This window comes from Collinsella sp. CLA-ER-H6 (assembly GCF_040092305.1).
Classification (GTDB): Bacteria; Actinomycetota; Coriobacteriia; order Coriobacteriales; family Coriobacteriaceae; genus Collinsella.
The window spans coordinates 1-57671 of sequence record NZ_JBBNLS010000007.1 but is presented as its reverse complement, the minus strand read 5'-3'; the positions used below and the strand labels follow the sequence as shown (position 1 = coordinate 57671).

At 59.3% G+C, this 57671-nt stretch carries 47 protein-coding genes and 1 riboswitch (1 of these 48 running past the window's edge); of the genes, 26 read left to right on the top strand and 21 right to left on the bottom strand.

Annotation, left to right across the window (positions count from 1 at the left end; translation table 11 throughout):
* Together AAAX77_RS04440 and AAAX77_RS04435 are read right to left on the bottom strand one after the other, a co-directional pair.
* Nucleotides 1-259 carry the 5' end (the start) of a diguanylate cyclase gene (locus AAAX77_RS04440; RefSeq protein ID WP_349104952.1) on the bottom strand. Its footprint begins 1271 nt before the window's first position, so 259 of the gene's 1530 nt are visible here — the first part of the coding sequence; the start codon lies at nucleotides 257-259; the stop codon falls past the left edge of the window.
* A gap of 127 nt (nucleotides 260-386) precedes the next feature.
* Nucleotides 387-3104, bottom strand: coding sequence for an EAL domain-containing protein (locus AAAX77_RS04435; protein WP_349104951.1), 2718 nt, complete (start codon nucleotides 3102-3104; stop codon nucleotides 387-389).
* A 324-nt stretch (nucleotides 3105-3428) separates the two neighbouring features.
* On the opposite strand from AAAX77_RS04435, the gene AAAX77_RS04430 reads away from it, so the two are divergent.
* Entirely contained in the window at nucleotides 3429-4298 is an 870-nt protein-coding gene (locus AAAX77_RS04430; protein ID WP_195544246.1) for a patatin family protein, read from the top strand.
* Between the two features lie 101 nt (nucleotides 4299-4399).
* Here AAAX77_RS04430 and AAAX77_RS04425 read toward each other — a convergent pair whose 3' ends face one another.
* From AAAX77_RS04425 to thiM, 3 genes are read right to left on the bottom strand one after another with little or no spacing between them, the layout of a single operon-like run.
* Complete coding sequence (locus AAAX77_RS04425; RefSeq protein ID WP_349104950.1) at nucleotides 4400-5095, bottom strand: thiamine phosphate synthase; 696 nt, start codon at nucleotides 5093-5095, stop codon at nucleotides 4400-4402.
* Complete coding sequence (locus AAAX77_RS04420) at nucleotides 5092-5433, bottom strand: thiamine-binding protein (protein ID WP_343000889.1); 342 nt, start codon at nucleotides 5431-5433, stop codon at nucleotides 5092-5094. The genes AAAX77_RS04425 and AAAX77_RS04420 overlap by 4 nt, the downstream gene beginning before the upstream one ends.
* A gap of 3 nt (nucleotides 5434-5436) precedes the next feature.
* Nucleotides 5437-6276 carry a hydroxyethylthiazole kinase gene (gene thiM / locus AAAX77_RS04415; RefSeq protein WP_349104949.1) on the bottom strand — a complete coding sequence of 280 codons (840 nt, stop codon included), beginning with the start codon at nucleotides 6274-6276 and terminating at the stop codon, nucleotides 5437-5439.
* A gap of 51 nt (nucleotides 6277-6327) precedes the next feature.
* A riboswitch (TPP riboswitch) is annotated at nucleotides 6328-6438 on the bottom strand.
* Nucleotides 6439-6531: 93 nt separating this feature from the next.
* Between thiM and AAAX77_RS04410 the strand changes: the two genes are divergently transcribed.
* The 3 genes from AAAX77_RS04410 (at nucleotide 6532) to AAAX77_RS04400 (ending at nucleotide 9636) form a co-directional block, all read left to right on the top strand.
* Nucleotides 6532-7440: an HAD family hydrolase gene (locus AAAX77_RS04410; RefSeq protein WP_349104947.1), complete on the top strand. Its 909-nt coding sequence runs from the start codon at nucleotides 6532-6534 to the stop codon at nucleotides 7438-7440.
* Between the two features lie 10 nt (nucleotides 7441-7450).
* Nucleotides 7451-8347, top strand: a complete 897-nt coding sequence (locus AAAX77_RS04405; protein ID WP_117636881.1) for a LysR family transcriptional regulator — start codon at nucleotides 7451-7453, stop codon at nucleotides 8345-8347.
* A 155-nt stretch (nucleotides 8348-8502) separates the two neighbouring features.
* Nucleotides 8503-9636: a 5-methyltetrahydropteroyltriglutamate--homocysteine S-methyltransferase gene (locus AAAX77_RS04400; protein WP_349104946.1), complete on the top strand. Its 1134-nt coding sequence runs from the start codon at nucleotides 8503-8505 to the stop codon at nucleotides 9634-9636.
* Between the two features lie 237 nt (nucleotides 9637-9873).
* Here AAAX77_RS04400 and AAAX77_RS04395 read toward each other — a convergent pair whose 3' ends face one another.
* Both AAAX77_RS04395 and AAAX77_RS04390 read right to left on the bottom strand, forming a co-directional pair.
* On the bottom strand, nucleotides 9874-10539 hold the full coding sequence (locus tag AAAX77_RS04395) for an alpha/beta hydrolase-fold protein (RefSeq protein ID WP_349104945.1): 666 nt from the start codon (nucleotides 10537-10539) through the stop codon (nucleotides 9874-9876).
* Nucleotides 10540-10676: 137 nt separating this feature from the next.
* Nucleotides 10677-11987: an NCS2 family permease gene (locus AAAX77_RS04390; RefSeq protein WP_227790222.1), complete on the bottom strand. Its 1311-nt coding sequence runs from the start codon at nucleotides 11985-11987 to the stop codon at nucleotides 10677-10679.
* A 193-nt stretch (nucleotides 11988-12180) separates the two neighbouring features.
* On the opposite strand from AAAX77_RS04390, the gene AAAX77_RS04385 reads away from it, so the two are divergent.
* Complete coding sequence (locus AAAX77_RS04385; protein ID WP_195919495.1) at nucleotides 12181-12600, top strand: peptide deformylase; 420 nt, start codon at nucleotides 12181-12183, stop codon at nucleotides 12598-12600.
* Between the two features lie 244 nt (nucleotides 12601-12844).
* Nucleotides 12845-13810, top strand: coding sequence for a choloylglycine hydrolase (bsh, locus tag AAAX77_RS04380; protein WP_138341130.1), 966 nt, complete (start codon nucleotides 12845-12847; stop codon nucleotides 13808-13810).
* A 79-nt stretch (nucleotides 13811-13889) separates the two neighbouring features.
* On the opposite strand, the gene AAAX77_RS04375 is transcribed toward bsh, so the two are convergent.
* Entirely contained in the window at nucleotides 13890-16139 is a 2250-nt protein-coding gene (locus tag AAAX77_RS04375; protein ID WP_349104944.1) for a KUP/HAK/KT family potassium transporter, read from the bottom strand.
* 139 nt (nucleotides 16140-16278) lie between these two features.
* Nucleotides 16279-17190 (bottom strand): DMT family transporter, encoded by a 912-nt coding sequence (locus AAAX77_RS04370; protein WP_349104943.1) that lies wholly within the window; start codon nucleotides 17188-17190, stop codon nucleotides 16279-16281.
* Between the two features lie 118 nt (nucleotides 17191-17308).
* On the opposite strand from AAAX77_RS04370, the gene AAAX77_RS04365 reads away from it, so the two are divergent.
* The 6 genes from AAAX77_RS04365 to AAAX77_RS04340 all read left to right on the top strand — a co-directional run bounded on the left by AAAX77_RS04365 (nucleotide 17309) and on the right by AAAX77_RS04340 (nucleotide 25156).
* A complete protein-coding gene (locus tag AAAX77_RS04365) occupies nucleotides 17309-18166 on the top strand; it encodes a LysR family transcriptional regulator (protein ID WP_349104942.1) in 858 nt (285 codons plus the stop codon).
* Between the two features lie 201 nt (nucleotides 18167-18367).
* On the top strand, nucleotides 18368-19849 hold the full coding sequence (locus AAAX77_RS04360; RefSeq protein ID WP_349105026.1) for an aminotransferase class I/II-fold pyridoxal phosphate-dependent enzyme: 1482 nt from the start codon (nucleotides 18368-18370) through the stop codon (nucleotides 19847-19849).
* A gap of 227 nt (nucleotides 19850-20076) precedes the next feature.
* Nucleotides 20077-21111 carry an amidohydrolase family protein gene (locus AAAX77_RS04355; protein WP_349104941.1) on the top strand — a complete coding sequence of 345 codons (1035 nt, stop codon included), beginning with the start codon at nucleotides 20077-20079 and terminating at the stop codon, nucleotides 21109-21111.
* 247 nt (nucleotides 21112-21358) lie between these two features.
* Nucleotides 21359-22405 (top strand): hypothetical protein, encoded by a 1047-nt coding sequence (locus tag AAAX77_RS04350; RefSeq protein WP_349104940.1) that lies wholly within the window; start codon nucleotides 21359-21361, stop codon nucleotides 22403-22405.
* Nucleotides 22402-23520, top strand: coding sequence for a neutral/alkaline non-lysosomal ceramidase N-terminal domain-containing protein (locus AAAX77_RS04345; protein ID WP_349104938.1), 1119 nt, complete (start codon nucleotides 22402-22404; stop codon nucleotides 23518-23520). Before AAAX77_RS04350 ends, AAAX77_RS04345 begins: the two co-directional genes overlap by 4 nt.
* Nucleotides 23521-23713: 193 nt before the next feature.
* Nucleotides 23714-25156, top strand: a complete 1443-nt coding sequence (locus AAAX77_RS04340; RefSeq protein ID WP_349104937.1) for a PTS transporter subunit EIIC — start codon at nucleotides 23714-23716, stop codon at nucleotides 25154-25156.
* Nucleotides 25157-25279: 123 nt separating this feature from the next.
* Here AAAX77_RS04340 and AAAX77_RS04335 read toward each other — a convergent pair whose 3' ends face one another.
* Both AAAX77_RS04335 and AAAX77_RS04330 read right to left on the bottom strand, forming a co-directional pair.
* On the bottom strand, nucleotides 25280-26203 hold the full coding sequence (locus tag AAAX77_RS04335) for a LysR family transcriptional regulator (protein WP_052044040.1): 924 nt from the start codon (nucleotides 26201-26203) through the stop codon (nucleotides 25280-25282).
* A gap of 36 nt (nucleotides 26204-26239) precedes the next feature.
* Nucleotides 26240-26650 carry a peptide deformylase gene (locus AAAX77_RS04330; protein WP_195443843.1) on the bottom strand — a complete coding sequence of 137 codons (411 nt, stop codon included), beginning with the start codon at nucleotides 26648-26650 and terminating at the stop codon, nucleotides 26240-26242.
* Between the two features lie 205 nt (nucleotides 26651-26855).
* On the opposite strand from AAAX77_RS04330, the gene AAAX77_RS04325 reads away from it, so the two are divergent.
* The gene (locus AAAX77_RS04325) at nucleotides 26856-28271 is read left to right on the top strand and encodes an MFS transporter (protein ID WP_349104935.1); all 1416 of its coding nucleotides are present in this window, start codon (nucleotides 26856-26858) and stop codon (nucleotides 28269-28271) included.
* Between the two features lie 152 nt (nucleotides 28272-28423).
* Nucleotides 28424-29335 carry a hypothetical protein gene (locus AAAX77_RS04320; protein ID WP_349104933.1) on the top strand — a complete coding sequence of 304 codons (912 nt, stop codon included), beginning with the start codon at nucleotides 28424-28426 and terminating at the stop codon, nucleotides 29333-29335.
* A gap of 366 nt (nucleotides 29336-29701) precedes the next feature.
* Here AAAX77_RS04320 and pdxT read toward each other — a convergent pair whose 3' ends face one another.
* Both pdxT and pdxS read right to left on the bottom strand, forming a co-directional pair.
* Nucleotides 29702-30289: a pyridoxal 5'-phosphate synthase glutaminase subunit PdxT gene (gene pdxT, locus AAAX77_RS04315; protein ID WP_349104932.1), complete on the bottom strand. Its 588-nt coding sequence runs from the start codon at nucleotides 30287-30289 to the stop codon at nucleotides 29702-29704.
* A 20-nt stretch (nucleotides 30290-30309) separates the two neighbouring features.
* Nucleotides 30310-31200, bottom strand: a complete 891-nt coding sequence (gene pdxS / locus AAAX77_RS04310; RefSeq protein ID WP_022094325.1) for a pyridoxal 5'-phosphate synthase lyase subunit PdxS — start codon at nucleotides 31198-31200, stop codon at nucleotides 30310-30312.
* Between the two features lie 145 nt (nucleotides 31201-31345).
* Here pdxS and AAAX77_RS04305 point away from each other — a divergent pair, with 145 nt between their 5' ends.
* Both AAAX77_RS04305 and AAAX77_RS04300 read left to right on the top strand, forming a co-directional pair.
* A complete protein-coding gene (locus AAAX77_RS04305) occupies nucleotides 31346-32785 on the top strand; it encodes a PLP-dependent aminotransferase family protein (RefSeq protein ID WP_349104930.1) in 1440 nt (479 codons plus the stop codon).
* A gap of 539 nt (nucleotides 32786-33324) precedes the next feature.
* The gene (locus AAAX77_RS04300; protein ID WP_349104928.1) at nucleotides 33325-34206 is read left to right on the top strand and encodes a hypothetical protein; all 882 of its coding nucleotides are present in this window, start codon (nucleotides 33325-33327) and stop codon (nucleotides 34204-34206) included.
* Nucleotides 34207-34447: 241 nt separating this feature from the next.
* Here the strand turns inward: AAAX77_RS04300 and AAAX77_RS04295 are convergent, their stop codons facing one another.
* Entirely contained in the window at nucleotides 34448-35011 is a 564-nt protein-coding gene (locus tag AAAX77_RS04295) for a ferritin family protein (RefSeq protein ID WP_070097113.1), read from the bottom strand.
* A 253-nt stretch (nucleotides 35012-35264) separates the two neighbouring features.
* Between AAAX77_RS04295 and AAAX77_RS04290 the strand changes: the two genes are divergently transcribed.
* The 6 genes from AAAX77_RS04290 to AAAX77_RS04265 all read left to right on the top strand — a co-directional run bounded on the left by AAAX77_RS04290 (nucleotide 35265) and on the right by AAAX77_RS04265 (nucleotide 41331).
* Nucleotides 35265-36485, top strand: a complete 1221-nt coding sequence (locus tag AAAX77_RS04290) for an iron-containing alcohol dehydrogenase (RefSeq protein WP_349104926.1) — start codon at nucleotides 35265-35267, stop codon at nucleotides 36483-36485.
* Between the two features lie 8 nt (nucleotides 36486-36493).
* Complete coding sequence (locus tag AAAX77_RS04285) at nucleotides 36494-37873, top strand: aldehyde dehydrogenase (protein ID WP_349104924.1); 1380 nt, start codon at nucleotides 36494-36496, stop codon at nucleotides 37871-37873.
* Between the two features lie 425 nt (nucleotides 37874-38298).
* Nucleotides 38299-38625 carry an HIRAN domain-containing protein gene (locus tag AAAX77_RS04280; protein WP_349104922.1) on the top strand — a complete coding sequence of 109 codons (327 nt, stop codon included), beginning with the start codon at nucleotides 38299-38301 and terminating at the stop codon, nucleotides 38623-38625.
* An 18-nt stretch (nucleotides 38626-38643) separates the two neighbouring features.
* On the top strand, nucleotides 38644-38823 hold the full coding sequence (locus tag AAAX77_RS04275; protein ID WP_349104921.1) for a hypothetical protein: 180 nt from the start codon (nucleotides 38644-38646) through the stop codon (nucleotides 38821-38823).
* A 66-nt stretch (nucleotides 38824-38889) separates the two neighbouring features.
* A complete protein-coding gene (locus tag AAAX77_RS04270; protein ID WP_349104919.1) occupies nucleotides 38890-39435 on the top strand; it encodes a metallophosphoesterase in 546 nt (181 codons plus the stop codon).
* 138 nt (nucleotides 39436-39573) lie between these two features.
* Nucleotides 39574-41331, top strand: a complete 1758-nt coding sequence (locus AAAX77_RS04265) for a DUF2130 domain-containing protein (protein ID WP_349104918.1) — start codon at nucleotides 39574-39576, stop codon at nucleotides 41329-41331.
* A 79-nt stretch (nucleotides 41332-41410) separates the two neighbouring features.
* Here the strand turns inward: AAAX77_RS04265 and AAAX77_RS04260 are convergent, their stop codons facing one another.
* The 3 genes from AAAX77_RS04260 to AAAX77_RS04250 form a co-directional block, all read right to left on the bottom strand.
* Nucleotides 41411-44092 carry a DUF3516 domain-containing protein gene (locus tag AAAX77_RS04260; protein WP_349104916.1) on the bottom strand — a complete coding sequence of 894 codons (2682 nt, stop codon included), beginning with the start codon at nucleotides 44090-44092 and terminating at the stop codon, nucleotides 41411-41413.
* Nucleotides 44093-44401: 309 nt separating this feature from the next.
* The gene (locus AAAX77_RS04255; protein ID WP_349104915.1) at nucleotides 44402-45241 is read right to left on the bottom strand and encodes a methyltransferase domain-containing protein; all 840 of its coding nucleotides are present in this window, start codon (nucleotides 45239-45241) and stop codon (nucleotides 44402-44404) included.
* A 118-nt stretch (nucleotides 45242-45359) separates the two neighbouring features.
* Complete coding sequence (locus tag AAAX77_RS04250; protein WP_349104914.1) at nucleotides 45360-46232, bottom strand: class I SAM-dependent methyltransferase; 873 nt, start codon at nucleotides 46230-46232, stop codon at nucleotides 45360-45362.
* A gap of 267 nt (nucleotides 46233-46499) precedes the next feature.
* Between AAAX77_RS04250 and AAAX77_RS04245 the strand changes: the two genes are divergently transcribed.
* The 4 genes from AAAX77_RS04245 (at nucleotide 46500) to AAAX77_RS04230 (ending at nucleotide 51000) form a co-directional block, all read left to right on the top strand.
* The gene (locus tag AAAX77_RS04245) at nucleotides 46500-47237 is read left to right on the top strand and encodes a helix-turn-helix transcriptional regulator (protein ID WP_349104913.1); all 738 of its coding nucleotides are present in this window, start codon (nucleotides 46500-46502) and stop codon (nucleotides 47235-47237) included.
* Nucleotides 47221-48117, top strand: a complete 897-nt coding sequence (locus tag AAAX77_RS04240; RefSeq protein ID WP_349104912.1) for a DUF4097 family beta strand repeat-containing protein — start codon at nucleotides 47221-47223, stop codon at nucleotides 48115-48117. Before AAAX77_RS04245 ends, AAAX77_RS04240 begins: the two co-directional genes overlap by 17 nt.
* A 99-nt stretch (nucleotides 48118-48216) precedes the next feature.
* Entirely contained in the window at nucleotides 48217-50121 is a 1905-nt protein-coding gene (locus tag AAAX77_RS04235) for a tRNA uridine(34) 5-carboxymethylaminomethyl modification radical SAM/GNAT enzyme Elp3 (protein ID WP_349104911.1), read from the top strand.
* Nucleotides 50122-51000, top strand: a complete 879-nt coding sequence (locus AAAX77_RS04230) for a fused MFS/spermidine synthase (protein ID WP_349104910.1) — start codon at nucleotides 50122-50124, stop codon at nucleotides 50998-51000.
* Between the two features lie 26 nt (nucleotides 51001-51026).
* On the opposite strand, the gene AAAX77_RS04225 is transcribed toward AAAX77_RS04230, so the two are convergent.
* The 4 genes from AAAX77_RS04225 to AAAX77_RS04210 all read right to left on the bottom strand — a co-directional run bounded on the left by AAAX77_RS04225 (nucleotide 51027) and on the right by AAAX77_RS04210 (nucleotide 57449).
* Entirely contained in the window at nucleotides 51027-53471 is a 2445-nt protein-coding gene (locus AAAX77_RS04225) for a DEAD/DEAH box helicase (RefSeq protein WP_349104909.1), read from the bottom strand.
* A gap of 116 nt (nucleotides 53472-53587) precedes the next feature.
* Entirely contained in the window at nucleotides 53588-54892 is a 1305-nt protein-coding gene (locus AAAX77_RS04220; protein ID WP_349104908.1) for an ATP-binding protein, read from the bottom strand.
* A complete protein-coding gene (locus tag AAAX77_RS04215; protein ID WP_349104907.1) occupies nucleotides 54885-56645 on the bottom strand; it encodes a TerB N-terminal domain-containing protein in 1761 nt (586 codons plus the stop codon). Before AAAX77_RS04215 ends, AAAX77_RS04220 begins: the two co-directional genes overlap by 8 nt.
* An 87-nt stretch (nucleotides 56646-56732) precedes the next feature.
* Nucleotides 56733-57449 carry a DUF554 domain-containing protein gene (locus AAAX77_RS04210; protein ID WP_035137052.1) on the bottom strand — a complete coding sequence of 239 codons (717 nt, stop codon included), beginning with the start codon at nucleotides 57447-57449 and terminating at the stop codon, nucleotides 56733-56735.
* Between the last annotated feature and the right edge of the window lie 222 nt (nucleotides 57450-57671).

Below are 57671 nucleotides of genomic sequence, written 5' to 3'. Positions count from 1 at the left end.
CTTTGCGCCAGAGTTGCTCGACGTGACGGTCGAATCCGTTGCGGTTGCCCAAGTTGGTGAGCGGATCGATATAGGCGTTGCGCTCAAGCAGCTGGCGCTCTTGTTGCAGGATGGCATGCGTCTTTTGCAGTTGCTCGCCAACGGCGCGTAGCCCAGCAGGCAGCGCGGCAACATCGAGTTCGGCGGTCGAGACGCCGTTCGCAAGTCGCTGAAGATAGGCAATAATCGATTGCTCGCCCAGGCGATACGACTCGTTCATGATGGATAACCTCCTTGGGCGGAACAACGGTTTGTATCATATCCCCAATTCGGTTTGAATTGGGGATATAAGTTAGCTAATGGAGACAAATATCCCCTTCGACGGTGGCGTTTTGCGCGCGAGCGTATCAGTTGTTATTGCCGCCATCGAGCAATGCCTCAAAATCCTTCGCCTGCATGGGGCGGTAGTAGAGGAAGCCCTGAGCGTAGCGGGCGCCCATTTGTCGTAGCATGTTCGCCTGCTCATTTGTCTCGACGCCTTCGACCACGACGGGCAGATGGAGCGACTGCGCCATTTCGAGCATCGATGAAATGATTTGCGTGCTGCGGCCTTGATCGCGGTCGGTGGGCACAAAGGTGCGGTCGAGCTTGATGACGTCGACGTTGACGTTCTTGAGCATCGCGAGCGTGGACTGGCCGGTGCCAAAATCGTCCATGTAGGTCGAGAAGCCACGGGTGTGCAGATCCGCGGTCAGCTTATCCACGGCCTCGGACTCTCCGGTATAGGCGGTCTCGGTGATCTCGATGTGCATGAGTTCGGGCGGCAGGTTGTACTGGGCGGCGAGCGACCCCATATGCTCGGCGACATCGCAGGCAAGAATGTCTACGCGCGACACATTGAGGGAAATCGGAACCACGCGAAGTCCTCGATTGAGGCGCTCGCGGAGCCACATGGCGACGCCCTGCCAAACATATTTATCGAGCGTCACTACAAAGCCGCTTTCCTCGAGTGCGGGGATAAACGTTGCGGGCGAAATGAGAGAGCCGTCCTTGTTAATCCAGCGGGTGAGTGCTTCGGCGCCAATAATCTCGCCGGTTTCCATATCGACCTGGGGCTGAAGATAGTACGTGATGCGACCATTTGACAGCGCGTACTGGAATTCGGTCAGCGTGCGGTTGAGCACGATTTCGCGCTTGTACTCCTCGGGGCAAAAAATGGCAATGCGCTCCTTAAAGTCGTTTTTTGCGCGCCGATTGGTAAACATGGCCTTTGCCTGCGCATCGATGGTGATCTCCTCATTGGAATCGATGGGGTAAACGCCCATGGACGGCCAAAAACCTACGCCGCCATCATACCTGGCTACTGCCTCGCGAACGCGGTTGTAGATTTGATGGACGGTGATGTGCTTAAAGGGGATGAGTACGCAAAAGTCATCTCGGCCCCAGTACCCTGCGACGCCCATGCCGGCATTCTCGATGTCCTTGAGGACCGTGCCCACATCGGCAAGCAGGCGGTCGCCTTCGGCCTGTCCATACCATTCGTTAAACAGGCGCATGTGGCCCATGTCGACCGTGGCGATGCACCAGGCGCCGTCGCGCCTTGCCTCGAGAAAAGCGTTGGCGCGCCGCATAAACTCGCTGGGTCGATAGAGGCCCGTGAGCGAGTCGATACGTTCGGCGATGGCGCTTTTGCGCTCAGCCTCGGGTATGGGGAGGCTGTCGTTGGGAACAAGCCCGCCGGCCGTGCGAAGGCGACGGTCGAGTTCGCCTAAAACGGCGGTCGCCTGATGGGTTAAGTGCTCGTAAAATGCCGGGACGACAAGGCAGACGGGAGTAATGGTGTCGCCTGCGATTCGAACAGGAGCGAAAACGGCCTCTTTAAGGTGGCGGGTCAGTTGCTCGAATGCCTCGTGGTCCAGGTCGTTGCTGAGCACGACGAACTGGACGCTTCGTGAACGGTAGACCCGGCTCCTGCCGCGGGTGATCGACAGCATGCGGCCTGCGTATTCGGCAAGCATGTTGTCGACAGCCTCGGCCCCGTAGAGCTCGTTGAGCTTTGTCGTGCCACGAACGCGCACCGCTATAAGCCCTGTCTCGCAACGATCGCGGCGGCAGGCGTCGATGGCGTTGGCCAGCATGCGCTGCGTTCCGAGGCCTGTGGCGGCGTCGACGGTTTCGGCAAGTGAGTGGTTGACGAGCTCGCCGACATAGAGCGAGGGGACATTTCCGTCGCCGTCGATACGAAACCCGCGAGCACGGCAAAGGACGTAGTCGCCGACGGCGTTGCGCACACGATACTGCATGACGCGACGGTGCTTGGTGCCGTTGTAGACTTGGTCGATGTCGTTGATGCAGGCCTCAAGGTCGTCGGGATGGACGCGCGTTTTCCAGTAATCGCGACAGTTGTCTATGTGCTCCGAGGGAAGGCCAAGATCGCGCAAGGCACCTTGTGACCAAAGGGTGCGATGTTTGTCCAAGTTCTCGATAAAGAAATATCGGCCCTCATTGAGCATCGAAAAGGCGTCAAAAATTCGATCGCTTATTTCGAAGTCGTCGGCGTGAACTTGCGTGATATTGCGTCGATCGAGGTGCATGGCATGACGTAGCTTGTAGTCGTACATGCGATGGTCGGCATCGAGCGTCATGCGATTGGAAGCTTCGCCCAGGGCGGGGTCGGCATGTGACACTCCGTAGCTAAACGAGTGGGGCATCTCGGAATCGTTGTTTTTGAGCAGAACCGTTCGGCAGTGTTTCAGACGTTCGGCGAGGTCGTCCTCGGTTGCAATCGTAGATAGGATGGCAAACTCGTCGCCGCCTATGCGAAACGCCGCTTCGCCCACCTTCATATACAGATTAAGATAGAGACTTACCTGCAAGATATAGCGGTTGCCCTCGTCATGTCCAAAGACGTCGTTGCAGTGCTTGAGATTGTCGATATCGATGAACGCCATGGTAACGGGGGCGTCCTGCTCCCAGAGCTCCTCGAGGGAACGGGCAAAGCCGCCACGGTTGCCAAGCCCGGTAAGCTGGTCGGTAAAGGCGGTCCTGATCAGATCCTCCTGCCGCTCGAGAAGGTCGCGGACGGTCTTTTCGAGCGTTTCGGTGTAATTGCTGACAGTTTCCATGTTCTAAGTGGCTTTCTGAGGTCGGGGCGGATTGCGTCGGGCGAGCTCGTTGTGTACACGCGTCGTTGCTCAGCGCTTTGCATGTATCCAGGCCCCCGCCTTGCCGCGTTGTTGAGTTAATTTGCCGGCTAATGTTCGCTGTTGATAACAGCTGAGTAGTGTAAACAATAGTGCTCAATTATATATGGGTGCACATGCTGTGGGCGGCTATTGTTCGACAAGCGGTAGCGCGACGATGCGATGTTCGATAAAAATGCGACTGGGACGATATATGTTGACGGGTATACTTGTCCCGTTTGAATTTGTGGGGACGGAGATGGTCGCATGGCACAGTCAAATACGACGCGCACGGTGGGGCTGGCACTCGAGGGAGGCGGCTACCGCGGTATGTATACGGCGGGCGTGCTCGACGTTTGGATGGAGCACGGCTTAACTTGCGACCATATGGTGGGTGTCTCGGCGGGCGCGGCGTTTGGCTACAACTTTAAATCGCGCCAGATCGGCCGCGCCATTCGCTACAACAAGGCTTATTGCGCCGACAAGCGCTATGCGGGTGTAGCAAGCTGGCTGCGGACCGGCGATATGTTCAATGCCGATTTTGCCTATCACGAGGTGCCTATCGAGCGCGATCCCATCGACTTGGAGGCGTACCGCGCCTGCCCCATGCGATTTACGTGCGTGTGTACCGATATCGAGACGGGCAAGGCCGTCTATCACGACCTGCCCTATGGCGATGAGCGCGATATCGAGTGGATCCGGGCGTCATCGGCGATTCCTGTGGCGACGCGTCCCGTTGCTATTGACGGGCATAAGTATCTGGATGGTGGCGTGGCTGACTCTATTCCCAGCGCTTGGCTGTTTGCGCAGGGGTATGACCGCAACATCGTGGTACTCACGCAGCCGGCGGGCTTTGTGAAGCAGCCCAACAGCGTGATGCCCATGCTGCGTCGCGTGTTCCGTCACTATCCGGAGTTTGTCGCAGCGCTTGAGCATCGGCATGAGGTCTACAATGCCACGCTCGATGATTTGGCGCGTCGTGAGGCCGCCGGCGATATCTTTGTGGTGCGTCCGAGCGAATCGGTGAAGGTGCCGTCGCTGTGTCGTGAGCCCGATGAACTTGAGCGCATCTATCAGATTGGTCGCCGCGATGCGGAGGCGACTTTGCCGGCGTTGGAAGCGTATCTGGCGGGGTAAGGGTCGCATGTGGAAAGCGCATCCCGGAATGGAGGTCCAAACTGGGATGCGCTTTCCATTGCTGAAGATGTGAGGCTGCGAATCGGCTGCTCGGCTTATGGCTATGCCTGCTGCCAGGTGTCGACAAGCTCCTTGGCCGCGGCGTAGGGGTCATCGGCGCTGCAGACGGCGCTCACCACAAAGAAGCCGTTGACGCCGGTGGCCTTAAGCTGCGGCAGGTCGGCTGTCTTAACGCCGCCGCCCACCACGATGGGCACGGGGCTTGCCGCGTGGAGGGCGGTCAGGTCCTCAAAGCTCTTGGTGATGATGGAGCCATCGGCTGCGCGTCCGCAATCGCGCTTGGTCTCAGTCTCGTGGAGTGGGCCGATGCCCAGGTAGTCGACTAGGCTCATGTCGGCGGTCTTGACGTACTCGAGCATCTCCTCGCAACGGGCCGAAAGGCCCACGATGGCGTCGGGACCCAAAAGTTTGCGGCAGACCTCGACGGGAATATCGCTCTGGCCCACGTGCACGCCATCGACAGCAATACCCTGCTCACGCGCGGCAAGTACGCAGTCCAGGCGGTCGTCGATCAGCAAGGCGACCTGACCGGTCTTGCCAGCCTGTGCGATTGCCTGCGCGGCGTCGCCGGTCAGCGCGATGATCTCGCGGGCGCTTGCCACCTTGGAGCGCACCTGGATGCAGGTAAAGCCGGCATCGAGCGCCTGGGTCACTACATCGCCCACGGGGCGCCCCAGCGTGTTTTCGGGGCCGAGTACCAGATAGGCCGAGATATCAAGGTTGTCGCGGATGCTCATCGTGCTTCCTCCTGCTTTTTGATCTGCGCTTCCATGCGCTCGAGCTTGCCGGTCATGGTGTCGGTAAATCCGGGTCGAATATCGGCTTTGAGCACGACTTCGGTGCGGATACCCTTGCTCGCCAACACAAAGGTTGCGTCGCGCACGACCTGCATGACCTCGTCCCAGTCGCCCTCGATCTCGGTGAACATCGAGGTGGTGCGGTTGGGAAGACCGCTCTCGCGAATGACGCGCACGACCTCAGCGACCTCGGCGGACAGCTCGTCGCCGGTGCCGCACGGGGCGATGGCCACGGCGACGAGCGTGTTCATGCCGGCATTGGTTACGGGCTCGGACATGGCTTATGCCTCCTCGAGCTCGAGTTGGTTATCGGCGATGTCCTGGGCGGTCGCGCGGTAGAGCTCATCGATAAAGGCGACCTTAAAGCTTGCCGGGGCGTCGGCGACAGCGGCGGCACGCGTGCCGGCCACGTTGTAGACGGCGGCGCCGCAGACGGCTGCCGTAAACGGGTCGGCGGCGCAGGCGTACACGGCCAGCACGCCGCCCTGCGAGCAGCCGCAGCCGGTGATCTTGGACATGAGCGGGCTGCCGCCGTGGGACTTGGCCACGGTCGTGCCGTCGGTAATCAGGTCGACTTCGCCCGAGACCACTACGGCGCCGCCGGTGTAGCGGGCGAGCTCCACGGCGGCACCACGGGCGGCGTCGACCGTGTCGGTGGTATCGACACCGCGCACGCGGCTCAGATCGGCCGTCTCGCCCTCAAGACCCCACAGGCCGGCGAGCGCGATAATCTCGGAGGCGTTGCCGCGCACGATGGCGGGCTTGTACTGCTTGAGCTCGTTTACCAGCTGGGTGCGCAGGCTACCGATGCCCAGGCCCACCGGATCGAGCACCCAGGGCTTGCCGGCGTCGTGTGCCGCCTTCGCCGCGCGGGGAATCGTCTGCTCGTAGATAGGGAAGAGCGTGCCCATGTTGAGATAGATGGCGCCGCCGCCGGCAACGAGCGCTTCGCCCTCGTCGGGCAGATAGACCATGGCGGCCGATCCGCCCACGGCGAGCTGTGCGTTGGCGACAAAGTCGATCGTCACCGTGTTGGTGATGGAGCCGGCCATCGGATTGGTGGCGCGAATCTCCTCTACGGCCTTGACCACATTTTGCTTAAGCTGTTCCGAATCAATCACTGCACATGCCTCCTTGGCATAGAAAAGGGGCGCTGTGCATAGACAGCGCCCCTGTAAAGGCGGCATGCTCCCTACGCCAGCATTAACTGACAGGTTCAAAGGATTGGGCCCCATGCCCTCTCAGCCTTGTGGTTTGCACCGCCGGCACTCCCGCATCGAATCTGTTGTTCCCTATACTAGCGCACCTGCCAAAAAGGGACAGGTTTATTTTGGCAGGTCGTTACAATAGGTAGGACCGATACGAATGGGGGCCTTATGATTAAACTTGTGCTGACCGATATGGACGATACGCTGATTCCAGCCGGGCATGACGGCGCCAGCGACTACGCCATTGAGGGTATTCATGCCATGCAGGCGGCGGGTCTGCACTTTGGGCCGGTTTCGGGTCGTCAGCCGTCCGCGATGGGCTGGATGTTCAAAAACCGTTCCGAGTGTTTTTCGACCGGTGCGTTCTGTAACGGCCAGGTGATGTTTGTCGACGGCGAGGTTGTTGCCTCCCGTGCGAGCGACAACGGTGCCCTCATGCGTCTTGCCGACTATCTTGAGCAAGAGACCGACGATACCTATCTGAAGGTCTATAGCCTGGGCGATGACTTTTGGGGCAACGATGCCTATTGCGTGACGAGTGATCCCGAGCGTGTTCGTCGCGCCATGGAGTCGGGCGGCAACGCATGGCTCAAAGGCGAAGAAGCCCCGTGCCGTCCCGTCGTCGATGACTCGCCGGTGTTTAAGGCGAATATCTGGAGTGCCCGTTCGCGTGAGGAGCTCGCGGAGCTACGTGAGCGCGTTGCCGCCGAGGTGCCGGAACTCTCGCTCGTGTTTCCCAACAACCGAGTGCGCCTGTTTGACATCCTTCCGGCTGGTTGGGACAAGGGCTGCGCTGCGCTGGAGCTAGCGCGCGCTTTGGGCCTGACGCCCGATGAGGTGGCCGTATTTGGCGATTCCGATAACGACCTGCCCATGATCGATGCCGTTCCCAACTCCGTTGCAGTCGCCAATGCCAACGAGGCTGTCACGGCTGCCGCGCGCTGGCATATCGGCGCTGCGGCAGACGATGCGGTTGCCGGGGCTTTGCATCAGATTGCCGCTTGCGCCGCGACGGGGGAGATGCCGCCGTTTATGCGCCTGCCGGGTACTGCCGACGCGAATCTCACGAACAGCTAAGGAGACAGCCATGAAGCTCCAGCAGCTCAGATATGTCGTCAAAGTTGCCGAATGCGGCAGCATTACCGAGGCCTCGCGCCGGCTCTTTGTATCGCAGCCTTCGATTACCGCGTCGATTCGCGATCTCGAAAACGAGATGGGTGTGCACATCTTTGAGCGCACCAACAAGGGCGTCATTGTGTCCGAGGAAGGCGAGACCTTCTTGGGCTATGCGCGCCAGGTACTCGACCAGGCCGACCTGCTCGAGGGCAAGTACAAGGGCGCATCCGAGCAGGTGCCGCACTTTAGTGTGAGCTGCCAGCATTATTCCTTTGCCGTCAACGCGTTTGTCGACGTGATCCGCGAGTTCGATGCCGCGCGTTACGACTTCACCCTGCGCGAGGAGCAGACTCACGAGATTATCGAGGATGTCGCGCATATGAAAAGCGAACTGGGCATCCTGTACTTATCCGAGCATAACCGCGAGGTCATCGAGCGCATGCTGGTGGCCAACGAGCTCGTGTTCGAAGGACTCTTCTGCGCCACGCCGCATGTCTTCGTCTGCGCCGACCATCCGCTGGCGGACCGCTCCAGCGTGACGCTCGAGGATCTGGAAGACTACCCGTTCCTGTCCTACGAGCAGGGCAGCTATAACTCGTTTTACTATTCCGAGGAACTGACCTCGACGTTTGAGCGCCGCAAGAATATCCGCGTGCGCGACCGCGCGACGTTGTTCAACCTGGCCATGGGCCTCAACGGCTACACGGTATGCTCGGGCGTGATCAGCCACGAGCTCAACGGCCCCGGCATTATCTCGATTCCGCTCGACGTGGACGAGTACATGGAGATTGGCATCATCACGCGCAAGAACACGACGCTTACGCGCTACGGTCAAGCCTATATCGACGCGATCCGTCAGCATATCTAGACTGCTGCGTCCTGTACAGGTCAAATCTCTTCATGGCAGTCCCAACTGATATAGGAAGCATCTATATCAAACTGTTATAAACGTATATTTTACGATGGCTATATGAGCGCTCATACTTTGTCCCAGTAAAGCAACCAATGCAAAGGGAGATATCTATGAGTGCTTTAACCACGCTGAACGCGCCGTTTCGCGCCGATATCGTCGGCAGCTTTCTTCGTCCACAGGCCGTAAAGGACGCCCGTGCCGCCTATGCTGCGGGCACACTCGACGCCGCCGGCCTTAAGGCCGTCGAGGATGAGGCCATTCGCGACCTGGTGGACAAGCAAAAGTCCGCTGGCCTGCAGGTGATTACCGATGGCGAGTTTCGCCGCAGTTACTGGCACCTCGACTTTATGTGGGGGCTCAACGGCATTGAACGCCGTACCTCGCGTACGGGCTATATGTTCCACGACGAGGAGACCACAGCCGACACCGCCGTGGTAACCGGCCCCATTAGCGGCGAGAACCATCCGTTCGTCGAGCACTTTAAATTTGTCAAGGCGCTCGAGGGGGAGGGCCAGGTCGCGCGGCAAACCATTCCGGCGCCGATCCAGACGTTCTCCGAAGTCACGCTCGACCGCTGCGACGGCCAGCAGGAGAGCCTGCGCGCTGTCTATAAGACCGATGAGGAACTTGCCGACGCCATCGCAGCCGCTTATCGCACGGTGATCGCCGACCTGTACGCAGCAGGCTGCCGCAACATCCAGTTTGATGACTGCACCTGGGGCATCTACTGCGACACCGATTTTGTCGCCAAAACCGGCATGAGCCCGGTCGACCTGCAAAAGGTAAGCGAGCTGGGCGTGGCGCTCAACAATGCCGCCATCGCGGACAAGCCCGACGATCTGGTCATCAACACGCATGTGTGCCGCGGCAACTACCACTCCACCTATGCCTTCGAGGGCGGCTATGACCCCATCGCGCCGTACCTGTTCGCAAACGAGAACGTTGACGCATTTTACCTGGAGTTCGATACGCCGCGTGCCGGTGGCTTTGAACCGCTGAAGTATGTTGCCCCCGGCAAGAAGGTCGTGTTGGGCCTGGTGACCACCAAGGCCGCTGAGCTCGAGAACGAGGATGTTATCGTCGAGCGCATCCGCGAAGCTGCAAAGTACGTGCCGCTCGAGAATCTGTACCTGTCGCCCCAGTGCGGCTTTGCCAGCTGCGAGATTGGCAACAAGCTGACCGAGGATGAGCAGTGGGCGAAGATCGCGCTGGTCAAGCGCATTGCCGAGCGCGTTTGGAAGTAACGCTACCGTTTGCAGGTGACGGCGCGTGCGAGACATGGCGTATCACGTACAATGGTTCGGATCGTATCGTTCGGGCAGGTTATCCGATATGCCTGATCGCCCTTCCATCATGAAAGGACATCCATGCCCCAGTTCTCGACGCCCACCGTATCTGAACTCGAGGAGACTGTCGAATAGTAGCTGCGTTCAGCCAAATTAAAAATGGCGTCCATGCGTATGTACGCGTGGACGCCATTTTTAATGCGTCAGTATCCAGTGGATGCCGCGCGCCATGCGCAGGTCAGTTTGGGCAAAATGATTGCCGGGGTTGAGCTCCAGCGTTGTTGGGATGTCGCGCTCGATAAACAGCTCTTCCATCGCACGCGTATCGTCGAGTACGTGCCTCATCATGCGGTTGGGCGTCTTGGTTTCCTTTTTACCGAGCGACAGATAGGCGGCGTCGGGCGTAGCCGTCATCGTGCGCTCGCGCGCGTAGTCGATAAAGCCGGGGAACCACAGCGACCCCGATGCACTCGCCACGCGCTCAAAGACATCTGTTTGCCAAAGCGCCCACAGTGCAAAAAGACCCGCCAACGAGTAGCCGGCAACGCCGCGCCAGGCGGGCGGTTGCGGGAGCGATGATTCGGCCTGGGGGATTATCTGCTTCAACAACTCGTCAAGAAAACCAGCAGCCTGTCCGCCAAAGGGCTCGGCATCTCGTATAGTTCCCTCACATTCCCAGGGGCTCAGCTCGCGATTCCAATCGAGCCCTCCAATGGCGACAAGGGTGAACGGCGGGCAGTCGAGCTCTCGGCAGCGCTCGTAGGCTTCACTACCGTCGCCCATAACCACGGGGAGATAGATGACGGGCGCGCCTTCCGCACACTCTGAATAAACGGTTATCTGCTTATGATGCGCTTCCAAGGCAGGCTTCTCTCGGTGTCGTGATATTGACAGCCTCAATTGTCGCACGCTGGCACGGGGGGAGACGCTAAAAGAAAGGCGCGGAGCCGCTCGATGCGACTCCGCGCCTTGTTGTTTTGCTTTAGCAGACTATGCCGTTACGCCACGAAGAAGTAGACAAGGAAGGCAAGGGCTGCGATCCACATGAGCGGCTTGATCTTGGAGGCCTCGCCCTTAAAGAGCGCGACGATCACGTAGGCGATAAAGCCCAGGCCGATGCCGGCAGAGATGGAGTAGGTGAAGGGCACGCCGGCGACAATCATGAACGCCGGGAAACCCTGCGACACGTCGGACCAGTCGATCTCGGAGGCCTCGCTCATCATGAGGTAGCCGACGTAGACCAGAGCACCGCAGGTGGCGGCGCTGGAAACGATGGTGACGATGGGGGAGAAGAACGCGGCGAGAATGAACAGCACGCCGGTGGTGACGGAGGTGAGGCCCGTGCGGCCACCGTCGGCGGCGCCGGAAGTGGACTCGACGAAGGTGGTGATGGAGGAGACACCCATGAAACCGCCCACAGCAGCGGCGGCGGAGTCGACGATCAGGATCTCCTTGATATTCTCGACGTTGCCGTCGTCGGTGAGGAACTCGCCCTGCTTGGCCACGGCCATCGCGGTGCCCATGGTGTCGAAGAAGTCACTCATGAGCAGCGAGAACGAGATGACGAGGAGCGCGGGGTCGGTAAGGACCTTGACGATGGCGGGCACGCCGCCGGCGTCGGCGATGGGGCCACCGATGCTCGAGAAGTCGAGCGGGGCGATGATACCGGTCGGAGCCTGGGTCACACCTAGGGGGATACCGGCGATGACGGCGACGACGATGCCGATGAGCAGCGAGCCGGGGACGTTGCGGCAGGCGAGGGCGACCGTCACCAGGATGGAGATGATGCCGACGATGAAGGTGGGGGAGGTGATGTCGCCCAGACCGACGAGTGTACCGGCGCCAGCGGTGATAATGCCGGCATCGCACAGGCCAATCATGGCGATGAACAGGCCCAGACCCACTGAGATGGCGTGACGCAGGACAACCGGGATGGCGTCCATGATGGCCTCGCGCAGGCCACAAAGCACGAGCAGCAAGATGACGATACCCTCGAGGAAGATGACGCTCATGGCCACGTGCCAGTCACCGCCGCAGACGGTGGTGGTGATTCCGGCGATCATCGCGTTGACGCCTAAGCCCGACGCGCAGGCGAGCGGGCGGTTGGCGAAGATGCCCATGCAGATGGTCATGATGCCGGCGCCCAGGCAGGTGGCGCAGGCGAGCGCTCCCGCATCGATGCCAGCGCCCGAGAGCACCGCGGGGTTGACGGCGATGATGTAGGCCATCGCCAGGAATGTTGTCAGTCCAGCGCGGAGTTCGGTCCCGATTGTGGACTTGCGCTCACTGACGTGAAAAAGTTCGTCCATGCATACCCTTTCCTTGTTCGGCCCCGAGTTTAGGCCGATTGACACGAACTCAACTACTATAGCCCCTTTACGACGCTGTTGTTCCTCGCATGTTGATGTTCGGCGCTTTGTAGCAGACGGACGGTATTTTTCGCATGAAAATGTGTGGGTACCGTATACTTAAGCGGTTACAACGACCCCTATGGAGGAACGTATGATTAAAGAGCTTTGCCACGACGAGGCTATCCTGTCCCAGCGTTGCGAGGTTGCGACCGTCGAGGACGAGTCGGTCGCACAGGACCTGATCGATACCATCAAGTCGCTCGACGATGCCGGCTGCCTTGCCGCTAACCAGATTGGCGTTACCAAGAAGGTTTGCGTCTACCTGGACGATGCCGGCGAGCCTCACGTACTCTACAACCCCCGTCTGGTGTTTGGCCTGGGCGCCAGCAAGATGGAGGAGAGCTGCCTGACGCACGAGGAGGTCACCAAGTCCACGCGCTATATCAAGTGCAAGGTCGCCTTTGATCAGATCGTCGACGGCAAGATGAAGGAGTGCCGCCGCGACTACGCGGGCTTTGAGGCACAGATGGTCCAGCATATGATCGACCACTGTCTTGGAAAGTTGGTCTAAGGGGACCAAAGCACCGCACCTTGCCGCTCAATCGTCGCTCGCGTACCTTAAGTACGCTTCGCTCCTCTTTCGTGGCAATCTGCGGCACTTTGACCCCTTAGACGACCTGCGGGGTTAACTTGGTTGAGTTTATCCTGCTTGAATAGCCCGGGCATGACATTGTTGTCATGTCCGGGCTTTTGTGTTTAGCGCCTTTTTGTTTGGAGACAATGAAATTAGCAAGAACGTAAAGCTAGGAGGCGCTATGTGTACGAGTATTCGATTTACCGATAATTCTGGCCACATGTATCTGGGCCGCAATCTCGACTGGAGCTTTGACTACGGCCAACAGGTTCGCGTGATGCCGCGCGGGTTTCACATTCCGTATTCGTTTATCGACGACGCGACAGCGGCGCACGCGGTGATCGGTATGTGCATCGATTACAAGAACTACCCTATGTTTTTCGATTGCGGCAACGATGCGGGCCTCGCCGTGGCGGGTCTCAATTTCCCGGGTTATGCCGAGTATGCCGAGGATCCTGTCGACGGCAAGACCAATATCGCGGCCTATGAGTTTCCCCTGTGGGTGGCAGCGACGTTCTCGACGGTCGATGAGGTCGAGGCCGCGCTGCGCGACACGGTGATTGTCGCCAAATCTGCCGGAGAGGGGCTGGGCGTGTCGCTGCTCCATTGGATTATCGGCGACAGTCAGCGCAGCATCGTGGTCGAGATGATGGCTGACGGCCTGCATGTATACGACGATCCGGTCGACACCCTTGCCAACCAGCCGACCTTCCCGTGGCACATGGAAAACCTGCGCACCTATATCACCGCCACAAGCGATTTTCCGCAGACGGCGACATGGCGTGGTGCCGAGCTCAAGCCCTATGGAGCCGGTGCCGGCATGCGCGGCATTCCGGGCGATTGCTATTCGCCGAGCCGTTTTGTAAAGGCGGCGTACCTCAATGCCAATTACCCGCAAAAGGAGAGCGAGACCGAAAACGTCGTTCGCATGTTCCGCTCGCTCGAGGGCGTGGTGATGATCGAGGGAGCGTCCAGGATGGGCGATGGCAAGTTCGAGAAGACTATCTACACCGGATGCTTTAGCGCGCGCACGGGCAATTATTACTACGCGATGTATGGGGATCCGTCGATTCGCTACGTGAGCCTGATGGATGCCGAGGGCGCGAGCCCCGATAGGCTCGTGGTTCCCGAGCCGCGCCGTTCGTAGCCGATAGCTTTACCGCAATGCAAAACGGCCCTGCATCTCCCGTGAGGTGCAGGGCCGCTTTCGTTGATTTGTGACGTCGCTAGAAGTTGGCGTCGTTGAGTTGTTCACTTTCGAGGCCGTCGAGCTGTTGCTGTTCGGGCGTATCGGCGACACTCTCGAGCAGCTCGGTGGGATCGACGTTCATGCTCTTGCCGGCCTCGTTGCCGTTGACCAAGTCGTCCGAGAAGATGTCGACTTCCATTTCCTCGGCCTCTTCGATCTGGATCTCGAGCGGCACCTGGGTGCGCACGAGTTTGACGGCCGGGCGCATGCGGGCAAAGAGCGGTACGTACTCGATGATGATGGCCGAGTTCTCGAGACCATACCAACGTGCCGGGCTTCCGCAGGCGCGGCGGACGGCGTACTTGATGGCCATGACGCGATGGTCGTTGCGGTTGATGTCCGTTTCGGGGGCAAGCATCTTGCGCAGCATGCAAAAACGGAAGTCGCCCACGTTGCCGCGCGTCTCGTAGATGGAGTAGGTGTGGTGCTGCGGCGGCAACTCACCCGAGGCCATCAGGTCGCCAACGATCTGGCGCAGGTAGGCGTTGATGCGCTGATTGACCTTAAAGCCCAGGTCCAAGCGCACGCGGAACAGGAAGTCTGTGCCAAAGGTCTCAACGGAATACTCGTGCGTATAGGGCTCGTCGGTAACGTGTACGTTGATGAACCAATATGCCTTGGCGCGCTTGGGGTGCTTGTCCAGGATGGAATAGAGCACGTCGCGGTCGAGCGTGAGCGGGTCGGGGCTGTTGGTGAGGAACACCAGATTGTCGGCGAGCACGGGGTAGGTCTCGTCATTGCGCAGGCGGTTGAGCTGGTCGATGTACTTGGAGACGGGCAGCAAAATCGTCTGCGTGCGCTCGATGGCGGTGCCGCGGCGCCACACGTACATAAGGCCAAACAGCAGTGCGGCCAGGAAGATCATGACGTAGCCGCCGTCAAAGAACATGGTGAGGCACGAGGCGAAGAAGCACAGCTCAATGGCACCGAAGAGCAGGGCGAAGACGCAGGCGCCCAGCTTGTGCTTGAGAATGCCAGCGATATAGCTCGTCAAAAGCGTCGTGGTCATGAGCATGGTCACGGTAATGGCGAGGCCGTAGGCGCTCTCCATGCGTTCGGAGTTTTGGAACAGCAGCACGATGAAGATGCAGCCGACCCACATGATGTTGTTGACGAGTGGAATATAGAGCTGGCCCTTGGTGTCGCTGGGGTAGTGGATGCGCAGATGCGGCATAAGGTTGAGGCGCGTTGCCTCGGATACCAGCGAGAATGAGCCGGTGATGAGCGCCTGCGAGGCGATGATGGCCGCCACGGCCGAAAGCACAATGGCAAAGGGGCGCAGGGGATCGGGAAGCATCATATAGAACGGGTTAACGATATCCATCGCGAGCATCTGGGGGTTGGAGTTGTTGGCGAGCAGCCAAGCGCCCTGACCCAGATAGTTAAGGATGAGGGCCGCCTTAACAAACGGCCAGGATGCGTAGATGTTGGCCTTGCCCACGTGGCCCATGTCCGAATAGAGCGCCTCGGCGCCGGTCGTCGACAGGAAGACGAAGCCGAGCACCATGATGCCCGAGTGGTTGATGGGCGAGAACAGGAACATAATGCCGCGGATGGGGTTGAGCGCGCGCAGGATGGACAGGTTGCCGAGCATGTTGAACAGGCCGGCGCCAGCCAAGAACAGGAACCACAGCGTCATAAGCGGGCCGAACAGCTTGCCGATTGACGAGGTGCCGGCGCGCTGCATGGCAAACAGACCGCAGATAATGATGATGGTGATGATGATCACATTGGTCTGACCGTCACCCAATAGCGCGTGGCCCCACTCGATAGTACGCAGGCCCTCAATGGCTGTGGTGACCGTGACCGCGGGGGTGAGGATGCCGTCGGCGAGCAGCGCCGCGCCGCCGATCATGGCGGGGAGAATCAGCCATGGCGCCACCTTGCGCACGAGACTGAACAGGGCGAAGATGCCGCCTTCGTTGTGGTTGTCGGCCTTCATGGCGATTACCACGTACTTGACCGTGGTCACGAGCGTCATGGTCCAGATGACGAGCGAAAGCGCGCCCAGGATCATGTCCTCGCTGACGGTACCGATGCCGCCGTTGTTGGCGACGATTGATTTCATGGTGTACATGGGGCTCGTGCCGATGTCACCATAGACGACGCCGAGCGTTACGAGCAGCATGCCAGCGGAGAGGGGGATGGCTCCGTGCCCGCCTTGCCCGCGCTGGTCTTGGAGGTTTGCCTCCAGTTTATTGTGTGCCACGAGGACTCCCTTAGACATCCGGTTATCTGTCTAGGACAAAAAACTTTATGCCGTCTTTATACATACAAGAGCAGTTTGGCACATCGGGTTATTTTAGACAATAATCCTCAGCTGGGGATTATTTATCTACGCAGGTAGCATTTCAGAGCAGGGGCTTTTAAGCACGTACTGTCTGGGCGATGCCGGCCTTGGCGTTTGTGCGTTTGCCGGCGAGTTCGCAAAAAATCGCGCCGCCGATGATAAGCGCGGCGCCCATCAGGCGGACCGGTGTTATGGCTTCGCCCAAAAGGACGGCCGAGAACACGACGGCCGAAAGCGGCTCGAGGTAGCCGACGACCGCGACGGTCTGGACGGGCAGCTTGGCGACGGCACTAAAGTAGAGCAGGCAACCGATGCCGGTGTTGACGACGCCGAGCATGACGACGGCGCGCCAATCAATACTGGTGGCGACGCCGGCGGACAGGAATGAGGGAGCGCCCTGCGTGATGAGCGTGAGGACCAGCGCGGTCACAAAGGCGGCGCTCACCTGGAGCGTGGAGTTCTCGAGGCCTTCGATGTGTGGCGCACCCTTGCTAGCGATGACCATCAGCGCATAGCAAAATGCCGAGGCGATACCGCAGACGATGCCCGCAATGGGCATATTGCCGCCTAGACCTTGCGCTGCAATGAGAAAAGCACCACAAGCAACGGCGACAAAGCCGGCGATTTTGCCGCCGGTCAGCTTTTCGCCAAAGATGAGCGGGGAGAGCGCCATGACAATGATGGGGCCGCAGTAGTACAGCAGCGAGGATACGCCGACGCCGATCGTCTGGTAGGCGCGGAACAGAAAAATCCAGCTGGCGCCTAGCGCGGCTCCCGAGAGGAGGAGGGCTGCGGCTTCGCGGGGGCGAGATGGCGCCTGCAACTTATGGCGTTGGGTGATGGCGAGAATGGTGACAAGCGAGAGTGCGCCCAAAAACGTGCGTAGTAGCACGATATCGGAGCTCGGCAGTGCGATGGCGGCGGCGATGATGCCGTTGGAGCCAAACAATAGCAATGCTGCTAAGTACGTAAACAGTCCGTTGTTCATGCGTTTCCGTCCCCTCTATATTCGAGCATGTTCACTATGGGTGAACTGGCAATAGAAGAAAAGCGAATATAATGCATGGCAAACATGATAAAAACGCATGTAAAGGTTGAGGGGTGCCGTGGAAACGAATATTCAAAAGATGCAGGTGCTGCTGGAGACGGTGCGCGCCGGAAGCTTTACGCGTGCTGCCGAGCGCCTGAGCTATTCGCAATCGGGCGTGAGCCGTATGGTGGCCGATCTTGAGGCCGATTGGGGCTTTAAGGTGCTCGACCGCAGTCGCGAGGGCGTGGCTCTTTCTGCCGATGGGCGGCAGGTCATGCCGGCTGTCGAAGCGCTCTGTGAGGAATTCACTCGCTTGCAGCGACGGGTGGATGAGATGCGCGGGCTCATGCGCGGTAAAATCTGCATCGGTACGTTTTCGAGCGTGGCGACCCACGTGCTGCCGCCGGTGATTGCGCGCTTTCGCGCCGATCACCCGGACGTCGATTACGAGTTGCTGATGGGCGATTACTCAGAGATTGAACAATGGGTGGCAGAGGGCCGCTGCGATCTGGGCTTTATCCCGCGTGAACCCCGAGAAAACGGCATGGCATCGCGGTCTTTGGTGCGCGACGAGTTGATGGCGGTAGTGCCGGCGGACTCTTTGCTTGCCACGGCGGAGGTCGTTTCTCTTGCCGATTTAGCCAACGAGCAGTTTATTCTGCTAGAACGAGGCACCGATGATGAGATTACGCCGCTGTTTCGCCGCGCGGGCCTGGCGGTGCGCTCTAAGCTGTCGACCTGGGATGACTATGCGATTATGGCTATGGTCGAGGACGGCCTGGGCGTGAGCATTCTTCCCGCGCTCATCTTGCGCCGTTGTCAGTTCGATGTTGCTGTGCGCCCACTCGAGGGGCATCCCCATCGCCAAATCAACGCCATATATCGAACGGCCGATGTTTCGCTTGCCGCCGCCCGTTTCCTCGAATACCTCTAAACGTGTACACGTCATTGTCCGTTTTGGGCAAATCTCGGAGTTCGGTACGTTTTCTTATGAAATTGAACTTTCGAATGAGGCGCGGCGCTATACTGCTTGCTAAATTGAACCCCGGTTCAATTCGTGTTCTATAAATTGAACTTTGCCAGCAAGGAGGTTCCTGTGGCCCAAGAGACGTTTAGCGATCGCCTGCGACAGACTATGTCCAATCGCGACGTTCGCCAGTCGGACGTAATCCGCGCATCGGAGATGCTCGGCAAAAAACTCGGCAAGAGTCAGATGAGCCAATATGTGAGCGGCAAGACGATCCCGCGGCGCGATGTGGCTGAGCTGCTCGCCCGTATTTTGGAGGTCGATGTTACCTGGCTGCTCGCCGGCGACGCCGATCAAGGCGAGGCATCATCACCCCGCAACGATTCCAAGCCCGAACCCCATCCCTCAGCTCAAATTGCAAGGAGCACCACCATGCGTACTTTTTCTAAATCCACCAAACTCGACAACGTCCTGTATGACGTGCGCGGTCCCGTCGTCGACGAGGCCGCCCGTATGGAGGACGAGGGCGAGCGCATCCTCAAGCTCAATATCGGCAACCCGGCGCCCTTCGGTTTCCGCGCACCCGATGAGGTCATCAAGGACATGCGCCAGCAGCTGCCCGACTGCGAAGGCTATTCCAACTCGCGTGGCCTGTTCTCCGCGCGCAAGGCAATCATGCAGTATTCGCAGATCAAGGGCCTGCCCAACGTTCAGATGGAGCATATCTACACGGGCAACGGCGTGTCCGAGCTCATTCAGCTTTCGATGAACGCGCTGCTCGACAATGGCGACGAGATTCTGATCCCCAGCCCCGACTATCCGCTCTGGACGGCGTGCGCAACCCTTGCCGGCGGTCATCCCGTACATTATCTGTGCGATGAGCAGGCGGATTGGTATCCCGACCTGGAGGATATGGAGTCCAAGATTACGAGCGCGACCAAAGCTCTCGTCATCATCAACCCCAACAACCCCACGGGTTCTGTCTATCCGCGCGAGGTGCTCGAGGGCATCGTCGAGATTGCACGCAGGCATCAGCTGATGATCTTTGCCGATGAGATCTACGACCGCCTGTGCATGGACGGCTACGAGCACGTCTCGATTGCCTCGCTCGCTCCCGATCTGCCCTGCGTCACCTTTAGCGGCCTTTCCAAGTCGCACATGATCGCGGGCTATCGTATTGGCTGGATGGTGCTTTCGGGCAACCAGCGCTGCATGAGCGACTTCATCATGGGCGTCAACATGCTCTCGAACATGCGCCTGTGCTCCAACGTGCCGGCTCAGTCGATCGTTCAGACGGCACTCGGTGGCCATCAGTCCGTTAACGACTACATCCGTCCCGGCGGCCGTGTCTACGAGCAGCGCAACTTTGTGTATGAGGCGCTCAACAAGATTGACGGCATCTCGGTGGTTAAGCCGCGTGCAGCATTCTACATCTTCCCCAAGATGGATGTGAAGAAGTTCAACATCACCGATGACGAGCAATTCGCCCTTGACCTGCTGCACGAGAAGAAGATCCTGATTACGCGCGGCGGCGGCTTTAACTGGGGCGAGCCCGACCACTTCCGCATCGTGTACCTGCCGCGCATGGAAGTACTCAAAGAGTCCCTTGAAGACCTCGCCGACTTCTTTGACCATTACCGTCAATCATAACGACAGAGATAGTCTGTCATTTAACGGGCGGCCCGTAACAGATTCGGGTCGCCCGTTTTCTGTTAAAGCTCGCGTTGTCGGCGTCTCGATCGTTTGGGCGAGTGGGAATCGCGTGTGAACGGAAAACTATATTCCAAAATGGAATACAGTGTGCTTCAACTGGAATTGATGTCCGTGTGTCCGCTTTTTTAGAATGTTCTCGACAAGATGAAAGGCGGTCCCCACCAATGATTATCGATGCAAATTCCTACTGGTTTGACGAGCGCATCTTCCATGACGAGACACTCTGTGAACAGTTTTTGGCCGAGGTACCCCGCGCTTACGACACCGAGGGCTACCTGACCGTAAGCCCCACGGGCAAGCGACAGATTGTGATCGAAAAGCCCGCTGGCTTCCCAGGCCTCAACTATATCGAGGGAGACTACACCCTTGAGAAGCGTCTGGCAGACATGGACGAGGCGGGGGTCGATAAAGCGATTCTCAAGCTCCCCGGCTGCCATGAGTGGATGTCACTCGAGATGTGCCGGCGCTTCAACGACGGTATGGCCGCTGACGCAAAAGCGTCGAACGGTCGCTTGATGCCGCTTGTCGCCGTGCCTCCCTTTGGCACCGAGGCGAACCTCGAGGAGCTCGATCGCAGGCTCGACGAGGGTTTCGCGGGCGTGCAGCTCTGCGCCCACTACGGCAGGCGCTATCTTGACGATCCGATCTTTTCGAGCTTTTTTGAGCGCCTGAACGAACGTAGCGTCACCGTTTACGTGCACCATGTGCCCGTGCCGGTCGAGAACACGTCGTTGCTCGCATACGACAACCTGCGTCGCTCCTACGGCCGTTGCGTCGACCAGACCACGGCAATCGGTCGTGAAATCTTCAGCGACTTCTTCGAGCGTTATCCCAACGTCAAGATGGTCCACTCCATGCTCGGCGGCGCTTATTTTGCGTTTAAGGAGATGCTGCTGCCGCACGGTCCCAAGCGTCCAGATGCCTCGAGTCGCTTCCAGACCGATACCGAGACGGTCTCCAAGCGTCTTGAGAACAACGTTTATTTCGACATGTCCCATGCTCAGCCCTGGGGCGAGACGCTTCTTGCCTGTGCGGTTGAAGTCCTTGGTGCAGACCATATTGTCTTTGGTACGAGTTATCCCGTTAAACGCGAGTGGCTAACAGAGGGTGTCGCCTGCGTCCGCGCCACAGATTTAAGTGATACGGACAAGGACCTTATGCTTGGCGGCACGGCACAGCGCTTGTACGGCATCGAGTGAGCGACAGATAAAGGAGGGCGTTCGCCATGGATAAGGGAGAGATGAAGGCCGGAGCCGCCCGGGTGGCCATTAACTTAGAGGACGTATTGCCGTTCGACGGTTTCGACGCACTCCGTCATGAAATCTTTGCCCGTGCCTTCGTGGTCGAAGGGATGGGACGGCGCGCTTGCATCCTTTCACTTGAGGTTACCTCGATCGCTCCGGCCCTACTCGTCGATCTGCGTGAGGTTGTCAAGGATGTCTCCAATTGCACGGCGCCTTTTCTTGGGTGGTCCCGACCCACACGTTTTCTGCGCCTCACGTGCGCACCCTTGGGCATCTGGCCGACACCGATGCCCGCGATCGAAATGAGCGCTATCGTGCCGCGCTCATCGCCGCGACACGCGCGGCCGTTGAGCAGGCGGTTGCGGGCATTCGCTCTGTCACGCTCGCCTCGGCGGAGGGCTACTGTCCTGTGAACGTTAACCGCGACATTGAGACGCCGGCCGGCTGGTGGCTGGGAGTAGACCCCAAGGGGTTTGCCGACCACGCGATGCCCATACTTGTCGCGAGGGATGCCGAGGGCGGGCTCGTTGCCATGCTTGCGACGGCTGATGTCCAGTCTTCCGTGCTCGACGGATCGCACGATTCTCAGGGGAAGCGCTTGGTGAGCGGGGACCTCTTTGGCTTTGCCGCCACGGCTCTCGAGCGCGAATTGGGCGGAGTCGTGTTGCTGCTGCCCGGTGCCGCGGGGGATCAGAGTCCGGCGGAGCGCGCCGTGACCGTTGCGTTCGATTCGACCGGGGCGAAGCAAACGTTAGATGCTCACGAGAGTGGATATCGCATGCTGCATCGACAGGGTCGCGCTATGAGCGATGCGTTGATTGAGGCCGTCCGTGCGGCGCGTGAGGACGATGCCATCGGCGTCGATGCTCGCACGGTCGACGTCCTTTTGCCCGCCCAGACGCGCGCCGACTTCTGCTCATTGGCCCCGCATCGAACTTATGAGTTTCATGCGGCAGGCGAACAGCGTACGAGGGTCTATTTACTTCGGCTGGGAAATGCCGAGTTCGTTGGTATCCAGCCCGAGGTTTCGAGCTCGTTTGGCGCCGCCGTGCGCGCCGCCCGATTCTGCCCCGTGCTCTTTGCCACGCTTGTCAACGGAGGGCAGAAGTATCTGCCGGCCCCCGATGCGTACGAGAAAATCACCTATGAGGCCATGAACTCCGGCTTTGCCGCCGGCTCCCATGAGCGCCTCCTCCAAACCATCCTTGCCGCTTTGAACGCGGCGCGACAAAAAGGAGAACTTGCATGAATATCGGACATGCACGCCGCAAGATTACCCCGCAAGGCGACATCTATCTAATCGGATACCGTAACATCCCCAACCGTCTGGAGCCTGCGACAGGCGTCCATGATGACGTCTTCGCCAACGCGATTCTTTTCCAACAGGACGACCGCGAAGTTTTTCTCTTCAACGCCGATGTTCTCGAGTTTGAGGAGAGCATGGCCGAGGAGGTTAAGACGATGCTCGCCGAGCGCTACGGAATCGACCGTGATTGCGTTCTGCTCTCCGCGACGCACGACCACACTTCGATCGTCGCCTACCATCGCAGCTGGTGGACGGGAAAATTCAACGAGGACTACTATCGCTGGTTCCTCGATACCATCTGTCAATGCTTCGAAGAGTGCCGCGCCAACGCGCGACCTGCGACCTGTCGCATGGGCAAAAAAGTCATCACCGGTTTCTACGACAACCGCATCATTCCCGGAGAGCTTGCCGACAATGAGGTTATCGTGGTGTCGTTCTTCGATGACGAAGGCAAATCGTTTGCGGGCTTTGTGAACTGGGCAGTGCATTCTGCCTGCGTCGGACCCGACTGCACGGAGCTCACGAGCGAACTCGCCGGTCTTACCGGCAAAAAGCTCGCTCAGAGTCTTGGTTACTATCCGGCTATGGTCGTCGGTGCTGCTGGCGACTGTAGCGACCGCAATTTTCGCCAAGGGCGCGGCATTCCCGAGGTCGAGCGCGTTTCGACCGGTCTTGCCGAGGCGATTTCCCAGATCAAGCTCGATCGTGAGGTCGTTCTTGACCGCATCGAGCCTCAGACGTTCTATCACACCGTTGCCCATGACGACTTTTCGCTCACGCTTAAGTGTGCCGTCATCAGTCTGGGCGGCCTGCATCTCTTTGTGTTCCCGAGTGAGCTTGGCAGCGACCTGGGCATTCGCATGAAGCACGAATGCCCGGTCGAGGGAATAGTCTGCGGTTACACCAACGGCTATTTTGAGTATTTCCTTCCGGCGCGCGAGTACGGCCTCTCCTTTGAGACCGAGCGTACTCAGATTCCCCAGGGCGAACCGGAACGTCTGTGTGACAAGTTCTGCCAGACGACGAGACTTCTCGGCGCAGCAGCTTCGCGTCTGTAGGCCTGATTGCGTGGCATGGGCCAATGAGGCTCGCTGCCATGTGATCGGTATCTTCCATCTTCTCTGCCGTTTCCCATCCCGGGCGTACGTGCGTCCGCGGATTTCAAAGGGGGAAGCGGGTTCCTTGTCCTCCCACGTCGACTACGGAGGCATGAAATCGATGCTATACCCCGCTCAGAAAAAGGAGAATTCCATGAAATACCAGAAGCTTTGCGATGAAATCATCACAAAGGTCGGTGGTCGAGACAATGTGTTAGACGTGAGCCACTGCATTACGCGTCTCCGCTTCCACCTCAAGGATGAATCGCTCGCCCAGACCAATGAGCTTAAGGCGACGAAGGGCGTCGTTGACGTTATCCAGGCCGGCGGACAGTATCAGGTCGTGATTGGTGCCACTGTCGAGGCCGTCTACAACGACCTTGTTCAGATTGGCGGGTTCGACTCCAAACCCGCGCTCGATATCGATGAAGGCGACGACGTCAAAAAGAGCGATCCATTCTCGCGTCTGCTTGCCATCATCTCCGAGATTCTGCAACCGGTTCTTGGCGTGCTTATGGCCGGTGGCTTTATCAAGTCGATGCTCGCGCTCTGCGCGGTTGCCGGTTGGCTTGCCAAGGACAGCAATACGTATGTGACGCTCTCGGCAATCGGAGATTCGGTCTTCTATTACTTTCCGCTAATCATTGGCTGGACGTCGGCCAAGAAGTTCGGACTTAAGCCCGTTATGGGAATGGCGCTCGGTGGTATCCTCGTCTACCCGACGCTCGTTGCCCTTATGGGCGGAGATCCGCTCTACACGCTCGGCGCCGGCACGGTCTTCGAGTCCAATGTCTACGGTGATATTTTTGGCATCCCGCTGATCATGCAGAATTACTCATCGACGATTCTGCCTGCGATCTTTATCGTCTGGATTGCCTCCAAGGTGCACAAGGTCCTTTCTAACGCGCTGCCCGCGCTTGTGAGCTCGTTCTTCTCCAACATCCTGACGCTCCTCATTTGCGGCATCCTTGGCCTGCTTGTGGTCGGTCCGGTCATGACGGTCCTCTCCAACATCGTTGCCCAGATCATCTTGATGCTCATCAACTTCCAGCCCGCCATCGCCGGCTTCGTCATCGGCACGTTCTGGAGCCTGCTCGTCATGTTCGGCCTGCACTGGGGTATCATCCCGCTGTGGTTCCTCGATGTCGCAACCTACGGCTATGACCTCATTAACCCGCTCGTGTATGCAGGCGGTTGTGCCATCGCCGGCGCTGTGCTTGGCATGGTCATCCGAACCAAGGACTCCGAGGAAAATGCTGCCGTCAACATTCCCGCCCTTGTCTCTTCGATTTTCGGTGTCAACGAGCCTGCGCTTTACGCCATCTTGCTGCCGCGTAAGCGCCTTATGTGGGCAACCTTTATTTCCGCTGGTGTAGGCGGCGCCATTGCCGGCCTCATGGGTGCCAAACTCTATGCCTTCGGTGCCTCCGGCCCGCTCGGTTTCCCGAGCTTTATTAACCCTGCCGGCATCGACATGGGCTTTATCGGCCTTGTCATCTCCGGTGTGGTCGCTTTCGTTCTGGCTCTTGTCGCCGCTATGGTGATCGGTACCAGGAAGGACAAGGGCGGTAAGGCACTCAACATCTCGGTGGACTAGTCTTTTTGCGCACTTTGATTAAATATGCCTCGGACGGCGACGTGCCGCCCGAGGCATATTTGTGTTTCGTGCCGCTGCCAGCGTGTTTGCGGACACAAGTCTGCCGTTGTGGGGCAGCGGGGATTATGACGGTCGTGCCGCGGTGGAAGACGTACGGTCGCCCTGCAGGAGCTGACGGTAGGGGAGGAAGCCGATGAACGAGACGACCGCCTGCGAGTGCGCGGCGTTTCGCTTGAGGTAGAGCCTGACCTCGGAGGTCGTCGCGGGCTCGAGCGGCACCAGGGCTACCTTTCCGCTGGCGAGCGATTCCGCCGGCTTGCGCATGAGGAATGAGACGCCGGCGCCGCGCGCGACAAGGGAGATGATGTTCTCGGCTCGTTTGCCGGTGAACGTAACACGTGGGCCAAATCCAGCTTCGCGACAAAGGGAAAGGACGAGCTCGCTTACGAACGAGCCTTGGGGAAGCATGAGGAAATTCTCGTCGATAAGGTCGTCTATCTCGACGGTGTCACGTTCGGCGAGCGGATGGTCGAGTGGAAGGACGGCCACGAGCCGGTCGGTCGTAAAGGGAATCTTTTTGAACTCCGGCTCGATGGCGCCGCCGTCACGGATGAAGGCCAGGTCAATGTCCTCGTGCAGGAGCATGCGCTTGAGTGTGTCGCCCTCGCCCTCGATGAGCTCAACGGAATATGAGGGGTTCGCCTGCTGAAAATCGATGACGGCGTCCGTGATCCCATAAGGGGCCATAATGGGGATAGAACCTACGGTGAGGTGCTCGAGCGGCTCACCTGCGCCTATTTGAATGGCGGCAAGATAGCGGTGCTGAAGCGTCGCAATTTTTTGCGCATAGGGGAGGAGCGCTTCACCTTGCGCGGTGAGTGTTACGTGGCGCTGGCTTCGATCGATGAGCTTGCAGCCGAGTTCGTGCTCCATTGCCATGATGTGCTTAGAGAGGGTTGATTGCGACATGAAAAGCAGTTCCGCCGCATCAAGAAACGTGCGTGACTGCGCTAAGATGGCGAATTCGCCAAAGCGGCTGATATCCATAGGGAGGCCTCCGGTACCCTCATTTTGGCAGGTGGCCTAAACCACGACGCCGTTGCAGTGGTCGATTTCGTGTTGGATGATCTCGGCGGTGTAGCCCGAGAAGTTTTTGATGCGGTGGACGAAGTTCTCGTCCAAATACTCAACCTTAATGCGGCGATAGCGGGTACAGGGGCGCTCGCCGATCAGCGAGAGGCATCCTTCGCTCGTCTGATAGGCATTGACCTGCTCAAGAATTTGAGGGTTGTACATCAGGAGTGTCCTGTTGCCGTCCTTTACGCAGATGATGCGCTTGCGCACACCGATCATGTTGGCGGCGAGCCCCACGCACTCGTGCTCATGCTCGTGGAGTGTATCCAGGAGATCCTGCCCGGTCACGGCATCGTCGGGTCCCGCGTCTTCGGAAGGCAGGCGCAAAAAGAACTCGGATTTCATGATGGGCTTAATCATGGCGGGCTCCTCATGTCTTATGCTTTCATGGACTTTTAATAATAGCGCGGAAGGAAAGCTGCGCGTCCGCGTTACAATCTTTCAACGTTGGACCATGTTGCCAGATTCGTCGTGTACGGCGTCTGGCGTAAGTCTAGGGCTCATTTTTCGCCCTGGACCGTTCCTCTGGGGCGATGCGACTGTCGTTCCAAGAGGAAGGAAATGCATGGGGAGCAAATCTCAGCAACAAGTTCAAGTAACGCCATCGGCCTCTGCGGCGATTCTCGTCGTAATGTATATTGCAGCCTTTGTTGCCGCGTTTAACGAGAACATCATTAACGTGGCGTTGCACGACATTATGGCAGCCTTTTCGGTGAGTGCCACCACGGCACAGTGGCTCGTCTCGGGCTACATGATCGTGACGTCGATTTTTACGGCCATCATGGCCTTCCTGTCCGGCCGTTTCTCGACGCGCAAGCTGTTGTTTTTCGCATGCGGATGTATGGTCGCCGGCGAAGTCCTGTGTCTGATCGCTCCGTCGTTTAGCGTTTTGCTGCCAAGTCGTATTTTGCAGGCTGCGGGATCGGGCATCTTGTTTCCGCTCATGATGAACGTGGTGCTGTCTTGCGCCCCGCGCGAGAAGCTCGGTCTGTATCTGAGCCTGGGTGGTGCCTGCATTACGCTAGGGCCGGCGTTTGGACCTGTGATCAGCGGTCTTATGTGCACGTTGTTTGGCTGGAGGGCGGTGTTCGTAGTGCCGCTGGTGGGCGGCGTTGTGGTCGCTGCGGCGGGCGTAAAGCTTGTTCAGAATGTCGGAGAGCGCTCGAACACCACGCTTGACATTCTGTCGGTTGTTTTGCTCGCCGCCGGCATTACGGCATTTGTGTATTCCGTAGGCGAGTTCTCGACCAATCTGATTGCCGGCATCGTGGCTCTTTTCGCCGCCATTGTGCTGCTCGGCCTGTTTGCGGCCCGTCAGCTCAAGCTCGAGCATCCGGTGCTTAACGTGCGTCCCATGGCGAGCTTTCGCTTTTGGCCTGCGTGTTTGCTTGTGGTGGTGTCGATGATGACGACGTTCTCGATGAGTGTTTTGTTGCCGCTCTATTTTGAAGGTGCCTACGGCATGACCGCACTTGTTGCGGGCCTGCTCATTTTGCCGGCGATTGCCTGCAACGCCGTGACCTCGATTGTGGGCGGACGCGTGATGGACGCCCGTGGCGCATGGCCGCTGCTGCCGGTCGGCTTTGCCCTGATTGCCGTGGGGCAGACTGCAATCTCGATGACGGCGGCAAGCATGAACATCGGCGTCGTCGTGGCGCTGACCGTTGTGGTGTATGCCGGAGTCGGCCTGGTGCTGAGCCCCTCGCAGACGGCCGGCTTGGAGACGCTTCCTGCCGCTGAGCATCCTCACGGAACGGCATTGCTTAACACGTGGAATATGATTGCCGCGTCGTTTGGCCCGTCGCTGTTTATCGGTCTGCTCTCGAGTTCTGCGGCGACCGCCGGCGCGGCTGGCGTTGCGACGGACGTTGCCCAGGCGATTGGATTTGCGGCTGCCGTGCGTGTGGCGGCTGTAATTGCCGTGGTCGGGTTCGTGGCGTCGCTGGTGTACGCTCGTCGCGAGTCGCACATGTCGCATTAATGTGTGCACATAGATTCTGCAGCTAGATTGGATGGCGACACCATAAACTAATGGACGTTTTGCCAAGAGGCATGAATGTTTAAAGCGCAAAGAGTGCGCGACGGGCCCCGCGAATGGGGCGATGATGCCCGAGAGGGCCAAGAAGGAGTCTCATGTCCGAGAACGAAGAGATCATGAACGAGACCGAGAACGAGACCATGGCTGCCGAGGTCGAGGCAGTCGAGACCGTGGAGACCGAAGCTGCCGAGGTTGAGGCTGCTGACGAGGTTTCCGCCGAGGAGGAGGCCGAGGTTGTCGAGGCCGCCGTTGATTACGATGACGAAGAGCTGATGGACAAGATGCAGAAGGCCGCCCGCCTGCTGCGTAGCCGTCGCTTTGCTATTTCCAAGGAGGAGGAGGCCAAGGCCGAGCGCATGGCGAACATCGAGCGCGCCATCAAGCTCCTTGACCTCAAGCCCAAGATGGAGCAGAAGGAAATGTCCGACCTGCTGGGCATGCGCCTTCGTGAGCTCGATGGTCTGATGGCCGAGGCCGAGGCTGCCGATCTGGTCGGCCGCATCGACGACGCCGAGGGCGATATGCGCAAGATCGTTGTCTTCGCTGCCGAGGATGCCGCTGAGGGCCTGGTCGAGCTTGCCAACAAGAAGGAGAAGCTCCTGCCCGAGCTTTCTTACGAGGAGGCCACCGAGCTGATGGCCGCTCTCGATAAGGTTATCGCTCCGCTCGTCGCCATGGGCCTGGACGAGGACCGCGGTCCTCGCGGCGGTCGTGGCGATCGCGGTGGCCGTGGCGGTGACCGTGGCGGTCGCGGCGGCTTTGGCGATCGCGGTGGCCGTGGCGGCGACCGTGGCGGTCGCGGTGGCGATCGCGGCGGCCGTGGCGGCTTTGGTGACCGTGGCGGCGACCGTGGCGGTCGCGGCGGCTTTGGCGGCAACCGTGGTGGCTATGGCGATCGCGGCGGCAACCGTGGTGGCTTCGGCGGTAACCGTGGTAACGACCGCGGCGGTCGTGGTGGCGACCGTGGCGGCCGCAACGGCGGCGGCTTCCGCGGCAACCGCTTCTAGTTGGGTTACGCGGTTTTACCAAACCGCGTAACTAGTTGACGCTGCGCGCCCACCAGAGCGACAACTTGTCATTCAAAGAGGACGGCATGACCAGAAGGTCTATGCCGTCCTCTTTTCATGCCAATTTGTTCGCTCTGGTGGGCGCTCGCTGTCGGTGCCAAAACATCGACATTGCCATGATCCAGACCTGCTAAAAGATAGTCGTTGGGGACGTTCTTGTTTGACTAGTCGTTTAAGAACACCCAACGACTACATAGCATGAGAGTGGATAATCTCCCGGTTTGAGCCTGCATTCAAGTTCAAAGTGGGAGATTATCCACTCTCATTTGTTATGTGCCCGAAAATCCACGCTCGTTTCTACTCTGCCTACATTTGTAGGAACAGTTCGTGGAGGCGGGTGTCTTCGTCGAGTTCGGGATGGAAGGTTACGCCGAGCTGGCTGCCCTGACGGGCGGCGACGATACGGCCGTCGACTTCTGCTAGAGCCTCAGCGTCGCCGTGCACTTCGACGATGCGGGGCGCGCGGATGAACGTCAGCGGCACTTCACCGTCGATGCCGGTTACCTGCCCCTTGGTTCGAAAGCTGCCGAGCTGTCTGCCGTAGGCATTGCGCTCGACAAGTACATCCATGGTTGCCAGGCGCGGCGTCCCCTTATCGTCGTGGGCGGCAAGGTCGCGCGCCAGCAGAATCAAGCCGGCGCAGGTGCCCAGGACGGGCATGCCTTCAGCGATACGGGCACGAAGCTCCTCGAGCATGCCGAGCTCGGCAAGCAGCTTCCCTTGAACGGTGGACTCGCCGCCGGGAAGTACCAGACGGTCAAAGTCCTGCTTCAAATCAGCCGCCTGCCTCAACTCTATACAGTGTGCGCCCAGCTCGGACAGCCTCGCCTCGTGCTCGGCAAAAGCGCCTTGGACCGCCAACACGGCGACCGTTTGGTCTGCATAATCACTCATGTGCGATCCTTTCTGCTGGACTAGCGCCCGCGCTCCTCCATGATAATCTCGATCTCGTCGGCGTTGATGCCCACCATGGCCTCGCCCAGGTCCTCCGAAAGCTCGGCAATGAGCTTGGCATCGGTGAAGTTTGCCACAGCCTTAACGATGGCGGCTGCGCGCTTGGCGGGGTCGCCACTCTTAAAGATGCCCGAGCCGACAAAGACGCCCTCGGCGCCCAGCTGCATCATCAGCGCGGCGTCAGCGGGGGTCGCTACGCCGCCGGCGGCAAAGTTCACCACGGGAAGCTTGCCCGTGGCATGGACCTCGCGGACCAGCTCGACCGGAACCTGCAGTTGCTTGGCTGCCTCAAAGAGCTCATCATCGCGTAAAGCAACAACGTCGCGGATCTGCTTTTGGATCTTGCGCATGTGACGCACAGCCTGAACGACGTCGCCCGTGCCCGGTTCGCCCTTGGTGCGAATCATCGTGGCGCCCTCGGCAACACGGCGCAGCGCTTCGCCCAGATCGCGGGCACCGCAGACAAACGGCACGTCAAACTGGGTCTTGTCGATATGGTAGACATCGTCGGCGGGGGAGAGAACCTCGGACTCGTCGATGTAGTCGATCTCGATGGCCTGCAGGACCTGCGCCTCGACGATGTGACCGATGCGGCACTTGGCCATGACGGGGATGGAGACGGCCTCTTGAATGCCCTTGATCATCTTGGGGTCACTCATGCGCGAGACGCCGCCTGCGGCACGGATGTCGGCCGGGATGCGCTCGAGTGCCATGACGGCGCAGGCGCCCGCCTCCTCGGCGATGCGTGCCTGCTCGGGCGTGGTGACGTCCATGATGACGCCGCCCTTGAGCATCTGCGCGAGCTCGCGATTGAGTTTGACGCGATCGGCCTTGCTGGTCTGTTCTGCCATGGTTGCTCCCTTGGTTGGCATGTGCATTGCTTGACGGAACATCCTATCGGGGAGCTGGGTATGGCAAAATACTCAGTTTTCGAGATAATAATAAGGTCAGCTTAATACCAGATTGAACAGCTCGATAAGGTCAGGTGGCAAACTCATGCTTGACTACAATTTGGAAAAACGTGGCGAGGCATCGCTTTATGAGTATGTTTACCAGCAAATTCGAGATGATATTGTTGCTGGACGTATTGCGGCGGGGGAGCATCTTCCGTCTAAGCGCGCCTTTGCCAGTCATCTGGGAATCAGTGTCATTACCATCGAGAATGCATATAGCCAGTTACTTGCCGAGGGCTATATTTGCTCAATGCCGCGTCGTGGCTACTACGCTTGCGAGCTTCCGGATGCACCGGTTTTGCCTTTGGCTTCGGAGGGTATCGACCGAGATGCCGTCTCTGTGGACCCCAGCGCGCATGATGTCCGCGGGCGGGTCGAGCAATTCGACGCACTTTCTCCTTCCGCTTTGGAGGCGGCGCGGCTTTGGCAAAGCGCACTGCGGGCGACGCTGGCATCCGAAGACGAGCGCGAGATCTTTTCGCCCGCACCGGTACAGGGCACCGTTCGGCTACGATGCGCAATTGCTCATCATCTGCGCGGGACGAGGGGTATGAATGTCGACCCCGACAACATTGTTATCGGTGCGGGCGCCCAGCTGCTCGATACCATGTTGGTTCAGCTGCTTGGCGCGGACAAGGTGTATGCCGTTGAGGATCCGGGCTATTTGCGCCTGACGCGCATCTATCAGGCTATGGGCTGCCAAGTACGACATATCCCGTTGGATGACGACGGCGTGGACCTGAGCGCTCTGCAGAAAACTGGGACCGATGTCCTTCACCTTATGCCGTCCCATCAGTATCCCACCGGTCTTGTGACGAGCATTGCGCGTCGCTATGCGCTGCTGAGCTGGGCCGCCGAGCGACCAGGTCGGTACCTCATCGAAGATGACTTTGATTGTGAGTTTCGCCTTGCCGGCAAGCCAATTCCCGCGCTCGCGTCGATCGATGCCTCCCAGTCGGTTATCTACACCAACACGTTTTCGAAGAGCCTTTCATCGGCGTTGCGTTTGGCGTACATGGTGTTGCCCGATGAGTTAATGGAGCGGTTTAGGCGCAACCTTGGTTTCTACGCCTCGTCGGTGAGCTCTGTTAATCAGGTCGCTTTGGCGCGTTTGCTGGAATCGGGTGATTACGAGCGACATGTGAACCGCGTGCGCGTTCGTGCTCGCGAGGCGCGTGATGGCCTGATGGCGCTTGTGCGGAAAACGTTTCCGGCAGGGGAGGTTTCGATCGAGCATGCAGACGCGGGCCTTTACTGCACTGTGGTTGCGGATCGCGGAACGGGCGGAAGCTCTTTTGCGCGGGCCCTCACGCGCTCAGGTATTCCGTTCATCGATATCAGTGACTGTTACTGGTGTGCCGATGGCGCGTCTGTCCCTGAAAACCCGACTCGAATCCTTGTACAGTATGACGATTTGAGTCCAAACGTGCTAAATACCTTGGAATTGCAGCTAATGGGGGCACTCTGCAACCTAAGTGAGTAGACTTTTGGAACTTTGGCGATCAGGCAGTTTTGTAACAAGCTATCTACCTGCGGTTTTGAAAAGCAGGATGATCGGTCTGCTCGGGATGCTCCAAAAAGTCTACTCACTTGCCGCGCAAAGCTTCCGCACGAGAGAAAAAATGGGGTTTTCAACAGGGCTTCGTCCAGTTTTTGGCAAGCTTTTGGTCAGTTGGGGAGGGCTGTTGAAAACTTAGCGGTCCGTTCGGCGCCATTTTCGGTGCGTTCGCGCCAATGCGTGACTGACTGGGTTGAAATTCGTGTTTTCCTGTGCCTATGAAGGATCTACTTTGTGACATATCGGCTTTTAAGTACTGGCGTTTGCCCCCTCAGGTTCGCGCTTTGTGTCCGCCGCTTCCACGGCCGGAAGAAGACCGGCAGCGATATGACCTTGCCCGTAACCCGACGGCTGCGGTTGTGCTCGGCTTTCCGTTGTATACATTGGTTCGGACAAGAAACAAGCGGACTTGCCCTGCCAGCATTAGGCAGCGGCTGTTCCTTGGCGAGCTCCCCAGGGAATCCGTGCTGGAAACGGAGCATGGGTTTTTGGTTACGTCTCCTCTACTGACGGCATTCATCATGTCGCGGCATCTGACGGATCTTCAGCTTCTTTTGGTATTGGCGGAGATGTGCGGCTTGTTTGCGGTGTGCGCTCTGCCGGCGGCGCTTGAGACGGAGCTTTCGCGTGCAATTGATTCGGGCGCGATTTCGACAACGTTCGGTTGGGTGCGCTGCCCGTCCGAGGACTGCACCGCCTCAAATGTATGGTGTCGAGACGCTTTGGCTTTGGGCAGAGACCTTGACCGTTTTTGTTCAGATGTTTGCGGGATGCGTTACGGCAATAGATTTATGGCGGTATCGCAACTCGTTCCATTGGGTGCCGCGTCGCCTTTTGAGGTTGAGGCGTATTTGTTGCTTGGACTGCCGCGAGCCCTGGGAGGCGAAGGGCTTTGCGGCATAGAACTCAATGTCGAAGTGACGTTAAGTACAAGTGCTCGAGCGATTGTGGGAAAGTCCCGTGTGTATATCGATCTACTTCTGTCTTCGCCGGACGGCAGGCGACAGGTGGCCATTGAATGTCAGGGAAAGGCCTCGCACGGACGCGCGGGGGATGGCTTGCGTGACGCTGACCGCATGACGGCCCTTCAGGCCATGGGCTACGATGTACTTCTCCTGACACACAGACAGATATCCGATGAGGATAGATTTCGCGCGATCGTTAAGGCCGTATGCAGGATGCTCGATGCTGAATATCGTGATAAAAGCTCGGATGAGCAAAGGGCTGAGGCATTACTCCGGTCTGAACTATTCGTTGACTGGACAAAATTGGGAGTAATTGACGGAAAGACGCCCGTTAGACACAAAACAACTCGATCGTGGACGGTTGGGGAACTAAGTGAGTAGACTTTTGGTTTGATGGCGACCAGACCGTTTTACTACAAGCCATTTACCTGCGGCTTTATAGAACAATATGGATGGTGTGCTCGGCAAGTTCCAAAAAGTCTACTCACTTAGTTTTTGACGAGAAACCGATGCCGAAGACGGTCCTATTTCAGGGCGTTAACGAGTCCTCGAGACACAAAAAAGGCCCGAACCACGCGGTTCGGGCCTCAGCAGGCTAGAGGTTATGTCTCAGGCGGTTGGTTTAGCCAAAGTAGCGCTTGAGCAGGCCGGCGAAAGCCTTGCCGTGACGAGCCTCGTCGCGAGCCATCTCGTGCACGGTGTCGTGGATGGCATCGAGACCAGCGGCCTTGGCGCGCTTGGCAAGATCGGTCTTGCCGGCGGTGGCGCCGTTCTCGGCCTCAACGCGCATCTCGAGGTTCTTCTTGGTGGAGTCGGTCACGACCTCGCCCAGAAGCTCGGCGAACTTGGCGGCATGCTCGGCCTCCTCGTGGGCAGCCTTCTCCCAGTACAGGCCGATCTCGGGGTAACCCTCGCGATGGGCGACGCGAGCCATGGCCAGGTACATACCGACCTCGGAGCACTCGCCCTCAAAGTTGGCACGCAGGTCGGCAACGATGTCCTCGGAGACACCCTCCATCTTGGCGACGCCCACGACGTGCTCGGCAGCCCACTCGAGCTGGCCCTCCTCCTGCTTCAGGAAACGAGAACCGGGAACGCCGCACTGGGGGCACTTAAAATCCTCGGGCAGCTGGTCGCCGTCGAACTCTTCCACATAACCGCAAACGGGGCAAACAAACTTCATGATTCGATCCTTTCGATCGATGGCGATTGTGCGCTCGTCCGGTCCCGTAAGGGCCCTCTCCGGACGTGCGTCTTGACGAGTTCTATTATCCATAAATGCAACCAAATGTGAAGCCTATTAGGAATGATTTTTAATAAAACAATTTCGAGATATGAAGATGTTGATTGATTAACGATTGGGAGGCCGTCTGCGATCTTTGCTGAGTACAATCGGGCGAGCAAATGTTGACCTATCAACAAATGAAGGAGTTTCCTTTATGCATCTAGCCCGTCGTGCCTGGTGCCGAACATATCAGACGGTTTTTCGCATTGCATTGCCGATCCTGCCCTATACCGAGCCGCGCATTTTAGAGCATGCCGAGGATGTGCCCGCGGTGCTTCAAAAGCGCTCGATTCAGAAGGTCCTTATCGTGACGGATCCCGGCATTGCCCGTCTGGGGCTCACGGCACCGCTCGAGACGGCGCTCGCATCCAGGGGGATTGGCGTTACGGTCTATGCCGAAACGCGTGCGAACCCCACGGTCTCAAACGTGGAGGAAGCGGCGTTCCTGTATCGAGAGAGCGCCTGTCAGGCCATTATCGGTTTTGGCGGAGGATCAGCCATGGACTGCGCCAAGGGTGTGGGGGCGCGCATTGCGCAGCCAAACAAGCCCATCAACAAGATGCGCGGCCTACTGCGGATTCATCGTCTCCTGCCGCTGCTTATTGCGGTTCCCACTACCGCCGGTACGGGAAGCGAAGTCACGCTCGCGGCGGTTATCACCGATGACGAGACGCACTACAAATACCCCATTAACGACTTTGTGCTCATCCCGCGTTTTGCAGTCCACGACCCCGAGTTTACGTGCGGCTTGCCCGCTTCCATTACGGGGCAGACGGGCATGGACGCCCTGACGCATGCCGTTGAGGCCTTTATCGGGCGAAGCACCACGCCCTATACGCGTAAGATGGCGCGACAGGCGGTGCAGCTTATCCACGACAATTTGCTCGAGGCCTATGAGCATGGTGACGACATGTGCGCTCGTCGCAATATGCTTTTGGCGGCGTATAAGGCGGGCGTTGCGTTTACCCGCTCCTATGTCGGATATGTGCATGCCATCGCGCACAGTTTGGGCGGCCGATACGGAATTCCGCACGGTTTGGCCAACGCGATCATCCTGCCGCACATGCTTCGCGCTTATGGTGACGCCGCCGCCCCCAAGCTTGCCGATCTTGCTCGCATGGCGGGCATTGCGCCGGCTACCGCGCAGGATAGTCTTGCGGCCGAGGCCTTTATCGATTGGGTCGACCGCATGAACGAGGCCCTGGGAATCCCCAAATATGTCTTGGGCATTCGCCGCTCTGACATTCCCGAGATGGCGGCGCATGCCGATGCCGAGGCCAATCCGCTATACCCCGTTCCGCTTCTAATGGACCGCTTGGAGCTCGAGCATATGTACGAAGTCGTTGCAGGTGGTATGTTTGAGGACGAGAATTAGGAGGGTCCATGAACACCGAGGAAATTGCGCGCATCGTCGGCGATCAGCGCGCCTACTTTAAGACACACGCCACGTTTGATGTCGATGCTCGACGTCGCGCGCTCGTGAGTTTACGCGATGCGGTGCGGGCCCACGAGGCCGATATCGCCCATGCGCTCAAGACCGATTTGGGGAAGTCGCATGACGAGGCCTATATGTGCGAGATTGGTACGTCGCTTTCCGAGATTCGACATCAGATCGCTCACGTGGCTCGGTGGAGTCGTCCGCGCCTGCGTCCGTGCGATCTCGCTAACGCCGTGAGCGTGTGCAAAACGCAAGCCGTGCCCTATGGCGTCACACTCATCATGGCTCCGTGGAACTACCCGTTTTTGCTAACACTCGAGCCGCTCGCCGGCGCCCTTGCCGCGGGCAATACCGTGGTCATCAAGCCGAGTGCCTATGCTCCGGCATCGAGCGCGGTGCTCAAGCAAATCTGTGAAGAGGCATTTGATCCGCGCCTGGTGACGGTTGTCGAGGGCGGGCGCGCCGAGAACGAAGCGTTGCTCGATGAGTGCTGGGACAAGATCTTCTTTACCGGTAGCGTTCCGGTCGGCAAGCTCGTCATGGAGCGCGCAAGTAAAAACCTTACGCCCGTGACGCTTGAGCTGGGCGGAAAGAGTCCCTGTATCGTGGATGCGACGGCAAACTTGAAGGTTGCGGCACGGCGTATCGCCTTTGGTAAGTGGCTCAACGTGGGGCAGACCTGCGTGGCGCCCGACTACCTACTGGTCGATGCGCGCGTGCACGATGAGCTGCTGGACCTTATCAAGGAGGAGGCCCGCCGTATGTTTGGCGAGCATCCGCTCGATAACGAGGACTACGGGCATATCGTCAACGCCAAGCATTTTGCGCGCGTGCGCGGGCTGATCGATCCCGATAAGGTTGTGCTTGGAGGTACCGCGCGCGAGACTTCGCTCAAGATCGAGCCGACGATTTTGGACGGCGTGACCCCCGATGACGCCGTGATGCAGGAGGAGATTTTCGGCCCCATCTTGCCGGTGCTGACGTTTGAGAGCCTAGACGAGGCCGAGACGTTTATTACGAATCGCCCGACGCCGCTGGCCCTGTATATCTTTAGCCAGGATCGCGCAGTTCAGCAGCGTTTTGTGCGTTACGTGCCTTTTGGTGGCGGCTGTGTCAACGACACCATCATGCATTTGGCCACGAGCCATATGGGCTTTGGCGGCATGGGTGCGAGCGGTATGGGGCAGTACCATGGCCGCGAGAGCTTCGATACGTTTAGCCACAAGAAGAGCATCGTGAACAAGGCAACCTGGCTGGACGTGCCATTCCGCTATGCTCCTTACGCAAGCTGGAAGCACAAGTTCGTGCGCATGTTTGTGCATTAGAAAAGGGCGCAGGTAATACGAACAAGTGTTTCTATTACCTGCATTTTGCGTTAGACTACTGTTATGGAGCACGGATGGGCCAACTCCCTTTAGAAGGGATTTGGTATGAACGTAAGCGATGTTATTTCGTTATTAGCGTTGTTGATCGCGGCTATCGAACTCGGCCTATTTATCGGCCGAATGAAATAGCCGCCCCCGCGTAAGCGAAGACGGCCACTTCTCACGATGAAAACGTGTATCGGAGTTGGCAAGACCCGCGGCAACGGGTGCCATCCGTGTTCCTATCTTATCTGCAAGCGTTCTGTCGCGCAAGCGTTGAGGCAAACGATTGAAGGACGCAGACAGGATGTATTTGTGTCCGCACGGGACCGTAGACTTCTCAATAAGGTTACACACCGGTTTATCCGGCCGTTAGAGGAGCTGCCATGTACGAGCCTTCACGTGTTCTTCTGTCGTTTCACATCGCAGGATTTCAATATGCCGACGGCGCTTTGGTCCTAGGCGATCTTAAAGCGGGCGATAAACTGACGCTGTGTGCCGAGCGCGATAATCCCCATGACCCCGAGGCAGTTGCGATCTACTATGGCAAGACCAAACTTGGCTACGTTCCGGGAAACGAGGTCGGCCCACTGTCCTTGATGATGTATTACGGCCACAAGGACGTGTTTGAGGCCCGCGTGCAACAGGTTGCCCCCGAGCGCGGCCCGTGGCACCAGGTGCGCGTTGGCCTCTATGTGGTGGATGCCCGCTAATCGGTAAGGGAGGCTGCCATGCTTGACGACGATGACCTGTTCGATTTGACGGATGATCCGTTTGAGTGGGATATGCTACTCGATGACGATGAGTTGGAGCAGGACCGTAGGAAACGGCAGGGCAAGAAAACTCAGGGTGACGCTTCGAAAAAGCAAGACAAGCGCCGCCGGGGTCTGTTCGGTGGGCTCTTTGGATAACCGCCGCATCGCTGCGTCTGTATACTTAGCACGAGTTGGACACGTTGCGAAATGAGGACACAGACGATGATGTGGTTTACCGCCGATCTGCACCTGGGCGATACGAATATCTTGCACGACATGGATCGACCGTTTTGCTCGGTCGAGGAGATGAACCGCAAGGTCATCAATGCCATCAATGAGTGCGTGGCGGCGGACGACCGTCTCTATATTCTGGGTGACTTTACCTATCGTTTGCCCCTGGCGGAGGCGGTGCGCCTGCGCGAACGCATCGAATGCCAGAACGTAACGCTCATCCGTGGTAACCATGACGGCGACTGGGAAGATCCAGCTGCGCCCCAAATCTGGGATGACGTGCGCGATTATCTGGAAGTCGCTCCCGGTTACGCCAAAGGCCATCGCCTGGTAATGAGCCACTACCCCATGCTCAGCTGGAATGGAAAGGCGCGTGGCGCCATCATGCTGCACGGGCATATCCACAGCAGGGGAGACCGCACCAACGCGCGCAACCGCGATCGCGAACGCCCGATCCTGCGCTATGACGTTGGCCTTGATGCCAACGACTACAGACCCGTAAGCCGCAATCAAATCCTGGGCTTCTTTGGACTGTAATTCTCGAACCACCACAAAGGGGACAGGCACCTTTGTGGTGGTTCTGGCGCCGTTGCCATTATGGCGGCGGCGCCTTTTTTGTCCGCGTGGCGCGGTAGAGTGTAGGCGGTTGAAATTTGCGTCCATCGAGGAGCTGCTATGAACGAGATCAAGTGTCCGCATTGCGGCGAAGTTTTTAAGGTCGATGCGTCCGGCTATGCGGATATCGTCAAGCAAGTGCGCGATGCCGAGTTCTCGCGCGATCTTGATGAGCGCGTAGCGGCGGCTCGACGCGAGGGCGAGCAGGCGCTGGAGCTTGAGCGTTCGCGTTCGGCGTCTGCCCTGCAGGAGGCGGAGTCTCAGCGCAATGCCCAGCTTGTCGAGCAGAAGAACACTGCGGATCAGAAACTGGCGCAAGAGGTTGCCAAGCGCGATGCTGAGCTTGCCGAGCTGCGCGCCAAGCTCGAGGGCGCTGCCGCAGAGCGCGAGAGCGCAAGTCAGCGTGCGGCGGTTGAGGCCCGCGCCGATGCTCAAAAGGAGAATGCCGAGCTGCAGCGCGAGATCGACAACCTGCGTGCGCAGCTGGGGCGCAAGGATGACGAAGCAAAGCTTGCCGAGTCGGCGGCGCGCAACGCTGCTCAAAACGATTTAGCTGCACGTGATGCTCAGATTGCCGAGCTGCAGGCCAAGCTTGCCGCGGCGGACAAGGCCCAGGAGATGGCGCTTGCCGCCGCTGCGGCTGAGTCGCAGCGCGAGCTCGATGCCGCTCGCAGCGAGGCCGAGCGCGCGCTTACTGACTATCGCGCGACGGTACAAGAGAAGTTTTCCGCCGCTAAGGCACAGTCCGAGCAAGAGGCCGAGGGTCTGCGTGCCCAGCTGCGCGAGCAGGAACTGATGGCAAAAATGAACCTGTCGGAGGCGGTTGCCGCGGCGGAGCGAGAGCGCGATGAGGCACGTGCCAAGCTGACGAGTGAGCTGGCGGTGCGCGATTCTCGCGAGGAACAGGCTAAGGCGGCGCATGAGCTTGAGCTCGCGCAGGCCAAGCGCGCGAGCGATGACCTGATTCGCTACAAGGACGAAGAGATTGAGCGTCTTAAGGACATGAAGGTACGCCTGTCCACCAAGATGGTGGGCGAGTCGCTCGAGCAGCACTGCGAGACCGAGTTCAATCGCCTGCGCATGACGGCGTTTCCCAACGCGTACTTCGAGAAAGATAACGATGCGTCCGAGGGCACCAAGGGCGACTTTATCTTCCGCGAGTGCGACGCGAGCGGCAACGAGGTCATTTCGATTATGTTCGAGATGAAAAACGAGAACGACGAGACCGCGACCAAGCACAAAAACGAGGACTTCTTTAAGAAACTCGATCACGATCGTCGCCAGAAAGGCTGTGAGTACGCGGTGCTCTGCACACTGCTCGAGCCCGAAAGCGAGCTCTATAACGCAGGGATAGTCGACGTGAGCTATCGCTACGAGAAGATGTACGTGATTCGCCCGCAATTTTTCATTCCCATGATTACACTTCTTCGCAACGCCGCTATGGGTTCGTTGCGTTATAAGCAGGAGCTGGCGGAGTACAAACAGCAGAATATCGACGTCACGAACTTCGAAGCCAAGATGGAAAAGTTCAAGAATGATTTCGGTCGCAACTACGAGATCGCGAGCCGTAAGTTCCAAACGGCGATCGATGAGATCGACAAGACGATTAGCCATCTGCAGAAAACCAAGGAGGCGTTGCTGTCCTCCGAGAACAATCTGCGCCTAGCCAACAAGAAGGCCGACGATCTTACCATTCGCAAGCTCACGTGGGGCAACAAGACCATGAAGGCGGCGTTTGACGAGGCGCGCGGGGCTGTGCCAGAGACAAACGATGAGCCAACCGAGGCGGATTCGTATGAGGTCGAGGATGCCGAGTAAGGCATAGCGTATAGTGCAAAAGTGGGGCCGCTGGCGATGTTGCCAGCGGCCCCACTCCGTTTCGTTCCGATAAGTTCGGCTAGTCCTCGAGCAGGTCCTCGATAAAGCCGACGCGGTAGTTTTTGAAGATGACCTCGCCGCCGTCTTGCGTGGCGTCCAGATCGACATCGCCCATGATGCCAAAATCGTGGTCGCCATCCTCGTCGGCAAAGATCTGGTGCACGTGCCATACGTGCGCGGTCTTCTCGTCGGACTCGTCAATGGAAAACATCGCGGCGCTGCGGGCATCTCCGTCGGTGAGGATTTCCTCGTGCTGCTCGTGGTAAGCGTCGAGTGCTTTTTGCCAGCGGATCTCGCTCATGCCCCAGTCGTCGTCGAGTTCGCCCAGGTCGCGAACGTGCTCGCGGGCGGCAAGGGTCACGCGGCGGAAGAGCGCGTTGCGCACCAATAGCGTGCAGCCGTGACGGTCCGCCACGACCTCGTCGATGCCCTGCGGCGGCGCAGCATCGAGGGCTGCCGGGTTGCCGGCGTTCTCCCACTCATCCACCAGGCTCGAGTCCACCGAGCGCACCACAAAGCCCAGCCACGAGATAATGTCGCGCAGGCGCTCGTCGCGCTTCTCGATGGGCACGGTGCGGTCGAGTGAACGGTAGGCCTCTGCCAGGTAACGCAGCAAAATGCCCTCGGAGCGGGCGATGCCGAGCTTTTGGATATAGCCCTTAAAGTCGCTCGCGCTCTCCAGCATGTCGCGCAGGACGCTCTTGGGCGAGAGCTGGTAGTCGTTGGCCCAAGGTACTTCTTGGCAGTACTTGTCGAAGGCGGCATCGAGCAAGTCCTCGAGCGGCTTTTCGTAGGTGACATCCTGGATGCGCTCCAGGCGTTCCTCATATTTGACGCCGTCAGCCTTCATTTCGGCCATCGCGCGGTCGCGCGCGGCGCGCTCCTGCGCGCGCAATACCTGCTTGGGGTCCTCGAGCGTTGCCTCGACCATCGAGATCAGATCCATGGTATAGGTCTCACTCTCGGGGTCGAGCAGCTCCAGCGCGGCAAGCAAAAACGGCGAGAGCGGCTGGTCGAGCGCAAAGTCCTCGGGCAGATCGACCGTCAGTGCATAGTCGATGTCTGGCGCGGCGTCAGTCGGGGCGTCGGGCGCGGGCGGCACCTCGGTGCGAACGACGACGCCGGAATCGATGAGCGTGGCGAAGATTTCGTCGGCGCGAACCTCGAGCTTGGCCTTTTCCTCGGGGGTCTGCAAGCTCGTCTCGATGAGGTCGTGTACGCGGGCTCGGGCATCGCCGCCCTGCTCGACCACGCTAATCACCATGGAGTGCGTGATGCGAAGGCGCGGCTTGAGCGTCTCGGGCTGCGTCTCGATCAGGCGCTCAAAGGTCTGCTTGTTCCAGGTGACAAAGCCCTCGGGGGCCTTCTTCTTTTTAATCTTGCGGAGCTTCTTGGGGTCGTCGCCCGCCTTGGCCATGAGTTTGGCGTTCTCGATCTCGTGCTCCGGGGCCTCGGCGATGACCATGCCCTCGGTATCGAAGCCCGAGCGGCCGGCGCGACCGGCAATCTGATGGAACTCGCGGGCGCGCAGGCGACGCATCTTGTAGCCGTCGAACTTGGTGAGCGCGGTGAGTACCACGGTGTGGATGGGTACGTTGATGCCGACGCCGAGCGTATCGGTGCCGCAGATGACGGGCAGCAGGCCCTGCTGCGCCAGGCGCTCCACCAGCAGGCGATAGCGCGGCAACATGCCGGCATGGTGCACGCCGACGCCGCATCCAAGCAGGCGTTTGAGAATCTTACCAAAGGCCGTGGAGAAGCTCGTCCCCTTTGCCGCTTCTTTGATGGCCTCGCGCTGCTCCTTGCTGGCGATGCCAAAATTGGCGAGCGACTGTGCCGTTGCAAGGGCGGCATCCTGGCTAAAGTGCACGATATAGAGCGGGGCCTCGCCGCGGCGCATGGCGAGCTCGACCGTGCCCTCGAGGGAGGTCGTCACGTAGTCGTAGCTCAGCGGCACGGGGCGCGGGGCATCGACGACCAAGTCGCAGGTAGCACCGGTGTGTTCCTCGAGTGAGGCGGCGATGGCAGTGACATCGCCGAGCGTGGCGCTCATGAGCATGAATTGCGTGTGGGGCAGGGTGAGCAGCGGCACCTGCCAAGCCCAACCGCGGTCGGGGTCGGCAAAGTAGTGGAACTCGTCCATGGCCACGCAGCCCACGTCGGCATCTTCGCTCTCGCGCAGTGCGTCGTTGGCAAGGATCTCTGCCGTGCAGCAGATGACGGGTGCCTTGGTGTTGATATGCGTGTCGCCGGTAATCATGCCTACGTTATCGCGGCCGAGCACCTGCACAAGGTCGAAAAACTTCTCGCTGACCAGAGCCTTGATGGGAGCCGTGTAGTAGCAGCGCTTGCCCTGCGCCATGCCCATAAAGAGCATGCCCAGCGCGACGAGCGATTTACCCGATCCGGTCGGTGTGCCTAAAATGACGTGATCGCCGGCAGCCAGGTCCATGAGGGCCTCTTCTTGGTGATCCCACAGTTCAATGCCGCGATCGCTCGTCCATTCAAAGAAGCGTTCGAAGGCTTGATCGGGCGTGAGCCACGGTTCGGGCTCGCTGCCGTCCTCGGGCTCCCACCAGGTGGGGGAGAGCGCGCCGAGCGAGCCAAACTCGGCTTCGGTTCCCGTGCCGCCCGAGAATGAGCTGGCGGCGCCGGCGCCAGAGACGGTGCTGGCGGCGGTATCTGTCGTGGTCTGTGCCATGTGGTTGCTTTCTCTCGCGATTGTCCGCCAACTATTATGGCGTAGCGGCGCATCGATGCGTTTGCAGGCAAGAAAATGCAGGAAATGGGCGTTCTGCCCGGCCGTTTGGTGCAGTTGCCAGCTAAGTGAGTAGACTTTTTGCGATGTCGCGAGCACATGGATTTTGCACAAGGGTTCTATCTGCGGTTTTAGTTTTCGTTATGCGGGTTGTGCTTGGCTATTGCAAAAAAGTCTACTCACTTAGGTTTGAGGGTTGTTTGCTGGCGCCTATTCGCGCTTATTTGCTGACGCCGCGACCATCAGAAGCCCCTAGGACTCTTGCGGCAGGCGCTTCTTGCCCTTGCGGGCACGGTTTCTGAAGTTCTTGACGGCCTCTTCCATGCCGAGAGGCACGTAGGTGAGCTCATCGAGGTTTTCGGGCAGGTAGCAGGCAAGGCTTTGCTCCTGCGCGCGGCCCGCCGCGAGCTGCTCTTCGATGGGTTCCGCGCCGGGCGTAGCGCAAATGCCATAGACGGCGGCGCCCATCTCGCGCGTGCGGCATTCATATTCGGTCTCGGGATGCTCGGGATGGTCGCGGCGGACGTCGTCACTTACCCAAAGCGTATCGTAGCCGGCTGCGGCAAACTGTCCCAGGGCGTAATCGCGCAACGGTTTGCTGTCGGTTCGCAGCGTTACGGTGGCGCCGGCTGCAAAGAGCGGGCGATAGAGCATCAGATGGTCGACATGGACGAGGCGCTTTTTGGCGTACTTGGCCTTGGGCTGCGGCGTGGGAAAGTTGATGGTGATGGCATCGAGCTCGCCTGTGGCAAATAGCTGCGGCAGCGATGCGGCGCCTCGAGGCAGAACGAGTGCGTTGGTCAGTTCATGCTCGCAGATTTTCTGTGCGGCATAGGCGATGCAGATGGGCTCTTGGTCCATGCCGATAAAGAGCGTGTTGGGTTCACGGCGAGCTCGCTCAACCAGATAGGTGCCCTTGCCGCAGCCCAGATCAAGATGAAGGCGGGCGAAGGACGCACTGTCAGTCGGCGCACAGGCTTCGCGCCAATGCCCGGCATAGTTCTCGGGGTTCGTCTCGATCGCATCGGCGTAGCGCTCCAGGCGCTCTTCGAGCACAAAGTTCTTAGGCGTGCGAACGTGGACGGCTCCCATGAGGCTCCTTGGTCATAAGTATGGAACGCATAGCTGCGCGTTCCGTCAATGGGTTGAAAAGGGGTGGGCATGGTTTGCCCGAAAATTGCGATGTGGCTCGGTGGCGAGTCGTCGATGCCTACAGGCGCTTAAGGATCACATAGCGGTTGAGCTCGCCGCTGCGACCGTCGGCATGGAAGCGCTCAAGCTCGCGCACGGGGACCTCGCCACTCTTGTAGAACGTACGCACGCCGCGCACCAGATCGGTGATTTGTTGATCGTCAAAGTGATGACAATAGCGGTAGGCGTGACGGTCGTTTTGCCAGCCAATGAGGTGGTCACCGGCTTCAAACTGCGCGGAATCGTAACCCTTAAACGGCGGGGTGAGCTCGGCGCGGGCCTCGGCGCGAACAGCCTTGCGCGCCATACGCTCGTCGTTCATAAACTCCCAAAAGCTGATGGCGATGATGCCGCCTGGGCGCGTCTGGCGCACCAGGGCGTCGAGCACGCGTACGCGGTACTCGCACGACGGCACGTGGTGCATAAATCCAAAGCAGACCGAGATGTCGGCGAGCGGGGCGTCGAAAAGCACGTCGGGTGTCTCGGCGGGGTTGAGCTTCATAAGGGCATCGAGCGCGTCGAGTTCCTGGAAGTGCAGGTTGGGAATGCGCAGGGCGTGACCATGTGCATCGATGGCCAGGTCTTGGCACGAGTCGACGCCATAGAACTCAAACGGGCAGCTGGCATCTGCCGAAGGATTTGCACCGTCGACGCCCTTGGCGGCAAGTGCGCCGCCGGCGGCAAAGTTCTCGAATCGCATATTGCCGCAGGCAAGGTCGAAGACGCGGACGGGATGCTCGATCGTGGCGACGTCGAGCTGTTCGAGCGCGATGTCCATGGTGCGAACCCAGCCGGGCCACGGGGCCTGGCGCGTATCGGAGAAGGAGGCGGAGTGCTCGCGATAGAACGTGTTGTTGAGCTGGATGAGCGATGAGGCGAAATCGCGGTTCACGGCGCGGAACTCCCTCCGTTGGCGGTGCGGAATAAACAGTACGACCATACTACCGTTAACGCCGCAACGGGGACAACCGAGCTGCGGGTCATTGCTTTGTTTGGACACATTTCCGCAGCTCATATATGCCCGCAACCGCCGGTTGTCAAAAATCTCACTAAAATAGGTGGCATGTTTTTGGCGGTGGCGGATACATTTTTAACTGTGCAAGGCGCCTAAGAACAAATACGGTCCGGCGGCACGGCTGGCAAAAGCATAGGAGGAACCATGAATGTAGAAACTGCGCAGCGGCTCGCCGACCTTCGCCGCAGCAAAGGCTTTAGCCAAGAAGGGCTGGCACGAAAGCTGGGGCTGTCGCGCCAGGCGGTCAGTAAATGGGAGCGCGCGGAGAGCTCGCCCGATACCGAGAACCTGATCTCGCTCGCCAAGCTCTATGGCGTGAGCCTGGACGAGCTGCTCAATCCGAGCGATGAGATCGAGGACGATATCGAGTTTGAGAACGAGGACCGCGCCCGTCAGCGCGAGGCCGAGGCGGCAGAGCGTGCTCGCACCCATGAGGCGGCGGCACGTGCCACCGAGGCGGCAACACAGGCGAGTGATGCCGCCGCCAAGGCGGCGCAAGCGGCAAGCTGGAGTGCACGGGCCGCCAATGCCGCGACGGCTCAGGCGACGAGTGGCGGCGCACTTGGCTCGACTCCGGCGAAGGGCCCATTCCAGTCATTCCCGTATTGGGCCGTGTGTTGGCTGCTGTTCTTTTTGCTGATGTTCCCGTTTGGCGCCGGCCCCTTTGCCGCGCTGATCTTCTTTACGATTCCCATCTATCACTGGGTTGCGCGTGCGCTCGATGGTGATTGGACACGCGGGGATATTCAGGTTGGTCCGGCACCGGTGGCGGTTAAGGCTCAGGAGAAGATACTTCTGCGGAACCTGATGCTGACGTGGCTACCGCGGCCACCGCTGAGCCATGTGCCAAAGAAGGTGACGAATGATGAAGCTTTCGCATGAATCCAAGCTGCGCCTGGGCGTCGGCATCGGAGCGTTTGTACTGATTATCGGGCTTGTTTTTGGCGTTTCGCGGACTTTGATTCATTTTGATGGCCCGTGGGATCTCGACGATGTTGTATCCGGCTTGTCCGGTATGGACGATGTGGCGGACGAGGGCGATCTTTTGGATGACGGTAAATATTCCGCTCAGCCTCAGCAGCTTTCGAGCACGACTTTTGATGCCGATGAGTTCCGCTACCTCGATTTCGATATCAATGCGGCTTCGGTGGACGTCAAGGTTGTTGATGGCAACAAGGCTCGCGTTATCGAGCGGGGGCGTGTTGCCAAGGGTATGGATGCCTCCAAGGCCGCGGCGCAAAACATCGCATCTGTCAAAGACTCGGCGCTCAAGATTTCCCAGTTTGGAAGTGATGACGGTAAGGCAATCGACCGTACGGTTACGGTTGAGCTGCCGCGCCATGTTGCCGAACATCTGAAGGGAGTTAACGCGCACGTACGTTCGGGTGATCTGCAGATTGTCGGTGTCATCTGTGATGGTTTCGACCTTTTCCTGGGTGCGGGAGATGTAGAGTTTACGGGCAGCGTGACTGATGCGCTCAGTGCTGAGGTCGGTTCGGGCGATGTGACGTTCGAGCTCTACCAGGCCCCCGCGAAGTCGATGGACGTGAGTGTGGGCTCGGGCGATGTGGAGATGATGGTTCCGAACTCGACGGGCTTTAAGGCGAGCCTCACCTTGGGTAGCGGTGACTTCGAGAGCGATTTCCTTCCGCTTGGCTACGATGGCGAGACCATTTTGAATCTTGAATTCGATAACGGCGATAAGTCTGCTACGTATCGTTTTGAGGTCGGTTCGGGCGACATGTCGTTTGATTCGGAGTAGTGAGGCAGACGAAAGCCTAAGCGAAGATATAGACGCGCTGTTTGATGAAGGCGCCGAAGCCGAGATCGGCTCCGGCGCCTTTGCCTTTACAATGGGGTCATGGAACAGATTATCTTGAACATACTCGAGGCTCTGCGTCGCGGCGAGACCGTGGACGACAAAGCGCTCGTCAAACTGATACATGCCGAGGCGCGCCGTGAGGGTGCCGAGAAACGCGATTTGGCCAAGCGCCGTCTGCTGCCGTTTTACCAGCGGGTAAAACGTGAGGAGCCGGCTCGTTGGGCTGGGTGGAATGTCGATACCGAGCTGGAACGTCAACTGCTGCAGGTCCTGCGCATGAAGCCTCGTCGCACGGCTTCGGGCGTGGCGACCATTACCGTCATCACCAAGCCCTGGCCATGCTCGGGCGATTGCCTGTTTTGCCCCAACGATCTGCGCATGCCCAAAAGCTATCTGCATGCCGAGCCGGCGTGCGCCCGTGCGGAGCAAAATTGCTTTGACCCGTATCTGCAGGTGAGTGCCCGGTTGACGGCGCTTTCGCAGATGGGGCATGCGACCGATAAGATTGAGCTCATTGTGCTCGGCGGTACCTGGAGTGACTATCCGCAAGGGTATCAGACGTGGTTTATGTCGGAGCTCTTCCGGGCGCTCAATGACGATGCCGTGGCTGGTGTGGCGGCTAATCCAATGTTGGCGCGTCCGGGTATCAGTCGTGCCGAGGCGGGGCGTCTGCTCGATGACGCTCCCGTCGATGCCCTGCCGCCGGTGGTGACGGAGCGCCGCGAGCGCTATCGAGCTGCCGGCATTGCGACCGACGAGGTCGAGCTTGCTGCCGGCGTTGCCGACGAGCAGGGGCGTGTGGATGCTGCCGTGGGCGGCTATAACCGTGCGGTGCGTCGTCTGTACGGTCCCGGTACGCCGTGGGGCGAGGTTGCCAAGTGGCAGACGGCAACGATGGAGGAACTTGAGCGTCAGCAGCGCATCAACGAGACGGCGAAGCATCGCGTGGTGGGGCTCGTTATCGAGACGCGCCCCGATGCCGTAACGCCGCAGGCGCTTACGCTCATCCGCCGCCTGGGCTGCACCAAGATCCAGATGGGTATCCAGAGCCTCGACCAGCACCTGCTCGATATCAACGAGCGTCGCATTTCGGTGGCGCAGATTGAACGGGCGTTTTCGCTTGCGCGCCTGTTTGGCTTTAAGATCAATGCGCATTTTATGCTTAACCTGCTGGGCGCCACGCCGGAGGGGGATAAGCGCGACTACGAACGCTTTATGACCGAAGGGGCCTTTATGCCCGACGAGGTCAAGGTTTACCCGTGTGCGCTCATCGAGGGCTCGCGTCTGGTGGGCTGCTATGAGCGCGGCGAGTGGCGTCCCTATACCGAGGAAGAGCTGCTCGATGTGCTGGCCGACGACATCGTGGTGACGCCGGCGTTCTGCCGCATCAGTCGCATGATCCGCGACTTTAGTTCCGACGACATCATGGTGGGCAACAAGAAACCCAACCTGCGTCAGCTCGTCGAAAACCGCTTGGCCGCTCGGGGTGACGGTGCGACGGTGCGCGAGATTCGCTATCGCGAGATCAGCACGGCGGGTGCCGACTTGGATGAGCTATCTCTTGATGAGGTCGCATACGAGACCCCGGTGACGCGCGAGCGCTTTTTGCAGTGGGTGACGCCCGAGGGCAAGATCGCGGGCTTTTTGCGCCTGTCTCTGCCCGATCGTGCTTTTGTTGCCGCGCATACGGACGAGTTGCCGACGATACCGGACGAGGCGATGATTCGCGAGGTGCACGTGTATGGCATGGCGGCGCGCGTGGGGCATCAAGGCCAGGCGGCCCAGCACCATGGGTTGGGGCGTCTGCTCGTAGAGCGTGCGTGCGAGATTGCCCGGGATGCGGGTTATGCGCGTATCAACGTGATTAGCGCGATTGGCACACGCGAGTACTATCGCCATCTTGGATTTTATGACCATGGCCTTTATCTGCAAAAGGAGCTCTAGATGAACAAGCCGAGTGTTTCTGCCGGCGTCGTTGCCGGCGTTGCTCTGGGGGCCGCGGCGCTTGGTGCGGCTGCTGTCGCTGTTCGTGCTGCCTGTCTGCAGGTTGCGCGAACCCGCAATGGGTTGGCGCGTGTGAAACGCGTGCACGACGAGGGCGGCGACGAAGTCCGCGTATTGGTGCAAGGCGGCGTCTACCAAAGCGCGAGTTACGTTGGCGAGCGCTGGGCGGAGCCCGTCTTTGCGTACTATCGCGCGTTTGACGACGTGTTTGAGGCCGAGGATGCGATGCGCGACGCTTATGGTCACGGTATCGACCGCATGCTTATGCTGGGCGGCGGCGGGTTTGCCTATCCTAAATTCGCCCTGATGTCGCACGAGGGCTTGCGCATGGACGTCATCGAGTATGACGGAGAGATTACGCGCCTGGCGCGCCGCTGGTTCTACCTAGACGAGCTGGAGCGTGCGGCGGGCGATCGCCTGCGGGTGATAACCGCTGAGGCTCGCTCTTATCTGGGTGTGACGAGTGTTGGTCATCGTCGCTACGACGTGGTCGTGAGCGATTGCTTTGGCGGCGCCGAACCCGTACGCGAGCTGGCGACCGTTGAGGCGCTGCGCCTGGTGCGGGGCAGCCTGAACCCCGGGGGTGTCTACGTGGCCAATATCGTGAGCGCAAACGAGGGGAGCGATGTGACGTTCCTGCGCGACTGCGCTGCCACGGCACTTGAGGTATTCGCCCATGTCTGGGTGGTCCCCTGTGGCGATGCGGAGTTCGGCGGCGAGGAAAACTACCTGCTCATCGCCAGCGACGGCAACTACGCCTTTGCCGAAGCCGTGCCCTTCGACACCGACTTCCTCGGCACCGTCCTTCACGACAAATAAGTTTCCCCGTCCCAAAAAGACTGGTCTTAGGCGTGGTCGCGCCAGCCGAGAACGCGCTGCTTCATGCCCTCTATGTCGAGCACGCCTTCGGCAAAGCCCTTGCGCACGAGCTCTTCGGGAACGAACTCATCGTAACGATCAAAGTAAGGCACCTCGCCGGGATAGACGAGCTCGATGGGATCGAAGTCCTTCACGGCCTCGGCGGCGAGCACTTCAAAGAACATCTCTTCGTCGGCCTTCATCTTAAATTGCATAAAGTACGGGCGCGACGGGTCGAGTCCGCGAAGGCCCAGCTCCGCGGCACATTTAATCTTGAGCATGCGCTCGAGCGCCAAAAAGGCGTAGCTGCCCAGCCAGGGGAAGAGCACCCAGGTGTCGCCACCCAGGTTGATGAGCGGCTTAGTTCCCGCGCCCGAAATCTCGGCGGTATGACGAGCCTGCGCCAAGCGAGCCCGTGCGTTACCCATGAGGTACGGATATGTTGCGTGCTCGTTGAGCGCCTTGCGCATGCGCTCGAGTACGTGCGTGTTGATGTCACCGGGACAGTCGCCAAAGTAGGCCGGCACACGGCCTTTGACCTGCGTGGCAAAGACGGTATGACGCTTCCAGTCTACTTCCTCGACAATCCAGCAGTGTCCGGCGATGGCGATGCGCTCACCGGGCGGTGGGGGATTGACGATTGTGCCCAACTCGGCCGACTCACTGCGAACGGTGAACTCCTCGTTTTCCTGGAACACGGCGTAGAACTTAAAGTTGTTAATGATGCGCTCGCCCGCGAGGCCCACGATGAGCCCGCCGCCTTCGGTGACCTGGATATGGTCGATCTTGATGAGGTGGCGCAGCAACACGCGATAGTCATCGGCCGAGACGCGATGGAAATAGCTGAGCGTGAGCACGCGCTGGGCAAGTTCGGCCGGCGTGAGCTCTCCGGTGCTGGCGAGGGTCGACATAGTCTGGTGATAGAGCAGGCTGTAGGGGAGTCGATCGAGCTCGGGCGGCTCGACCCACTTTTCCTCGCGATAGAGTTGTACGAGCGCGATGCCCTGCAGGAGCTTCCAGGGAATGGTTTCGGGCATCATCGTGCGCGGCTCGGGTTCTTCCTCGCGCATGACAAACCACATCTCGGGAGGAAGGTCGCGACGGCCTGTGCGCCCCATGCGCTGCAAAAAGGAGCTGACGGTAAACGGCGCGTCAATCTGGAAGGCGCGCTCCAGGCGGCCGATATCGATACCGAGCTCCAGCGTTGAGGTGGTGACGGTTGTCTGCGCCTGCTCCTCGTCGCGCATAAGCTCTTCTGCCGTCTCGCGCAGCGATGCCGAAAGATTGCCGTGATGGATGAGAAAGCGGTCGGGCTCGTGTCGACTTTCGCAGTAGCTGCGCAGCATGGAGCACACGGCCTCTGCCTCCTCGCGCGAGTTGGCAAAGACCAGGCACTTGCGGCCGCGCGTATGCTCAAAGATATAGCCCATACCGGGGTCGGCGTTGTCGGGCGCCGTGTCGGTGGGGTTGAGAAGCGCCTGCTCGGTCGCTCGTGGGATGTCGACTTCGCCCTCGGGGGCCGAGGAAGTGCGACGGTCTTTGGGAGCGGCCTTGCCCCGTGCCCGCTCACGACGTTGACGGCGCTCCTCTTGTGTGAGCTGTCCGCTGTGACGCATGTCTTGGGCGCCGGCGGGCAGTGCCGCGGGTGCCGCTGCCTCAATGCGCTCGCATGCAAGCACTTCGGCCTCTTGAGGACCCATGCTCTCGAATCCTCGCTGCTGTGCCTGGGGACCCGAGTTGTAGAAGTGCTCCATGGAGATACGCCACACGCGACGCGGTTCCTCAAAACGGGGGATAACGCAGTCGCGCCCCGTTCCCTGTGAGAGAAAAGCGCCCGTGCGCTCGGGGTCGCCGATGGTGGCCGAAAGGCCAATGCGTCGAGGCTGCACGCCGGCCATGCGCGAGAGTCGCTCGATAAGGCAGAGCGTCTGCCCGCCACGGTCGCCGCGCATGAGCGAGTGGACCTCATCGATGACCACATAGCGTAGGTCGCAGAACATGTGCGGGATCGCCATGTGCTTATGGATTAAGAGCGCCTCGAGCGACTCGGGCGTAATCTGCAAGATGCCGCTTGGCTTTTTGATGAGCTTGGCCTTGTGCGACTGCGAGACATCGCCATGCCAGTGCCAGACGGGGATGTCGGCTTCTTCGCACAGGTCATTGAGACGGACGAACTGATCATTGATGAGCGCTTTGAGGGGGCCGATGTAGAGGGCGCCCACGCTCGCGGGCGGGTTCTCCCAAAACTCGGTCAGGATGGGAAAGAAGGCTGCCTCGGTTTTGCCGGAAGCCGTGGATGCCGTCAGGAGCACATTATCTTGCGTGTTAAAGATGGCATCAGCTGCCGCAACCTGGATAGAGCGCAAGCTCTCCCAATCGTGGGAGTAGATGAAGTCTTGGATAAACGGGGCGTAGCGGTCAAAGGCGTTCACGGGGCCTCCTCTCAAATACGAACCTCTTAACGCGGTGAGCAGTGGCTTGCCGCATCACTGCCTCGACGTTTGCCCAGATAAAGCCTGCCAAAATAAACCTGTCCCTTTTTGGCGGGTTAGATGGTGAATTCGGCGAAATTGCGGTCGCCGCTTGCGGTACCGGTGTCGCCTGTTGCTGTTGCCGGCGCCAGCGCGTCGCCGCCGACGCTTTGCAGTAGCTCGGCCACGTTGGCGTCGGGGTTTTGGCATAGGATGTCGAGCAGCTCGATAAAGTCACGAATGACCTCACGCGGCGTCAAGTGCGTATCGGCTCCCACGCGGCCAAACTCAATCTTGAGAAAGTCCACCAAGTCGTTCTCGGTAAGCGTGGGCGTCCAGCCAAAGTAGCCGGCATGGATCTGCATGAGTTTTTCGATGAGCACCAGCAGCTCCTCATAGGTGAGTGGCTGCAGACGAATGATGGGCGCGAGCATGTCCTTAAGGTCCTCGCGCGCAAAACGGCCCTGAGCGAGTCGGCTGCGCAGGGCCTCGTAGGAGAACACGCCTCGGCGGCGGTCTTCGATAGAGGTTGGAGTGCCGCCCATGATCATGCCCAGGTACTGCGCCTTGCCCTGGAGTGTGTCGTTGTACATGGTCAGGATTTTCTCGTAGTTGTACTGGCGCGTGATGGCGTTGGGAATCTTATACAGATTCACGAGCTCGTCGATGAGCACCAACATACCCTTGTAGCCGCTGCAGACCAAAAAACGCGCGATGAGCTTAACGTAGTCGTACCAGTCGTCGTCGCTGATGATGGTCGAGGAGCCCAGCTCGGCGCGAGCCTCGCTCTTGGTGCGGTATTCGCCGCGGATCCATTTGGTCACGCGGCTCATGGCCTCTTCGTCGCCCTCGGATACGGCCGCGCGGTAGCGTCGGAGCATGCGGGCGAAGTCGAAGCCGTGGACCATTTCCTCGAGCGGGGCCAGTTGGGCATTGACGGCAGACTCATCGGCGTCGGCACAGGAGGCGACCCAGCGATCGAGGATTAGGTTGAGCGCACCGCCCTCGGGGCGCGTTTTAGTCGATATGTTGCGGATGAGCTCGCGGTAGGTGGCAAGGCCCTGCCCCTGGCCGCCCTGTAGGCGGCGCTCGGGTGACAGGTCGGCATCGGCGACGACGAATCCCTCGCCCATGGCGTGCGTGCGGATGGTCTGGAGCAAAAAGCTCTTGCCGGCTCCGTAGCGACCGACCAGAAAGCGGAAGCTCGCGCCGCCGTCGGCGATGAGACTCAGGTCGGTGAGCAGGGCGCGGATTTCGACCTCGCGCCCTACGGTGATGTAGGGAAGGCCGATGCGCGGGACCACGCCGCCCTTGAGCGAGTTGAGAATGACGGCGGCGACGCGCTTGGGCACGCGGGGTGCTGCGGATGCGGTATCACTCATAGTCTAGGTATCCTCTCACGTCTGCTTCGTAGTCCTCGATAATTTGCGGTCCTGCCGCGCCAAATTCAATTACGGTGTCACCCACCAGGTCAAAGAGCGCCTCGTTGATGCTATCGACGAGCATGTCCTCGCTCTGGCCCGAGTGCGCCACTGCCGATGTCGCTTGCGCTGCGTTCTGCTCGAGCAGTGCGCGCAGATACGCGGTTGCGGCGGGTGCGAGTTCGCTCGCGGCGTCAGTGGGCGCAGCCGCTGCGAGCGGGGGCGTCGGCGCAAGAAGCGGCGCCACGACACCAAACTGTTCGGTGGAAATGGTTGGCTCGTCGGCCTCGTCCTGCTCTGCGGCCGCCGTGACCGGCTCGACAAACGCGTCTGCTGCGGGCTCGGCTTTCGGCTGCTCGGAGTCCACCGTATCGACCTCTGCGAGCACATCGTCCTCGCGCTCCTCATCGATCAAAAGCGCCTCACGCGTTTGTGCGGCGGCGCTCCGAATGTGTCCCAGCTGACTCAAATCGATATCGATCTTGACGGGCTGGTGCGCGGCATCCCACGAAAGCCATGCCACGATCTCGTCATCGATGATCTTGGTCAGATATTTGGGGACCTTCTCCTCCTTTAGGGGGTGGGCGGGGTCCAGCGCCAGGCGTAGGCGTTGGTCGCAGGCGCGCATCATTTCGCCGAGTTTGCTGCTCTTTTGCCTGCTGCCGTGGATACGCATGCATTCCCAAAAGCCGTTTTGGCAACGGTAGATATGGATAGGATCCAGGCGGTATTCGCAGTCCTCGTGGCGCTCGGGCGCAAAGAATACGGCCGAGGCAAACATGGTGTAGGGCATGGCCGTCTCCTCCCCAAACAAGCTCGCCACGATGCCGGTCTTTCGGTGCGTGTCATAGTAGCGCGCCATACGGACATACACGGCGCATGCCACGTGGCGCAGATCGCGGTGGTGGCTGCGGTCGAGCCGCGAGTTACTTAGGTTGTACGTGGAGAGGGCGTTGATGGCGGCCATGAGTCGCTCCTCGCGCACCTCATCGGGCGGAAGGGGGAGCGTGGGCTCGGAGGTTTTGCGACGTTTGGGGGTCTGGCCGGACGGTGCCGGTGCCGGTACAAGGTCTCGTGCCGCGCGTCGCAGCTCGATAAGGGCGTTATCGAACATGACGGTTTTAGAGTCACGAAGCAGCTTGGGGTCGAGCCCGTGGAACACGGCGTAATCCTGCAGCCACACGCGCGCAAACCGGTCGATGCCGGGCTCGAAGGCGCGATAGACATTCCAAAAAGCCTTGATCTTGTTAAAACCATCGAGCGGATCATCTACGCCAATGCCGCAAATCAGCTCATAGAGATACAGAAAGGCAAAAGACGTAGACGTTTCCTCGACGGTTCCGCAGCGCACTTGGGCACGCCAGGTAAAGTAGCCGCGCAGCTGTCGGTCGCTCATAGCGTTGTAGGTGGGAAAGTACGACTTAAAGGTGCCGTTGTAGGGACAGTCGTCCTCAAAGTCGGCCATCAGCAGGCCCTGGCGGTAAAAAAGCTCGGCTTCCGAAAGCCAGCGGCCCGCACCGCCCTTGGGGTCTTCTTGCCAACGCGATATCTCACGCATCTTGCGGTACTGGTCGGGGAGGAAATTTTGCATCTGTCGGCCGGTTTTGAGAATCGGCTCGTCTGCGTAGACTTCGTTTGAGAAGCGGGCGGACTGATGGGTCCGGGCCTCGGCCATAATGCGCTCGATGAGCATCTTGATGTCCTGGTCGGCCACCGCTCCTCCTCTCGAACGCAGCTACGGTGACCTCATATCATAGCACAGCATCAAACAGATGTTCGAGATACCGCTGCGTTGATAGATTTAGAACAGGAGGGCGTAGATGACGGCGATGACGACGGAGGGAAGCATATTGGCCGTGCGGAAGGTCTGAGGACGGATGAGATTGACGCCGACGCAGAAGATGAGCATGGATCCTACGAGCGAAAGGCTGTCGAGGGCTGCTGTGGTCATGATGGGGGAGAGCGCGCCGGCAAACAGCGTAATCGTCCCCTGGAACACGGCGACGGGCAGGGCGGAGAAAATACAGCCGCGTCCAAGCGAGGCCGTCATGGTGCAGACGATGATGCAGTCCAATGCGCCTTTCAGGGCAAGCGTTGACCAGTCACCGAGCAGACCGTCCTGGATCGATCCCACAATGGCCATGGCGCCGATACACACGGTGAGTGAAGTCGAGACAAAAGCGTTGGTGAACTCGTTATCGCCCTCGCTGCCGGTTTTGCGCTTGAGCCATTCGCCAAGGTTTTCAATGGCGGCCTCCAAGTTGATGGCCTCGCCGATGAGCGAGCCGAGGGCGAACGAGACGATGAGCATGGTGGTACCGGTGGTCGCTAGCGCCTTCCCATCGATAAGGAGCATCTTTTGCATGGTGCCGCCAAGGCCGATAAACAGGACGCACAGCCCCGATGCTTTCATGAGCGTGTCTTGGATGCGCGGTGTAATGAAGCGGCCGCCCGCTAATCCCAAAAGACCGCCCGCAACTAAAAGCACAACGTTGATGATTGTTCCCAAGCCCGGCATGAGCCCTCCTGTATTGATGCCAACGTGGCAATCGTAGCAGAACGAAATGCGAGGCACATCGCAACCCATCTAATACGTTATATAAGTGGTATTAGGCCTTGATTATCAACTTCATCCGAACACCTCCCACATTCATCCGCACATGTGCGGATGAATGTGGGAACCCGATACCCTGAGGGCCGGACCGGCCGGCCCCGGGAGATCGGAGGACGGCATGTCCGG

Bases quoted from the DNA above. Each gene is read 5' to 3' on its own strand.
- AAAX77_RS04435 (WP_349104951.1), bottom strand. From the start codon at position 3,104: ATGGAAACTGTCAGCAATTACACCGAAACGCTCGAAAAGACCGTCCGC.
- AAAX77_RS04430 (WP_195544246.1), top strand. From the start codon at position 3,429: ATGGCACAGTCAAATACGACGCGCACGGTGGGGCTGGCACTCGAGGGA.
- AAAX77_RS04425 (WP_349104950.1), bottom strand. From the start codon at position 5,095: ATGAGCATCCGCGACAACCTTGATATCTCGGCCTATCTGGTACTCGGC.
- AAAX77_RS04420 (WP_343000889.1), bottom strand. From the start codon at position 5,433: ATGTCCGAGCCCGTAACCAATGCCGGCATGAACACGCTCGTCGCCGTG.
- AAAX77_RS04410 (WP_349104947.1), top strand. From the start codon at position 6,532: ATGATTAAACTTGTGCTGACCGATATGGACGATACGCTGATTCCAGCC.
- AAAX77_RS04405 (WP_117636881.1), top strand. From the start codon at position 7,451: ATGAAGCTCCAGCAGCTCAGATATGTCGTCAAAGTTGCCGAATGCGGC.
- AAAX77_RS04400 (WP_349104946.1), top strand. From the start codon at position 8,503: ATGAGTGCTTTAACCACGCTGAACGCGCCGTTTCGCGCCGATATCGTC.
- AAAX77_RS04390 (WP_227790222.1), bottom strand. From the start codon at position 11,987: ATGGACGAACTTTTTCACGTCAGTGAGCGCAAGTCCACAATCGGGACC.
- AAAX77_RS04385 (WP_195919495.1), top strand. From the start codon at position 12,181: ATGATTAAAGAGCTTTGCCACGACGAGGCTATCCTGTCCCAGCGTTGC.
- bsh (WP_138341130.1), top strand. From the start codon at position 12,845: ATGTGTACGAGTATTCGATTTACCGATAATTCTGGCCACATGTATCTG.
- AAAX77_RS04375 (WP_349104944.1), bottom strand. From the start codon at position 16,139: ATGTCTAAGGGAGTCCTCGTGGCACACAATAAACTGGAGGCAAACCTC.
- AAAX77_RS04370 (WP_349104943.1), bottom strand. From the start codon at position 17,190: ATGAACAACGGACTGTTTACGTACTTAGCAGCATTGCTATTGTTTGGC.
- AAAX77_RS04360 (WP_349105026.1), top strand. From the start codon at position 18,368: ATGTCCAATCGCGACGTTCGCCAGTCGGACGTAATCCGCGCATCGGAG.
- AAAX77_RS04355 (WP_349104941.1), top strand. From the start codon at position 20,077: ATGATTATCGATGCAAATTCCTACTGGTTTGACGAGCGCATCTTCCAT.
- AAAX77_RS04345 (WP_349104938.1), top strand. From the start codon at position 22,402: ATGAATATCGGACATGCACGCCGCAAGATTACCCCGCAAGGCGACATC.
- AAAX77_RS04340 (WP_349104937.1), top strand. From the start codon at position 23,714: ATGAAATACCAGAAGCTTTGCGATGAAATCATCACAAAGGTCGGTGGT.
- AAAX77_RS04335 (WP_052044040.1), bottom strand. From the start codon at position 26,203: ATGGATATCAGCCGCTTTGGCGAATTCGCCATCTTAGCGCAGTCACGC.
- AAAX77_RS04330 (WP_195443843.1), bottom strand. From the start codon at position 26,650: ATGATTAAGCCCATCATGAAATCCGAGTTCTTTTTGCGCCTGCCTTCC.
- AAAX77_RS04325 (WP_349104935.1), top strand. From the start codon at position 26,856: ATGGGGAGCAAATCTCAGCAACAAGTTCAAGTAACGCCATCGGCCTCT.
- AAAX77_RS04320 (WP_349104933.1), top strand. From the start codon at position 28,424: ATGTCCGAGAACGAAGAGATCATGAACGAGACCGAGAACGAGACCATG.
- pdxT (WP_349104932.1), bottom strand. From the start codon at position 30,289: ATGAGTGATTATGCAGACCAAACGGTCGCCGTGTTGGCGGTCCAAGGC.
- pdxS (WP_022094325.1), bottom strand. From the start codon at position 31,200: ATGGCAGAACAGACCAGCAAGGCCGATCGCGTCAAACTCAATCGCGAG.
- AAAX77_RS04305 (WP_349104930.1), top strand. From the start codon at position 31,346: ATGCTTGACTACAATTTGGAAAAACGTGGCGAGGCATCGCTTTATGAG.
- AAAX77_RS04290 (WP_349104926.1), top strand. From the start codon at position 35,265: ATGCATCTAGCCCGTCGTGCCTGGTGCCGAACATATCAGACGGTTTTT.
- AAAX77_RS04285 (WP_349104924.1), top strand. From the start codon at position 36,494: ATGAACACCGAGGAAATTGCGCGCATCGTCGGCGATCAGCGCGCCTAC.
- AAAX77_RS04280 (WP_349104922.1), top strand. From the start codon at position 38,299: ATGTACGAGCCTTCACGTGTTCTTCTGTCGTTTCACATCGCAGGATTT.
- AAAX77_RS04275 (WP_349104921.1), top strand. From the start codon at position 38,644: ATGCTTGACGACGATGACCTGTTCGATTTGACGGATGATCCGTTTGAG.
- AAAX77_RS04270 (WP_349104919.1), top strand. From the start codon at position 38,890: ATGATGTGGTTTACCGCCGATCTGCACCTGGGCGATACGAATATCTTG.
- AAAX77_RS04265 (WP_349104918.1), top strand. From the start codon at position 39,574: ATGAACGAGATCAAGTGTCCGCATTGCGGCGAAGTTTTTAAGGTCGAT.
- AAAX77_RS04260 (WP_349104916.1), bottom strand. From the start codon at position 44,092: ATGGCACAGACCACGACAGATACCGCCGCCAGCACCGTCTCTGGCGCC.
- AAAX77_RS04255 (WP_349104915.1), bottom strand. From the start codon at position 45,241: ATGGGAGCCGTCCACGTTCGCACGCCTAAGAACTTTGTGCTCGAAGAG.
- AAAX77_RS04245 (WP_349104913.1), top strand. From the start codon at position 46,500: ATGAATGTAGAAACTGCGCAGCGGCTCGCCGACCTTCGCCGCAGCAAA.
- AAAX77_RS04240 (WP_349104912.1), top strand. From the start codon at position 47,221: ATGAAGCTTTCGCATGAATCCAAGCTGCGCCTGGGCGTCGGCATCGGA.
- AAAX77_RS04235 (WP_349104911.1), top strand. From the start codon at position 48,217: ATGGAACAGATTATCTTGAACATACTCGAGGCTCTGCGTCGCGGCGAG.
- AAAX77_RS04230 (WP_349104910.1), top strand. From the start codon at position 50,122: ATGAACAAGCCGAGTGTTTCTGCCGGCGTCGTTGCCGGCGTTGCTCTG.
- AAAX77_RS04220 (WP_349104908.1), bottom strand. From the start codon at position 54,892: ATGAGTGATACCGCATCCGCAGCACCCCGCGTGCCCAAGCGCGTCGCC.
- AAAX77_RS04210 (WP_035137052.1), bottom strand. From the start codon at position 57,449: ATGCCGGGCTTGGGAACAATCATCAACGTTGTGCTTTTAGTTGCGGGC.